At 72.8% G+C, this 57,671-nt stretch carries 47 protein-coding genes (2 of these 47 only partly in view); 25 read left to right on the forward strand and 22 right to left on the reverse strand.

All coding sequences use genetic code 11. The features are described 5' to 3' along the window. Nucleotides 1-485 carry the 3' end of a S28 family serine protease gene (locus ACWC24_RS00810; RefSeq protein ID WP_450660670.1) on the forward strand. 949 nt of this gene lie to the left of the window's left edge, so only the last 485 of its 1,434 coding nucleotides appear in the window; its start codon lies off the left edge, out of view; the stop codon is at nt 483-485. Nucleotides 486-587: 102 nt separating this feature from the next. On the opposite strand, the gene ACWC24_RS00815 is transcribed toward ACWC24_RS00810, so the two are convergent. Both ACWC24_RS00815 and ACWC24_RS00820 read right to left on the reverse strand, forming a co-directional pair. Beyond that, entirely contained in the window at nt 588-2,423 is a 1,836-nt protein-coding gene (locus tag ACWC24_RS00815; protein WP_450660671.1) for a glycoside hydrolase family 3 protein, read from the reverse strand. 586 nt (nt 2,424-3,009) lie between these two features. Beyond that, nucleotides 3,010-3,927: a LysR family transcriptional regulator gene (locus ACWC24_RS00820; protein ID WP_450660672.1), complete on the reverse strand. Its 918-nt coding sequence runs from the start codon at nt 3,925-3,927 to the stop codon at nt 3,010-3,012. A 142-nt stretch (nt 3,928-4,069) separates the two neighbouring features. On the opposite strand from ACWC24_RS00820, the gene ACWC24_RS00825 reads away from it, so the two are divergent. From ACWC24_RS00825 to ACWC24_RS00840, 4 genes are all read left to right on the forward strand, one after another. Then, nucleotides 4,070-4,981, forward strand: coding sequence for an EamA family transporter (locus ACWC24_RS00825; RefSeq protein ID WP_450660673.1), 912 nt, complete (start codon nt 4,070-4,072; stop codon nt 4,979-4,981). Between the two features lie 4 nt (nt 4,982-4,985). Next, on the forward strand, nt 4,986-6,227 hold the full coding sequence (gene aroA / locus ACWC24_RS00830) for a 3-phosphoshikimate 1-carboxyvinyltransferase (RefSeq protein WP_450660674.1): 1,242 nt from the start codon (nt 4,986-4,988) through the stop codon (nt 6,225-6,227). Continuing rightward, on the forward strand, nt 6,224-6,856 hold the full coding sequence (locus ACWC24_RS00835) for a GNAT family N-acetyltransferase (protein ID WP_450660675.1): 633 nt from the start codon (nt 6,224-6,226) through the stop codon (nt 6,854-6,856). Before aroA ends, ACWC24_RS00835 begins: the two co-directional genes overlap by 4 nt. A gap of 162 nt (nt 6,857-7,018) precedes the next feature. Then, a complete protein-coding gene (locus tag ACWC24_RS00840) occupies nt 7,019-7,657 on the forward strand; it encodes an RBBP9/YdeN family alpha/beta hydrolase (RefSeq protein ID WP_450661024.1) in 639 nt (212 codons plus the stop codon). Here ACWC24_RS00840 and ACWC24_RS00845 read toward each other — a convergent pair. From ACWC24_RS00845 to ACWC24_RS00860, 4 genes are all read right to left on the reverse strand, one after another. Beyond that, nucleotides 7,635-8,873, reverse strand: coding sequence for an MFS transporter (locus ACWC24_RS00845; RefSeq protein ID WP_450660676.1), 1,239 nt, complete (start codon nt 8,871-8,873; stop codon nt 7,635-7,637). The two genes, ACWC24_RS00840 and ACWC24_RS00845, sit on opposite strands and share 23 nt — an antisense overlap. Before the next feature lie 112 nt (nt 8,874-8,985). Further along, nucleotides 8,986-9,783, reverse strand: a complete 798-nt coding sequence (locus ACWC24_RS00850; RefSeq protein ID WP_450660677.1) for a sugar phosphate isomerase/epimerase family protein — start codon at nt 9,781-9,783, stop codon at nt 8,986-8,988. Between the two features lie 89 nt (nt 9,784-9,872). Then, the gene (locus ACWC24_RS00855) at nt 9,873-10,805 is read right to left on the reverse strand and encodes a bifunctional helix-turn-helix transcriptional regulator/GNAT family N-acetyltransferase (protein ID WP_450660678.1); all 933 of its coding nucleotides are present in this window, start codon (nt 10,803-10,805) and stop codon (nt 9,873-9,875) included. A gap of 253 nt (nt 10,806-11,058) precedes the next feature. After that, the gene (locus ACWC24_RS00860; RefSeq protein ID WP_450661025.1) at nt 11,059-12,105 is read right to left on the reverse strand and encodes a LacI family DNA-binding transcriptional regulator; all 1,047 of its coding nucleotides are present in this window, start codon (nt 12,103-12,105) and stop codon (nt 11,059-11,061) included. Between the two features lie 335 nt (nt 12,106-12,440). Here ACWC24_RS00860 and ACWC24_RS00865 point away from each other — a divergent pair, with 335 nt between their 5' ends. The 5 genes from ACWC24_RS00865 (at nt 12,441) to ACWC24_RS00885 (ending at nt 19,692) form a co-directional block, all read left to right on the forward strand. Continuing rightward, the gene (locus ACWC24_RS00865) at nt 12,441-13,592 is read left to right on the forward strand and encodes a Gfo/Idh/MocA family protein (protein WP_450660679.1); all 1,152 of its coding nucleotides are present in this window, start codon (nt 12,441-12,443) and stop codon (nt 13,590-13,592) included. Continuing rightward, the gene (locus ACWC24_RS00870) at nt 13,589-14,740 is read left to right on the forward strand and encodes a dihydrodipicolinate synthase family protein (protein WP_450660680.1); all 1,152 of its coding nucleotides are present in this window, start codon (nt 13,589-13,591) and stop codon (nt 14,738-14,740) included. The genes ACWC24_RS00865 and ACWC24_RS00870 overlap by 4 nt, the downstream gene beginning before the upstream one ends. A gap of 29 nt (nt 14,741-14,769) precedes the next feature. Further along, nucleotides 14,770-15,606, forward strand: a complete 837-nt coding sequence (locus tag ACWC24_RS00875) for a sugar phosphate isomerase/epimerase family protein (RefSeq protein WP_450661026.1) — start codon at nt 14,770-14,772, stop codon at nt 15,604-15,606. 305 nt (nt 15,607-15,911) lie between these two features. Then, a complete protein-coding gene (gene recD2, locus ACWC24_RS00880) occupies nt 15,912-18,170 on the forward strand; it encodes an SF1B family DNA helicase RecD2 (protein WP_450660681.1) in 2,259 nt (752 codons plus the stop codon). A 232-nt stretch (nt 18,171-18,402) separates the two neighbouring features. Continuing rightward, nucleotides 18,403-19,692 (forward strand): citrate synthase, encoded by a 1,290-nt coding sequence (locus ACWC24_RS00885; protein WP_162469785.1) that lies wholly within the window; start codon nt 18,403-18,405, stop codon nt 19,690-19,692. Nucleotides 19,693-20,292: 600 nt separating this feature from the next. Here ACWC24_RS00885 and ACWC24_RS00890 read toward each other — a convergent pair. The 3 genes from ACWC24_RS00890 to ACWC24_RS00900 form a co-directional block, all read right to left on the reverse strand. Continuing rightward, a complete protein-coding gene (locus tag ACWC24_RS00890) occupies nt 20,293-22,575 on the reverse strand; it encodes a heavy metal translocating P-type ATPase (RefSeq protein WP_450660682.1) in 2,283 nt (760 codons plus the stop codon). Nucleotides 22,576-22,669: 94 nt separating this feature from the next. Continuing rightward, the gene (locus tag ACWC24_RS00895) at nt 22,670-22,909 is read right to left on the reverse strand and encodes a heavy-metal-associated domain-containing protein (RefSeq protein WP_450660683.1); all 240 of its coding nucleotides are present in this window, start codon (nt 22,907-22,909) and stop codon (nt 22,670-22,672) included. A 324-nt stretch (nt 22,910-23,233) separates the two neighbouring features. Next, nucleotides 23,234-23,986 carry a TetR/AcrR family transcriptional regulator gene (locus ACWC24_RS00900; protein ID WP_450660684.1) on the reverse strand — a complete coding sequence of 251 codons (753 nt, stop codon included), beginning with the start codon at nt 23,984-23,986 and terminating at the stop codon, nt 23,234-23,236. Nucleotides 23,987-24,153: 167 nt separating this feature from the next. Here ACWC24_RS00900 and ACWC24_RS00905 point away from each other — a divergent pair, with 167 nt between their 5' ends. Next, nucleotides 24,154-26,361 (forward strand): MMPL family transporter, encoded by a 2,208-nt coding sequence (locus tag ACWC24_RS00905; protein ID WP_450660685.1) that lies wholly within the window; start codon nt 24,154-24,156, stop codon nt 26,359-26,361. 88 nt (nt 26,362-26,449) lie between these two features. Next, nucleotides 26,450-27,499 (forward strand): zinc-dependent alcohol dehydrogenase family protein, encoded by a 1,050-nt coding sequence (locus tag ACWC24_RS00910; RefSeq protein WP_450660686.1) that lies wholly within the window; start codon nt 26,450-26,452, stop codon nt 27,497-27,499. Nucleotides 27,500-27,579: 80 nt separating this feature from the next. Here the strand turns inward: ACWC24_RS00910 and ACWC24_RS00915 are convergent, their stop codons facing one another. After that, a complete protein-coding gene (locus ACWC24_RS00915) occupies nt 27,580-27,780 on the reverse strand; it encodes a helix-turn-helix transcriptional regulator (protein ID WP_450660687.1) in 201 nt (66 codons plus the stop codon). A gap of 247 nt (nt 27,781-28,027) precedes the next feature. Then, complete coding sequence (locus ACWC24_RS00920) at nt 28,028-28,945, reverse strand: sugar phosphate isomerase/epimerase family protein (protein WP_450660688.1); 918 nt, start codon at nt 28,943-28,945, stop codon at nt 28,028-28,030. Between the two features lie 122 nt (nt 28,946-29,067). On the opposite strand from ACWC24_RS00920, the gene iolC reads away from it, so the two are divergent. From iolC to mmsA, 5 genes are read left to right on the forward strand one after another with little or no spacing between them, the layout of a single operon-like run. Next, complete coding sequence (iolC, locus tag ACWC24_RS00925; protein WP_450660689.1) at nt 29,068-30,036, forward strand: 5-dehydro-2-deoxygluconokinase; 969 nt, start codon at nt 29,068-29,070, stop codon at nt 30,034-30,036. Nucleotides 30,037-30,095: 59 nt separating this feature from the next. Continuing rightward, entirely contained in the window at nt 30,096-30,980 is an 885-nt protein-coding gene (locus ACWC24_RS00930; protein ID WP_450661027.1) for a Cgl0159 family (beta/alpha)8-fold protein, read from the forward strand. A 7-nt stretch (nt 30,981-30,987) separates the two neighbouring features. Next, nucleotides 30,988-31,878 (forward strand): 5-deoxy-glucuronate isomerase, encoded by an 891-nt coding sequence (gene iolB / locus ACWC24_RS00935; protein ID WP_450660690.1) that lies wholly within the window; start codon nt 30,988-30,990, stop codon nt 31,876-31,878. Further along, the gene (iolD, locus tag ACWC24_RS00940) at nt 31,875-33,797 is read left to right on the forward strand and encodes a 3D-(3,5/4)-trihydroxycyclohexane-1,2-dione acylhydrolase (decyclizing) (protein ID WP_450660691.1); all 1,923 of its coding nucleotides are present in this window, start codon (nt 31,875-31,877) and stop codon (nt 33,795-33,797) included. The genes iolB and iolD overlap by 4 nt, the downstream gene beginning before the upstream one ends. Nucleotides 33,798-33,811: 14 nt before the next feature. Next, complete coding sequence (mmsA, locus tag ACWC24_RS00945; protein ID WP_450660692.1) at nt 33,812-35,314, forward strand: CoA-acylating methylmalonate-semialdehyde dehydrogenase; 1,503 nt, start codon at nt 33,812-33,814, stop codon at nt 35,312-35,314. Between the two features lie 93 nt (nt 35,315-35,407). On the opposite strand, the gene ACWC24_RS00950 is transcribed toward mmsA, so the two are convergent. After that, nucleotides 35,408-36,253, reverse strand: a complete 846-nt coding sequence (locus ACWC24_RS00950) for a hypothetical protein (protein WP_450660693.1) — start codon at nt 36,251-36,253, stop codon at nt 35,408-35,410. Between the two features lie 390 nt (nt 36,254-36,643). On the opposite strand from ACWC24_RS00950, the gene ACWC24_RS00955 reads away from it, so the two are divergent. From ACWC24_RS00955 to ACWC24_RS00970, 4 genes are all read left to right on the forward strand, one after another. Then, nucleotides 36,644-38,044 carry an APC family permease gene (locus tag ACWC24_RS00955; RefSeq protein ID WP_450660694.1) on the forward strand — a complete coding sequence of 467 codons (1,401 nt, stop codon included), beginning with the start codon at nt 36,644-36,646 and terminating at the stop codon, nt 38,042-38,044. 241 nt (nt 38,045-38,285) lie between these two features. Next, nucleotides 38,286-40,931, forward strand: a complete 2,646-nt coding sequence (locus ACWC24_RS00960) for an alpha/beta fold hydrolase (RefSeq protein WP_450660695.1) — start codon at nt 38,286-38,288, stop codon at nt 40,929-40,931. Continuing rightward, nucleotides 40,928-41,800, forward strand: coding sequence for an ABC transporter permease (locus ACWC24_RS00965; protein WP_450660696.1), 873 nt, complete (start codon nt 40,928-40,930; stop codon nt 41,798-41,800). The genes ACWC24_RS00960 and ACWC24_RS00965 overlap by 4 nt, the downstream gene beginning before the upstream one ends. A gap of 165 nt (nt 41,801-41,965) precedes the next feature. Next, a complete protein-coding gene (locus tag ACWC24_RS00970) occupies nt 41,966-43,519 on the forward strand; it encodes a YfbK domain-containing protein (protein WP_450660697.1) in 1,554 nt (517 codons plus the stop codon). Between the two features lie 124 nt (nt 43,520-43,643). On the opposite strand, the gene ACWC24_RS00975 is transcribed toward ACWC24_RS00970, so the two are convergent. After that, entirely contained in the window at nt 43,644-44,048 is a 405-nt protein-coding gene (locus tag ACWC24_RS00975; RefSeq protein ID WP_450660698.1) for a rodlin, read from the reverse strand. Between the two features lie 308 nt (nt 44,049-44,356). Next, a complete protein-coding gene (locus tag ACWC24_RS00980) occupies nt 44,357-44,764 on the reverse strand; it encodes a rodlin (RefSeq protein WP_392611222.1) in 408 nt (135 codons plus the stop codon). 213 nt (nt 44,765-44,977) lie between these two features. Between ACWC24_RS00980 and ACWC24_RS00985 the strand changes: the two genes are divergently transcribed. The 3 genes from ACWC24_RS00985 to ACWC24_RS00995 all read left to right on the forward strand — a co-directional run bounded on the left by ACWC24_RS00985 (nt 44,978) and on the right by ACWC24_RS00995 (nt 47,061). Continuing rightward, entirely contained in the window at nt 44,978-45,388 is a 411-nt protein-coding gene (locus tag ACWC24_RS00985; protein ID WP_450660699.1) for a rodlin, read from the forward strand. A 349-nt stretch (nt 45,389-45,737) separates the two neighbouring features. Further along, a complete protein-coding gene (locus tag ACWC24_RS00990) occupies nt 45,738-45,965 on the forward strand; it encodes a chaplin (protein WP_450660700.1) in 228 nt (75 codons plus the stop codon). Nucleotides 45,966-46,077: 112 nt separating this feature from the next. Then, nucleotides 46,078-47,061, forward strand: coding sequence for a hypothetical protein (locus tag ACWC24_RS00995; RefSeq protein WP_450660701.1), 984 nt, complete (start codon nt 46,078-46,080; stop codon nt 47,059-47,061). A gap of 58 nt (nt 47,062-47,119) precedes the next feature. Here the strand turns inward: ACWC24_RS00995 and ACWC24_RS01000 are convergent, their stop codons facing one another. Then, nucleotides 47,120-48,415, reverse strand: coding sequence for a carboxylate--amine ligase (locus ACWC24_RS01000; RefSeq protein WP_450660702.1), 1,296 nt, complete (start codon nt 48,413-48,415; stop codon nt 47,120-47,122). A gap of 164 nt (nt 48,416-48,579) precedes the next feature. Between ACWC24_RS01000 and ACWC24_RS01005 the strand changes: the two genes are divergently transcribed. After that, entirely contained in the window at nt 48,580-49,881 is a 1,302-nt protein-coding gene (locus tag ACWC24_RS01005; protein ID WP_450661028.1) for a glycoside hydrolase family 26 protein, read from the forward strand. A gap of 31 nt (nt 49,882-49,912) precedes the next feature. Here the strand turns inward: ACWC24_RS01005 and ACWC24_RS01010 are convergent, their stop codons facing one another. The 7 genes in view from ACWC24_RS01010 to ACWC24_RS01040 are tightly spaced (at most 14 nt apart) and all read right to left on the reverse strand, a layout consistent with a single transcriptional unit that may run on beyond the window. Continuing rightward, nucleotides 49,913-51,019: a GNAT family N-acetyltransferase gene (locus ACWC24_RS01010; RefSeq protein WP_450661029.1), complete on the reverse strand. Its 1,107-nt coding sequence runs from the start codon at nt 51,017-51,019 to the stop codon at nt 49,913-49,915. 14 nt (nt 51,020-51,033) lie between these two features. Next, nucleotides 51,034-51,690, reverse strand: coding sequence for a lipopolysaccharide biosynthesis protein (locus ACWC24_RS01015; RefSeq protein WP_450660703.1), 657 nt, complete (start codon nt 51,688-51,690; stop codon nt 51,034-51,036). Then, entirely contained in the window at nt 51,687-52,910 is a 1,224-nt protein-coding gene (locus ACWC24_RS01020; RefSeq protein WP_450660704.1) for a glycosyltransferase, read from the reverse strand. Before ACWC24_RS01020 ends, ACWC24_RS01015 begins: the two co-directional genes overlap by 4 nt. Next, the gene (locus ACWC24_RS01025) at nt 52,910-53,722 is read right to left on the reverse strand and encodes a polysaccharide deacetylase family protein (RefSeq protein WP_450660705.1); all 813 of its coding nucleotides are present in this window, start codon (nt 53,720-53,722) and stop codon (nt 52,910-52,912) included. Before ACWC24_RS01025 ends, ACWC24_RS01020 begins: the two co-directional genes overlap by 1 nt. Continuing rightward, nucleotides 53,706-55,541, reverse strand: coding sequence for a murein biosynthesis integral membrane protein MurJ (gene murJ / locus ACWC24_RS01030; protein ID WP_450660706.1), 1,836 nt, complete (start codon nt 55,539-55,541; stop codon nt 53,706-53,708). The genes ACWC24_RS01025 and murJ overlap by 17 nt, the downstream gene beginning before the upstream one ends. Further along, nucleotides 55,538-56,926 carry an O-antigen ligase family protein gene (locus tag ACWC24_RS01035; protein WP_450660707.1) on the reverse strand — a complete coding sequence of 463 codons (1,389 nt, stop codon included), beginning with the start codon at nt 56,924-56,926 and terminating at the stop codon, nt 55,538-55,540. The genes murJ and ACWC24_RS01035 overlap by 4 nt, the downstream gene beginning before the upstream one ends. 5 nt (nt 56,927-56,931) lie before the next feature. Then, on the reverse strand, nt 56,932-57,671 hold the 3' portion of the coding sequence (locus ACWC24_RS01040; protein ID WP_450660708.1) for an exopolysaccharide biosynthesis polyprenyl glycosylphosphotransferase. It continues 694 nt past the right edge of the window; 740 of the gene's 1,434 nt are visible here — the last part of the coding sequence; the start codon falls outside the window, past its right edge; its stop codon occupies nt 56,932-56,934.

A 57,671-nucleotide genomic window follows, 5' to 3' on the forward strand; every position in this document is an offset into this window, starting at 1 on the left:
AGACGTACACGCCGTACTACTACCAGGCGGGCACCCAACTGGGCGCGCCGACGATCCACTTCCCGTACATCGAGAAGAAGTACGTCCGCTACGGCTACCAGCCGCCGCGCAACTTCGTCCCGCGCGACATCCCCATGCGGTTCCAGCCGGACGCGATGCGTGACGTGGACAACTGGGTGGCGCACCACGCGCGGCACATGCTGTTCGTCTACGGCCAGAACGACCCGTGGGGCGCGGAGCGGTTCCGGGTCGGCGCGGGCGCGAAGGACGCGTACGTCTTCACCGCCCCCGGTCTCAACCACGGCGCGAACGTGGCCGGGCTGACCGCCGACGAGAAGGCGCTCGCCACCGCCCGGATCCTCGCCTGGGCCGGGGTCGCCTCGCCCGCGGTGCAGGCCGACCCGTCGGCGGCGAAGCCGCTGGCCCGGTTCGACGCCCGACTGGACGTCCGGGACGTGGAACGGGAGCCCGCCCTGCGCCCTTGAGGCCAGGTCAGGTCCGCCCCCAGGGACCCCGCGGCGCCGGTGCGGCGAGAGGCCGTGCCCGGCGTCGCGGGGGCAGGTGTCACGGGGCGGGCGGGCGTACCGCTAGTACGTCAGCCCGTGCCCGATCGGGTACAGCACCTGCGCCGGATCGTCCGCCCGCGGCACCGGCACCGGCAGCCGTCCGCGCGGCGCCACCCGTCCGGCGATCACCCGCGCGGCGGCCCGCAGTTCGACGTCGGTCCAGGAGTAGGCCGCCAGACAGGCGCGTACGGACGGGAGTTGGGCGATGTCGTAAGGGTTGCGGACCGCGACGACGACCACCGGCCTGCCGGTCGCGATCAGTTGCTCCACCAGGGTCCGTTGGCTGTTCGTCGCGGTGACGTTGTACGTGCCGACGACGACCGCGTCCGCGTCGGCGACCGCCGTGACCGCTTGGGCGATCACCGCGGCCGAGGGGGCGGTGCCGGTGGACAACACCGTGGCCGTGAAGCCGAGTTCGGTCAGGGCGCGCGCCAGGACGCCCGTCGGGGGGCCGGTGGTGCCCGACGGGGACGCCGGGTCGGCGCCCACGACCAGCACCCGGCCGTGGCTGCGGCGCGAAAGCGGCAGCACCCGGCCCTCGTTGACCAGCAGCGTCGTCGTACGCTCGGCGATCCGGTCGGCCGTCGCCAGGTGTCTCGCGGTGCCGACCGTGCGGTCCACGCGGGCCGGACTGACGTACGGGTCCTCCAAGAGGCCCAGCCTCGCCTTCAGTCGCAGCACCCGCAGGACCGACTCGTCGAGCCGGGCCTCGGTCAGCTCGCCGCCGCGCACCGCGTTCAGCACGGCGTTCCAGGCGACGTCGATGGAGGGCGGGTTGAGGAGCTGGTCCACCCCGGCCTTCAGCGCGAGCACCGGCACCCGGTCGTCGCCGTACTTGGTGCGCACGCCCTCCATGCCGAGGGCGTCGGTCACCACCAGTCCGTCGTAACCGAGTTCGCCGCGCAGGATGCCGGTCAGGATCGGGTGCGAGAGGGTGGCCGGGTCGCCGGAGTCGTCCAGCGCGGGGACCATGATGTGCGCGGTCATGATCGAGTCGATGCCGGCCCGGATCGCCGCCCGGAAGGGCACCGCGTCCAGCCGCTCCCACAGTTCACGGCTGTGCGTGATGACGGGGAAGCCGAAGTGGCTGTCGACGGCCGTGTCGCCGTGCCCGGGGAAGTGCTTGGCCGTCGCGGCCACGCCCGCCCCCTGATACCCCCGCACCTCGGCGGCGACCAGGCCCGCCACCGCGTCCGGGTCCGCGCCGAAGGACCGTACGCCGATGACCGGGTTGGCCGGGTTGACGTTCACGTCGGCCACCGGGGAGTAGTCCTGGCGGATGCCGATCGCGCGCAGTTCGGCGCCGGAGATCCGGCCCAGCGTGCGGGCGTCGGCGCGCGATCCGCCCGCGCCGACGGCCATCGCGCCCGGCAGCAGCGTGGCGGGCGCGCCGACCCGGCAGACGATGCCGTGCTCCTGGTCGGTGGAGATCAGCACCGGCAGACCGCGCGGCTGCGCGAGGGAGGCGGCCTGGATGCCGTTCGACAGGTCCGCGATCTGGTGCGGGTCGCGGGTGTTGTGCGCCCAGGTGAAGTAGATGATGCCGCCGACCCGGTACTTGGCGATCAGCTCGGCGGCGGTGCGCACGCCGATCTCGGCGAGGTTGGCGTCGATGTCGGCCTGGTCGGGCGCGGTGGCCGAGTGGCCGTAGACCCGCATCACGAACAGCTGGCCGACCTTCTCCTCCAGCGTCATGCGGGAGAGCAGGGCGCGGACGGTCCGGTCGTCGTGCCCGGCCGCGTACCCCGGGGTGACGGCCGTCAGGGAGGCGGCGGCGCCGGCCGTCGCGGCGGCGAGGACGGTGCGTCTGGACGGACGTGCGGTGTTTCCTGTGCTTGCCGTGCTGCTGTCGGGCACGTGTGCTCCCTCCGAAGGAGAACCGCTGAAGGAAACTTCCAGGGAATCACCAATATCCGGGAAGTTTCTTCCAGTCAAGGGAGTGCACATTGACGCCCTCGCCTGCCCGAGGGCAGGCGATTCCGGTCCGCACTGCTCCGCAGTACCACCTTGGGTTCCTGTTTCACGGGCCTCTGCCGACTGGTGAGGGTCGGTCTCACGTGGCCTCCGCAGGCCTGACTTCCCGCCCGTTTGGCGGTAGGTCGGGCAACTCCGTCGCCCGACAAGGCGATCCTGGTCATGCCGCTGCGACTCTCCGGGCCGCCACGGACAAGATGCCCTGCACCTACACCCTGAAGGGTGGAGCACCGGGCAAATATTCGGGTAGCGGCGGAGGGGCCGCCATCGGCGCTGTTGGAGGGGGGCGCGCCGATGGCGGCGTGCTGCCGGCCGCGGTACGGCTGAGAGGGTGGTCAGCGCTTCGCAGCCTGCGGCGAGGCCGACACCGCACCGCGGTGACTCGTCCGGCAGTCCGGCGCTTGGACGTGGGGCGCGCGGCCCGGGTTCCCGACTTCCGCCCTCTTTCCGCAAGTCGGTGCGGGTGTGCTCAGCGGGTCGGGTGGGCCGACACGCGCGGCCAGTGGGCCCGCAGCACGCGCACGGTCTCCGCGATCGCCGGCCGCCGGGCCGCCCCCGCCCGCCACACCGCGTACAGCCGGCGCACCGGCATCGGGTCCAGCGGCACCTCCACGACACCCTCCGGCAGCGGGCCGCGCCCGAGCCGGGGGATGAGCGCGACGCCCAGCCCGGCCGCGACGAGCGCGATCAGGGTCGGGTTCTCCTCCGCCTGGTGCACGAGGTCCGGCTCGTGCCCGGCCTCGCGCAGCGTGCGGACCAGCCAGTCGTGGCAGACCCGGCCGGGCGGCTGGCAGATCCACCGCTCACCGCCCAGCTCCTCCCGCCGCAGGGCGCTCCGCCCGGCGAACGGATGCCCCGCGGGGACGAGCAGATCGCACAGGTCCTCCCCGATGGCCGCCTGTTCCAGCCCCGCGGGAGCGGGCAGCGGCGCGATGTCCCAGTCGTGCGTCACCGCGAGGTCCACCGCTCCCTTGGCGACGAGGTCCACCGACAGATGCGGGTCGACCTCGCTGAGCCGGGCGTCGAGCGCCGGGTGCCGTCCGGCGAGGTCGGCGAGCACCGACGGCAGCAGACCGCGCGCCGCCGACGCGAACGCGGCCACGGTCAGCCGCCCGGCCGGCGCCCCGCGGCGCTCCTCCAGCTCGGTCTCGGCCCGCTCCACGATGGCGAGCAACTCCCGTGCGGTGGCGGCGAGCTGGTGCGCCTCGGGGGTGAGCCGCACGCCCCGCCCCTCCCGCTCCAGCAGCACGGTCCTGGTCTCCCGCTCCAGCTTGGCGATCTGCTGGGAGACGGCCGACGGGGTGTACCCGAGCGCGGCGGCGGCGGCCCCGACGGTGCCGTGGACGGAGACGGCGTACAGGGCGCGCAGGCGCTGGAGGTCGAGCATGTGCCCCGCTCCTTCCCGAATGCGGCTGTGCGACGCACCGATGCGGATTCAGCGGATTCAGCGGATTCATCAGTGTTGCTACATCCAACCGTGCAGCAATCATCGCTGGTGCTACACGGTTCAGGGAAGTGATCCTCGATCCATGAAACCCGCGCACCTCGCCCTCGCCGTCCTCGTCGCCGCCGTCTGGGGCGTGAACTTCACGGTCGTCGAGATCGGCCTCGACCACTTCCCGCCGCTGTTCTTCTCGGCCCTGCGCTTCCTGGTCGCGGCCGTCCCGGCGGTCCTGTTCGTCGGCCGCCCGAAGGTGGCGTGGAAGTGGATCGTGGCCGTGGGACTGGTGCTGGGGGTGGCCAAGTTCAGCCTGCTGTTCGTCGGCATGGACGCGGGCATGCCCGCCGGACTGTCCTCCCTGGTCCTCCAGATCCAGGCGGTGTTCACCGCGCTCATCGCCTTCGCGGTGCTCGGCGAGCGCCCGACCGCCGTCCGCGCCGCGGGCATGCTGGTGGCCCTCGCCGGCATCGGCGTCGCCGCCGTGGACGAGGGCGCCTCCGGCCCGCTCGGCGCCTTCGCCCTGGTCGTCGCCGCCGCCGTCTGCTGGGGCGCCTCGAACGTCCTGACCCGCAGGGCCGCGCCCCCGGACGCCCTGAACTTCATGGTCTGGGTCAGCACGGTCCCGGTCCTGCCCCTGCTGGCCCTGTCCCTGCTCCTCGAGGGCCCCACCAGGGACTACGACGCCCTGCGCGCCCTCGACTGGCAGGGCGCCGGGGCCCTCGGCTACGTCGCGTGGGTCAGCACCGTCTTCGGCTTCGGCGCCTGGGGGTGGCTGCTGCGCCGCCACCCGGCCTCCGCGGTCGCCCCCTTCTCGCTGCTCGTCCCCGTCTTCGGGATGACGTCCGCGGCACTCTTCCTGGACGAGTCGGTGAGCCCGCTCGGCTGGTGCGCGGCGGCGCTTCTGGCCGGCGGGGTGGCACTGACGTCCCTCGCGCCCGCGCGACACGCGGTCCATCCCGTGGACGTGCCCGCTCCCGAGCCCACCCCGGCGGGATCATGAGTCCATGCCCCGTGTCGACATCCCCGGTTCCAAGTCCATCACCGCCCGTGCCCTCTTCCTGGCGGCGGCGGCCGACGGGGTCACGACCCTGCTGCGGCCGCTGCGCTCGGACGACACCGAGGGCTTCGCCGAAGGCCTGACCCGGCTCGGCTACCGCCTCGGCCGCACCCCCGGCGCCTGGCAGGTCGACGGCCGCCCGCAGGGTCCCGCCGCCGCGCAGGCCGAGGTCCACTGCCGGGACGGCGCCACCACGGCCCGCTTCCTGCCCACCCTGGCCGCCGCCGGCCGAGGCACCTACCGCTTCGACGCCTCGGCCCAGATGCGCCGCCGTCCGCTGCTGCCGCTCACCCGGGCGTTGCGCGACCTCGGCGTGGACCTGCGGCACGAGGAGGTGGAGGGGCACCACCCGCTGACGGTCACGGCGGCGGGCGTCGAGGGCGGCGAGGTGGTCCTGGACGCCGGCCAGTCGTCCCAGTACCTGACGGCCCTGCTGCTGCTCGGCCCGCTGACCCGCAAGGGCCTGCGCATCCGGGTCACCGACCTGGTCTCGGCGCCCTATGTGGAGATCACCCTCGCGATGATGCGGGCGTTCGGGGTCGAGGTGGCCCGGGAGGGGAACGTGTTCGTGGTACCGCCGGGCGGCTACCGCGCCACGACGTACGCGATCGAGCCCGACGCGTCGACCGCGAGCTACTTCTTCGCCGCGGCGGCCGTCACCGGCGGCGAGGTGACCGTCCCGGGCCTCGGCACCGGCGCGCTCCAGGGCGACCTGGGCTTCGTGGAGGTGCTGCGGCGGATGGGCGCCGAGGTGGCCACCGGACCGGACGGCACCCGGGTGCGCGGCACCGGCGAACTGCGCGGTGTCACGGTGAACATGCGGGACATCTCCGACACCATGCCGACGCTCGCGGCGATCGCGCCGTTCGCCTCGGGACCGGTGCGCATCGAGGACGTGGCGAACACCCGGATCAAGGAGTGCGACCGGCTGGAGGCGTGCGCGCACAACCTGCGCGAGCTCGGCGTCGACGTGGCCACGGGACCGGACTGGATCGAGATCCGGCCCGGGGCGGACGGGCCGAAGGGCGCGCGGATCACCTCGTACGGCGATCACCGCATCGTGATGTCCTTCGCGGTCACCGGACTGCGGGTGCCCGGAATCTCGTTCGACGACCCGGGGTGCGTCCGCAAGACTTTCCCCGGTTTCCACGAGGCGTTCGCGGAGTTGAGAAGGGACATCGTGCGGTGAGCGACAAGCTGGAGGGGCCGGTTCTGGAGGGCGCGCTCATACGCCTGGAGCCGCTGGGGCACGGGCACGCCGCCGATCTCGCGCTGGCGGCGGAGGAGAACCGGGAGACGTACTCCTTCACCTGGGTGCCCAGGGCCGATCAGGTGGAGGCCTACATCGACGCGCAGCTGGCCCGCGCGGCGACGGGCCGGCTCGCGCCCTACGCGCAGGTGTCCCTCGCCTCCGGGCGGGCGGTCGGGTCGACCTCGTACTGGGACCCGCGGTACTGGCGGGACGACGACCGCCTCGACGCCGTCGAGGTCGGCTTCACCTGGCTCGCCGCCTCGGCTCAGGGCACGGGCGTGAACGCCGAGGCCAAGCTGCTGCTGTTCCGGCACGCCTTCGAGGAGTGGGGCGTGTCCCGGGTGGACCTGAAGACGGACGCCCGCAACAGCCGTTCCCGCGCGGCCATAGAGAGCGTGGGCGCCCGCTTCGAGGGTGTACTGCGCAACTGGTCCCGGTCCTGGGCGCCGGGCGAGGACGGCCGGCTGCGCGATTCCGCGATCTTCTCCGTCACGGACCGGGAGTGGCCGGAGTGCCGCGAGCGGCTGGAACGGCGGGTGGCGGGGTTCCTGTCCCGGACGACGTGAGCGCCTGACCCCACCGGCCCGGGTCCGGACCGATCACGGCTCCGGACCGTCCGCTCCGGACGGTCCGGAGACTGTCCCCGGGCCGTTCCCGGACCGTCCACGGACCGGACGGCGGCTGGACCGTGGAGCCATGATCGGGAAACCATCGCGGGCATGACCTCGATGTCTTCCTCGCCTTCGGCTTCTTCGGCTTCTTCGGCTTCTTCGGCTTCTTCGGCTTCCTTCCTCATACTCCACGGCTGGCAGAACCACCGCCCCGAGGGGCACTGGCAGCACTGGCTCGCCGACCGGCTCGGGGAACGCGGCCACCACGTCACGTACCCGCAGCTGCCCGATCCCGACGAGCCCGACCTGGAGGTGTGGCTGGCCGAGCTCGCCCGGCACCTGCGCGGCCTGCCGGCCGAGGGGGAGCGGGTGGTGCTCGCCCACAGCGCCTCCGCCGTGCTGTGGCTGCACGCTGCCGCACGCGGGGTGCCGGGGCTCGGCGACGTCGACCGGGTCCTGCTGGTGGCCCCGCCCTCCGCCTCGGTGCTCGCCCGGTACCCGGAGATCGAGGGCTTCGCCCCGCCGCCGCTGGACGGCCTGACCCTGCCGGGCCCCACCCGTCTCGTCGCCGGCGACGACGACCCGTACTGCCCCGAAGGCGCCCGGACCGTCTTCGCCGACCCCCTCGGCATCCCGTCCGAGATCCTCCCGGGCGCCGCCCACCTCGATCTCGACGCCGGCTACGGCTCCTGGCCCTCCGTACTGGAGTGGTGCCTGGACGGCTCCAGCGCGTTCAGTCCCCGTCCCCGTCCGTAGCCCCGCTCCGTAGCTGCGGGGTCGAGGCCGCCACCGCGGCCACCGCCGCCAGGCACAGCAGGCCCCCGCTGATCAGCGCCGTCGCCCCGGAGGTCCAGCCCGCGACCAGACCGCCGCGCAGATTGCCCAGGTTGGGTCCCGCCTGGCCGACGATCTGTTCGGCGGCCGTGACCCGGCCGAGCAGGGCGTCGGGAGTACGGGTCTGCACGATGGTGCTGCGCGACACCACGGCCAGGGTGTCGGCGGCCCCGGCCAGCGTCAGCAGGCCGAGGCCCGTCCAGGGACCGGTGGTCAGGCCGAACAGGACCAGGGCGGCACCCCAGCCGGCCGAGGCGCACAGCATCACCGGACCCGGACGGCCCAGCCGGGTGACCGCGCCGGAGAACGCGGAGGCGGTCAGGCCGCCCACGGCGAGAGCCGACAGGAACAGGCCGAGGGTGCGCGGGTCGCCCCCGAAGCGCTCCGCGTTGACCAGGGGGAAGAGGCTCACCGGGAACGACAGGACGGTGGCGGCCAGATCGGTGAGCAGCGCTCCGCGCACCACCCGGTGGCCGGTCAGGAACCGCAGCCCGTCCAGCACCCCGCGCAGGCCCGGCCGGGAGCGTTCGCCCTCGGGCGGCAGCGCGGGCAGCCCGAACGCGCCGTAGAAGGAGAGCCCGAAGCTCAGCGCGTCCAGGAGGTAGCAGGTGCCGATGCCCAGCCGGCCGAGCAGCACGCCCGCGACCGCCGGGCCGAGCAGCATCATCGCCTGGCCGGTGATCTGGTTGAGCGCGAGCCCGGCCGCCACCTGCTCCTTCGGCAGCAGCCGCGGTACGAAGACGCCCGCCGCCGGCGCCCCGATCGCGCCGAACGACGACTGGGCGGCGACCAGCGCGAGGAGGACGGCCACCGGGACGTGCCCGGTGAAGCCCTGCACGGCGAGCAGCAGGGAGCAGACCGCCTGGCCGACGGTGGCGAGCAGGTACACGCGACGGCGGTCGGCCCGGTCCACCCAGGCCCCGGCGAACAGCCCGAACGCCGCCATCGGCAGTGCCTGCGCCAGGCCGACCGCACCGCTCCAGACCGTGCTGTGGGTCATGTCCCAGACCTGGAACACGACGGTCACCATGGTCATGAAACTGCCGAGCAGGGAGACGGTCCGCCCTATCAGCAGCCGCCGGAAGACGGGGGAGGAGCGCAGCGGACGTACGTCGAGAAGGGCGTGCGTCAGGGTCATGAGAGGGCGGCGCGGCCGGGCGGATTCACGGCGGGGAGGCTAACCCGTGACCCCGTGTCCCCGCGAGCCGATAAGCGCGGGCGGGGCCTACTCCGACCAAGCGCGGGCGGGCCTACGCCGACTCGTTCAGCAGCCGCCTCAGATGCTCCCGCCCCGGGTCCAGCAGCCCGGGCAGCGGCGCGGCCGCCTCGTACCACCGCTTCTCGTACTCCCAGCACAGCCAGCCGTCCCACTCGTGCCGGGAGAGCACCTCCACGCACTCGGCCAGCGGCAGCACCCCGGCGCCCAGCGCCAGCGGGGTCGTGTCGTCGGTGGACGCGATGTCCTTGACCTGGACGTAGCCGAGGTACGGGGAGAGGGCCGCGTAACTGTCCAGGGGCTGCTCGCCGCCCAGCCAGGTGTGCATCACGTCCCACAGGGCGCCCACCTGCCGGTGGCCCACCAGGCCCAGGACCCGGATCGCGTCGGCCCCGGTGCGGTGCGAGTCGTGGGTCTCCAGCAGGATCCGTACGCCGACGTCGCCCGCGTACTCGGCGGCCGTGCCCAGTCTGCGCGCGGCCGTGGCGTCGGCCTCCTCGGGGGAGCCCTCGGCGCCGCCGGGGAAGACCCGGACGAACGGCGCGCCCAGGTCCCGGGCCAGGGTGAGGAGGTCGCGGACCTCCTCGATCACGGCGTCGTCGTCGCCGGGCGCGGCCACGCGCGCGTACCCCGCCAGAGCGAGGATCTCGACCCCGGCCGCCTTGAACCCGGCGGCCACCTCGGCCCGTTCGGCGGGGGTGAGACCCGGATGCACGGGCTCCTCGGGATGGGTGCGCAGCTCCACTCCGTGATAGCCGTGCTCGGAGGCGAGCCGCCGGACTTCGGCGAGCGGCAGGCCGGGGACACCGAGGGTGGAGAAGGCCAGCTTCATGTCCACCGACCGTACCCGTCATCGCCGCCGACCGCGTCCGCTCCCGCCTTTATTCGCCCGTTCCCGCCCTCACTCGGCCGTTCCCGCCCTCACTCGGCCGCCTCGCGCAGGTCCAGCCGCCAGTCCTGGCCCACGAGGTCCTTGCCGAACGAGCGGTGGGACGTCTCGGCGGCGAGGACGAAGCCGTGCCGCAGGTAGATGCGCCGGGCGGCGGCGAGCACGTCGTTGGTCCACAGGACGAGGTCCCGGTAACCGACCCCGCGCGCGAACGCGACGACCGCCGTGACCAGGCGGTCGCCCAGTCCCAGCCCGCGCGCGTCCGGCTCGACGAGCAGCAGTCGCAGCCGGGCGGTGCCGGGCGCCTCGTCCCGTACGCACATCACGCAGCCCACCGGCCGCCCGTCGAGCTCGGCGATCCACACCCGCTCCAGGTGCGGATCGTGGTCCTCGGCGAAGTCGGCCACGATCCTCGCCACGAGCCCCTCGTAGTCGGTGTTCCAGCCGTACTCGGCGGCGTACAGCGCGGCGTTGCGCTGCACGATCCAGCCGAGGTCGCCGGGGCCCGGCTCGCGCAGCACGACGTCCTCGGCGCGGGGCGCGCCGCGGTCGCCCAGGATCGTACGGATCGTGCGCATGGCCTCCGCCAGACGCGGCCGGTCGGCGGGCGGCACGTCCGCCAGCAGGGCGCCGACCGTCTCCCGGGCCCGCTCCTCCAGCAGTTCGGCGGCCTCCCGGCCGCGTGCGGTGAGGGTGACCCGGCGCCGGCGCAGATCGTCCTGCGCGGCGGCGCGCTCGACGAGTCCGTCCTCCTCGAACCTGTTCAGGATCCGGCTCAGGTACCCGGAGTCCAGGGCGAGCCCGGTGCGCAGGTCGGCCGCGTCCGCGGTGGGGGAGTGGGCGAGTTCGTACAGGACGCGGGACTCGGTGAGGGTGTACGGGGCGTAGAGGTGGCGGCCGTAGTCGAGGGCGCCGATGACGTTCGTGTAGAAGCGGTTGAACGAACGGATGTCCTGGACGGTCATGTTCGATCCCGGTGATCCGATGGCTGACTCAGTCAGGGAAATGGCCTCACCGAGCGTAGAACCTCCACGGCGCCACGACCAGCCCCCCGTGACGCACCGCCACGCCACGGCGGGCCCTTGGACTCCTTGCACCGGCCCCTGCGTACAGACGTTCTGCACATGCCGCGCCGGGCCCGCCCGACCGCCGCACGGCACCGCCCGCCCGAGTCCGCCGCACGGCACCCGTCGGGACGGTCCCGCCCCGGCGGCGAGATCACCTCCGGGGCACCCCGGAGGACCCCCGCACCATCAGTTCCCCCCGGACCGTCGCGATCTCCCCGGGCGGCGGCTCCTCCCGGCCCATCGCGATGCGCCCGGCGCGTGCCCCCGCCTCGGCCAGCGGCAGCCGCACCGTCGTCAGGGAGGGCACCGCGTCGATGCTGAAGGGGAGGTCGTCGAAGCCGGCCACCGACACGTCCTCGGGGATCCGCAGCCCGGACTCGCGCAGCGCGGCGCAGGCGCCCAGGGCTACGGAGTCGTTGGCCGCGACGACGGCCGTCAGGGACGGGTCGCGGCGCAGCAGTTCCAGCGTCGCCTCGTACCCGGAGCGCCGGTCGTAGCGGCCGTGCACCGTCCAGCGGGGGTCCTCCTCGATGCCCGCCGCCGCCAGCGCCGCCCGGTGTCCCTCCAGCCGGTGCCGGGTGGTCGTGCGCTCCTCGGGGCCCGCGATGTAGCCGAGCCTGCGGTGCCCGAGCCCGATGAGGTGCTCGGTCAACTGCCGTCCGCCGCCGCGGTTGTCGAAGGTCAGCGCGACCGCCCGGGTGTCCGGCGCGGGCGGCCGCCCGCACAGCACCACCCTGGTCCCGGCCTCGGTCAGCCTGCGCAGCTTGGCCGCCACGGCCGCCGCGTGCGGCTGGTCCTCCACGGCGCCGCCGGTCAGCACCACGGCGGCGGCCCGCTGTCGCTGGAGCAGGGTGAGGTACGTCAGTTCGCGTTCCGGGGAGCCGCCGGTGTTGCAGACGACGGCGAGCCGTTCCCCGCCGGCCCGCCCGCCGGGACCGCCGATCTCCGCCTGGATGGCGCTGGCCATGATCCCGAAGAACGGGTCGGCGATGTCGTTGACCAGGATCCCCACCAGGTCGGAGGTGGCGGCGGCCAGTGCGCTGGCAGGACCGTTGAGCACGTAGTCCAGCTCGTCGACGGCCCGCAGCACCCGCTCGCGGGTGGAGGCCGCCACCGGGTAGTTGCCGTTCAGCACGCGCGACACCGTCGCGGGGGAGACCTGGGCGCGGGCCGCCACGTCCGCCAGGGTCACCGTCATCTCGTCGTCCTCCGGTCGCGCATCTTGTCGTACCTCGTAGTACCTCGCCGTACGCAGTCGTACGTCGTCGTGGGCACAGGCCATGCGCAGGTCGTACGCAGTGCATGTACAGGGGATGCACAGGCCCACGAGCCACGGCCGCGGTTTCGTGCGGTTCGGGCAGACCTTACGGCCTCACCCCCCTGTTGTTCGCCCCCTCGAACAACTCGAAGTGGACACGGCCTTGTCCGGACCACTGGTCAGAGGCTAGCTTCTTCTTGCGTAGAAAGCGCTTGCTGTGCGGCTTACCAGTACGACAGGGCAACCGGGCGCTCGGCGCCAACGAAGGGACCGACGTGACACGCAAGACGGTGCGTATCGCCATGAACGGCGTGACCGGACGCATGGGTTACCGCCAGCACCTCGTCCGCTCCATCCTGGCCATCCGGGACCAGGGCGGGCTCGACCTCGGCGACGGCACCGTGCTGTGGCCGGAACCGGTCCTGCTCGGGCGCCGCGAGCACGCGCTGCGCGCGCTCGCCGAGCGGCACGGCCTGGAGCACCTCTCGACCGACGTGGACGCCGTCCTCGCCGACCCGACCGTGGAGATCTACTTCGACGCCCAGGTCACCGCGGCCCGCGAGGACGCGATCCGGAGGGCGATCGCCGCCGGGAAGCACGTCTACACCGAGAAGCCGACCGCCACCGGACTCGACGGCGCCCTGGAACTGGCCCGCCTGGCCGACGCGAAGGGCGTCCGGCACGGCGTCGTCCAGGACAAGATCTTCCTGCCGGGCCTGCGCAAGCTGAAGCGCCTCGTCGACGGCGGCTTCTTCGGCCGGATCCTCTCCGTCCGGGGCGAGTTCGGCTACTGGGTCTTCGAGGGCGACTGGCAGTCCGCGCAGCGCCCGTCCTGGAACTACCGCGCCGAGGACGGCGGCGGCATCGTCGTCGACATGTTCCCGCACTGGGAGTACGTCCTGCACGAGCTGTTCGGTCGGGTGAAGTCCGTCCAGGCCCTCACCGCCACCCATCTCCCGCAGCGCTGGGACGAGCAGGGCAAGCCCTACGACGCCACCGCCGACGACGCCGCCTACGGCATCTTCGAGCTGGAGGGCGGCGCGATCGCCCAGATCAACTCCTCCTGGGCCGTCCGCGTCCACCGCGATGAGCTCGTCGAGTTCCAGGTCGACGGCACCGAGGGCTCCGCCGTCGCGGGCCTGCGCAACTGCCGTGCCCAGCACCGCTCCGCCACCCCCAAGCCCGTCTGGAACCCGGACGTCCCCGCCACCGAGGCCTTCCGCGAGCAGTGGCAGGAGGTCCCGGACAACGCCGAGTTCGACAACGGCTTCAAGGCCCAGTGGGAGCTGTTCCTGCGGCACGTCTACGCCGACGCCCCCTACCACTGGGACCTGCTGGCCGGCGCCCGCGGTGTCCAGCTAGCCGAACTCGGCCTGAGGTCCTCGGCCGAGGGCCGCCGTCTCGACGTGCCGGAGGTCACGCCGTGACCCTCCGGCTCCCCGGCCCCGGCGGCGGGCTGCGCTCGTACGAACCGCGCGCCGAACCCCGCGCCGTCGCCCCCGGCACCCCCTTCACCTCCCGTACGGTCTTCTCGGCGGCGCACGTCGTCGCCGACCCGTTCGCCGACGCGGGCCCCGGCTCACCGGCCGCCGTCGACTGGGACGCCACCCTCGCGTTCCGCCGCCACCTGTGGTCCCACGGGCTGGGCGTCGCCGAGGCCATGGACACCGCCCAGCGGGGCATGGGCCTGGACTGGGCGGGCGCGGCCGAACTGATCCGCCGCAGCGCCGCCGAGGCGAAGGCGGTCGGCGGCGAGATCGCCTGCGGCGTCGGCACCGACCAGATCACCGCCGGGTCGCCGCCCGAGATCCGGCGGGCGTACGAGGAACAGCTCGCCCTCGTCGAGGAGTCGGGCTCCCGGGCGATCCTGATGGCGTCCCGGGCGCTGGCCGCAAGCGCTTGCGGTCCCGAGGACTACCTGGAGGTCTACGGCCACCTGCTGCGCCAGGCCGCCGAACCGGTGATCCTGCACTGGCTCGGCCCCATGTTCGACCCGGCGCTGGAGGGCTACTGGGGCTCGGCCGACCTCGACGCTGCCACCGAGGTGTTCCTGGAGGTGATCGCCGCCCACCCGGACAAGGTCGACGGCATCAAGGTGTCGCTGCTGGACGCCGGGCGCGAGATCGCCCTGCGCCGCCGCCTGCCCGACGGCGTCCGCTGCTACACGGGCGACGACTTCCACTACCCCGAGCTGATCGCGGGCGACGAGCGGGGGTTCAGCCACGCCCTGCTCGGCGTCTTCGACCCGCTGGGTCCCCTGGCCGCCGAGGCCGTCCGGGTCCTGGACACCGGGGACACGGCGGGCTTCCGCGAACTCCTCGACCCCACCGTCGAGTTGTCCCGCCACCTCTTCCAGGCCCCCACCCGCTTCTACAAGACGGGTGTGGTCCTGCTGGCCTGGCTGGCCGGCCACCAGAGCCACTTCACGATGGTCGGCGGCCTCCAGTCGGCCCGCTCCCTGCCGCACCTCGCCCGCGCCTACGAACTCGCCGACGGACTGGGCCTGTTCCCCGACCCGAAGCTGGCGGAGGAACGGATGAGGACCCTGCTCACCCTGTACGGAGTGACCCAGTGACCGGACTTGAGCGTTTCTCGATCAACCAGATGACGGTGAAGCAGCTGTCGATGCCCGAACTGGTCGACGCCTGCCTGGAACTGGACGTGCCCGGTGTCGGCCTGTGGCGCGAACCGGTCGTGACGTACGGGCTGGAGGCGACGGCGAAGCTGGTCCGGGACGCGGGCCTCACCGTCACCACCCTGTGCCGGGGCGGCTTCCTCACGGCGGCGGATCCGCAGGGCCGTGCCGCCGCCCTCGACGACAACCGCCGCGCCGTCGAGGAGGCGGCCGTGCTCGGCACGGACACCCTGGTCCTGGTCTGCGGCGGCCTGCCGGCCGGCTCCCGGGACCTGCGCGGGGCCCGGGAGCGGATCGCCGACGCCCTGGCGGAACTGGGCCCCTACGCCGAGTCCCACGGCGTCCGGCTCGCGATCGAGGCCCTGCACCCGATGTACGCCGCCGACCGCTGCGTGGTCTCCACCCTCGCCCAGGCCCTGGACCTCGCGGAACGCTTCCCCGCGCACCAGGTGGGCGTCACGGTGGACACGTACCACGTCTGGTGGGACGACTCGGCTCCCCGGCAGATCGCCCGCGCGGGCGCCGGCGGCCGGATCCACGCCTTCCAGCTCGCCGACTGGACCACCCCGCTGCCCGCGGGCGTCCTCGACGGCCGCGGCCAGATCGGCGACGGCGCGATCGACATGCGGGAGTGGAAGGGGTACGTGGACGCGGCCGGCTACACCGGGCCCATCGAGGTCGAACTCTTCAACGAGGGGCTGTGGGCACGCGACGGCAGGCAGGTGCTGGCGGAGACGGCGGCCCGGTTCGCCCGGCACGTGAACCCGCACGGACCCGCGGCGGACCGCCCGGCCGACGTCCGCTGAGCGGGGCGGGAAACGGCCGGAAAAAAACCGCGGGGACCGTACAACCCTTTCCCCGTCAGCCGTGTCGTATGTGGCATCAGGACTTCTGGAGGGGATCCGGGGGGATCGCGGGGTTCTGATGGGGAGGGAATCCGAGGGGGCCGGGTCGACGGACCGGGCCCCCTCGACGTATCCCCGGGCGTCCGGGGGAACCGGTGGCCGTCCGCGCGAGCACCGGTGGCCGCCCGCCTGGGAAACCGGTGGCCGCCCGGCCTGAGGACCGGTTGGCCGTCCGCGTTGTCGTACCGCGCCGGTACCGTCGGACCATGTCCCATCAGACGGAGGCCTCCCCCCGGCCGGAAGAGCGGCGTACGGCCGTACTCGAAGGCGTGCTCGAACGCGTGACCTACGCCAACGAGGACAACGGCTACACGGTCGCCCGCGTCGACACCGGCCGCGGCGCCGGCGACCTGCTGACGGTGGTCGGCGCGCTGCTCGGCGCCCAGGTCGGCGAGTTCCTGCGGATGGAGGGCCGCTGGGGCTCCCACCCGCAGTACGGCAAGCAGTTCACCGTCGAGAACTACACGACCGTCCTGCCCGCCACCGTCCAGGGCATCCGCCGCTACCTCGGATCGGGCCTGGTCAAGGGCATCGGACCCGTCTTCGCCGACCGCATCACCCAGCACTTCGGCCTGGACACGCTCAGGATCATCGAGGAGGAGCCCGAGCGGCTCATCGAGGTCCCGGGCCTCGGCCCCAAGCGCACCAGGAAGATCACCGAGGCCTGGGAGGAGCAGAAGGCGATCAAGGAGGTCATGCTCTTCCTCCAGACCGTCGAGGTCTCGACCTCGATCGCCGTGCGCATCTACAAGAAGTACGGCGACGCCTCGATCTCCGTGGTGAAGAACCAGCCCTACCGGCTGGCATCCGATGTCTGGGGCATCGGCTTCCTGACCGCCGACAAGATCGCCCAGTCCGTCGGCATCCCGCACGACAGCCCGGACCGCGTCAAGGCGGGCCTGCAGTACGCGCTTTCCCAGTCCGCCGACCAGGGCCACTGCTATCTGCCCGAGGAGCGGCTGATCGCCGACGCGGTCAAACTCCTCCAGGTCGACACCGGCCTGGTCATCGACTGCCTGGCCGAACTCGCCGCGCCGCCCGAGGAGGGCGAGGACCCCGGCGTCGTGAAGGAGAAGGTGCCGGCGGCGGACGGCGGCGAGAGCGTCACCGCCGTCTACCTCGTCCCCTTCCACCGCGCCGAACTCTCCCTCTCCGCCCAGCTCCTGCGCCTGCTGCGCACGGAAGCCGACCGGATGCCCGCCTTCCACGACGTGGTCTGGGACAAGGCGCTCGGCTGGCTGAAGGGGCGCACGGGCGCAGAGCTCGCCCCCGAGCAGGAGGCCGCCGTCCGGCTCGCGCTCACCGAGAAGGTCGCCGTGCTCACCGGCGGCCCCGGCTGCGGCAAGTCCTTCACTGTCCGCTCGATCGTGGAGCTGGCCCGGGCCAAGAAGGCCAAGGTGGTGCTGGCCGCGCCCACCGGCCGGGCCGCCAAGCGGCTGGCCGAGCTCACCGGCGCCGAGGCCTGCACCGTCCACCGCCTGCTGGAGCTGAAGCCGGGCGGGGACGCGGCCTACGACCGGGACCGCCCGCTGGACGCCGACCTGGTGGTGGTCGACGAGGCGTCCATGCTGGACCTGCTGCTGGCCAACAAGCTGGTCAAGGCGGTGCCGCCGGGTGCCCACCTGCTGTTCGTCGGGGACGTCGACCAGCTCCCCAGCGTCGGCGCGGGGGAGGTGCTCAGGGATCTGCTGGCCGACGGCAGCCCGGTCCCCGCCGTGCGCCTGACCCGGGTCTTCCGCCAGGCCCAGCAGTCGGGCGTGGTGACCAACGCGCACCGCATCAACTCCGGGCAGCATCCGCTCACCGACGGGCTGAAGGACTTCTTCCTCTTCGTCGAGGACGACACGGAGGAGGCCGGCCGGCTCACGGTGGACGTGGCGGCCCGCCGCATCCCGGCCAGGTTCGGACTCGACCCGCGGCGGGACATCCAGGTGCTCGCCCCCATGCACCGCGGCCCGGCCGGCGCCGGCACGCTCAACGGCCTGCTCCAGCAGGCCGTCACCCCGGGCCGTCCCGACGTGCCGGAGAAGCGGTTCGGTGGCCGGGTCTTCCGGGTGGGCGACAAGGTCACCCAGATCCGCAACAACTACGAGAAGGGTGAGAACGGGGTCTTCAACGGCACCGTGGGCGTGGTCACCTCGCTCGACCTCGTCGACCAGCGCCTGACGGTCCTGACGGACGAGGACGAGGAGGTGCCGTACGAATTCGACGAACTGGACGAACTGGCACACGCGTACGCGGTGACCATCCATCGTTCACAGGGGAGTGAATATCCCGCAGTCGTGATCCCCGTCACCACCGGTGCATGGATGATGCTCCAGCGGAATCTGCTGTACACGGCGGTCACCCGGGCCAAGAAGCTGGTCGTCCTGGTGGGTTCGCGCAAGGCGATCGGGCAGGCCGTACGCACCGTGTCGGCGGGAAGGCGCTGCACGGCGCTGGATTTCCGGCTCGCGGGCGCCTGATCCGCACCCGGGCGGCACGTCTCGGAAAAAATGATCGATCAAATGAGTCGCGAAGGTCACAGAGCCCTTCCGGTTACGGGTGCAAGGGGGCAGGATGAGCAAGTTGACGGCACTGAGTGCCGCCGATGAGCCCAATGGTCGACCCCGAGTGCACTCTCCTGCGCCAAATGGGGGATGGTAGAGACAGTCAGGGCAACCTCGAAGATGAGGCACAGAGTCGGTGAGGGAAGACGTGAGCGACAACTCTGTAGTAGTGCGGTACGGCGACGGCGAGTACACCTACCCGGTGATCGACAGCACCGTCGGTGACAAGGGCTTCGACATCGGGAAGCTCCGGGCCCAGACCGGTCTCGTGACCCTGGACAGCGGCTACGGCAACACCGCCGCCTATAAATCCGCGATCACCTACCTCGACGGCGAAGCGGGCATCCTCCGCTACCGCGGCTACCCGATCGAGCAGCTGGCCGAGCGCTCCACCTTCCTGGAGGTCGCCTACCTGCTCATCAACGGTGAGCTGCCGACCGTCGACGAGCTCACCTCGTTCAAGAACGAGATCACGCAGCACACGCTGCTGCACGAGGACGTCAAGAACTTCTACAAGGGCTTCCCGCGCGACGCCCACCCGATGGCCATGCTGTCCTCGGTGGTCTCGGCGCTGTCCACGTTCTACCAGGACAGCCACAACCCGTTCGACGAGAAGCAGCGCAACCTCTCCACGATCCGGCTGCTCGCCAAGCTCCCGACGATCGCGGCGTACGCGTACAAGAAGTCGGTCGGTCACCCGTTCGTCTACCCGCGCAACGACCTCAGCTACGTCGAGAACTTCCTGCGCATGACGTTCTCGGTGCCGGCGCAGGACTACGAGCTCGACCCGGTCGTCGTCTCCGCGCTCGACAAGCTGCTGATCCTGCACGCGGACCACGAGCAGAACTGCTCGACATCCACGGTCCGCCTGGTCGGTTCCTCGCAGGCGAACATGTTCGCGTCGATCTCGGCCGGCATCAACGCCCTCTGGGGCCCGCTGCACGGCGGCGCCAACCAGTCCGTCCTGGAGATGCTGGAGGGCATCCAGGCCAACGGCGGCGATGTCGACTCCTTCATCCGCAAGGTGAAGAACAAGGAGGACGGCGTCCGCCTGATGGGCTTCGGCCACCGGGTGTACAAGTCCTTCGACCCGCGCGCCAAGATCATCAAGGCCGCCGCGCACGACGTCCTCTCGGCCCTCGGCAAGTCCGACGAGCTGCTGGACATCGCGCTGAAGCTGGAGGAGCACGCGCTCTCCGACGAGTACTTCGTCGCGCGCAACCTCTACCCGAACGTCGACTTCTACACCGGCCTGATCTACCGCGCCATGGGCTTCCCGACCGAGATGTTCACGGTCCTGTTCGCCCTGGGCCGTCTGCCGGGCTGGATCGCCCAGTGGCATGAGATGATCAAGGAGCCGGGTTCCCGCATCGGTCGTCCGCGGCAGATCTACACCGGCGTGGTCGAGCGCGACTTCGTGCCGGTCGAGGAGCGCTGAACCCCACCAGGGGTTGACACCGCGGGTCTGAGACAGCGGGTCTGAAACAGCAGAAGGCGCCCTGCCGCCGGTCCCCCCACGGGCCGGCGTACAGGGCGCCTTCCCATGTCCCGGTGCGGATTCCCCCCACGGGATCCGGCCGGGCGTCTGAGGCAGCGCCTGAATCGCTGTATTGCTGTGTGCGGTTGTTGAACAGAACGAGCACGTCGTACGTACTGGTCGGTACCTGCGATCTGCCGGGACACCGCACGCTGGGAGGGCCGCTCAAAGCTCCCCGGTGTGTGTGCCCCGGCGACGCATCTCTGAGGAAGTCCCCCAAGACATCCTCAGATGCCAGGAGGCGCCCCCCAAGACGCTCCCTGACATCGACAAACTTAGACCTTCGAATCCCTTCGATGGTTACGTTCACAGCACTGTGATCTGCGTCTCTTGCGGATGTCCGTTAGGTGCGCAAGAGTCCTGATACGCCGATCGGGGCTCAAGCGTAAGGATGATGCGCGAGCCTTGTGAAGAGCTTATGTGAGGCTCGCGCCGGACTCTAGGGGGACTCTTACTTCCGATGCGGTGACGTGATGTTGATCCTCGGTAACGAAGGGTGCGTCAGCGGAAGGCCCGCAGCCGCAGGCTGTTGCTCACCACGAACACGGACGAGAAGGCCATCGCCGCCCCCGCGATCATCGGGTTCAGCAGTCCCGCGGCGGCCAGCGGCAGCGCGGCCACGTTGTAGCCGAACGCCCACACCAGGTTGCCCTTGATCGTGGCCAGCGTCCGCCGGGACAGCCGGATGGCGTCCGCGGCCGCCCGCAGGTCCCCGCGCACCAGCGTCAGATCGCTCGCCTCGATCGCCGCGTCGGTTCCCGTGCCCATCGCAAGGCCCAGGTCCGCGGTGGCCAGCGCGGCCGCGTCGTTGACCCCGTCACCGACCATGGCCACGGTCCGCCCCTCGCCCTGGAGCCGCCGTACCGCCTCGACCTTGTCCTCGGGCAGCACCTCCGCGATCACCTGGTCGATGCCGACCGTGCGGGCCACGGCCTCGGCCGCCGCCCGGTTGTCCCCGGTCAGCAGCACCGGCGTGAGTCCCAGCGCGCGCAGCTCCCGTACGGCCTCGGCGCTGGTCTCCTTGACCGCGTCCGCGACCGCGAGGACCCCGTGGACCGCTCCGTCCCAGCCGACCACGACGGCGGTACGGCCGCCCCGCTCGGCCTCCTCCTTGGCGCGGGCCAGCTCCGCGGGCAGGGCGGCGGACAGCTCGGCGAGCCGCCCCACGGCCACCTCGTGTCCCTCCACCCGCCCGCGGACGCCCCGCCCCGGGACGTTCTCGAAGTGTTCGACCGCGGGCAGCGTCCCGATCCGCTTCTCGGCGCCGGCCGCGACCGCGCGCGCGACGGGGTGCTCGGAGGCGTGCTCCAGGGCGCCCGCGAGCCGCAGCACCTGCTTCTCGTCGGCGCCGTCGGCGACGTACACCTCCTGGAGGGTCATCCGGCCCGTGGTGACCGTGCCGGTCTTGTCCAGGACGACCGTGTCGACCCGGCGCGTGGACTCCAGCACCTCGGGGCCCTTGATCAGGATGCCCAGCTGCGCCCCGCGTCCGGTGCCGACCATCAGCGCGGTCGGGGTGGCCAGGCCCAGCGCGCACGGGCAGGCGATGATCAGCACGGCGACGGCCGCGGTGAAGGCGGCGGCCGTCTCGCCGGTGGCGAGGAACCACCCGCCGAAGGTGGCGGCAGCCAGCAGCAGCACCACCGGCACGAAGATCCCGGAGATCCGGTCGGCGAGCCGCTGCACCCGCGCCTTGCCGTTCTGCGCGTCCTCGACCAGCCGGGCCATCTGCGCGAGCTGGGTGTCGGCGCCGACCCGGATGGCTTCGACGACGAGCCGCCCCCCGGCGTTGACGGTCGCGCCGGTCACCGTGTCCCCCGCCGTCACGTCCACCGGCACCGACTCGCCGGTCAGCATGGACGCGTCCACCGCAGAGTTCCCCTCGACGACCGTGCCGTCGGTCGCGATCTTCTCCCCGGGCCGTACGACGAACCGGTCGCCGACCGCCAGCCGGGCCACCGGGACCCGCACCTCGCGCCCGTCCCGCAGCACGGCGACGTCCTTCGCGCCGAGCTCCAGCAGTGCCCGCAGGGCCGCGCCGGCCCGTCGCTTGGAGCGGGCCTCCAGCCAGCGGCCCAGCAGGATGAAGACGGTGACCCCGGCGGCGACCTCCAGGTAGAGCGTCGAGGAGGGGTCCGTACGCGAGAGGGTGAGGTCGAAGCCGTGCCGCATGCCCGGCATGCCCGCGGTGCCGAAGAACAGCGCCCACACCGACCAGCCGAACGCGGCCAGCGTGCCGACCGACACCAGCGTGTCCATGGTGGCCGCGCCGTGCCGCAGGTTGGTCCAGGCGGCCCGGTGGAAGGGCCATCCGCCCCAGACGGCCACGGGGGCGGCCAGGGTGAGCGAGAGCCACTGCCAGTTGTCGAACTGCCAGGCGGGGACCATCGCGAGCAGTACGACGGGCAGCGCGAGCGCGGCGGAGACGAGCAGGCGGTGACGCAGGGACGCGAGCCCGGGCTCCGGCGCCTCCGGCTCCGGCGCCGTCTCTTCCTGCCGTACCGGCTCCGGGGGCGCGGGCTCCTCGGCCGTGTACCCGGTCTTCACGACGGTCGCGATCAGGTCGGCGACCTGGATACCGGCGGGGTAGACGACCTTGGCCCGCTCCGTCGCGTAGTTGACCGTGGCGGTGACGCCGTCCATGCGGTTGAGCTTCTTCTCGACGCGGGCCGCGCAGGAGGCGCAGGTCATCCCGCCGACGAGCAGTTCGACCTCGGCGGTCGCGGTGGTGCCGGCCGGGTCGCCGGGGGCGTCTATCGAGGTGTCCGTGGCGGTGCTGGTCATGTGTCCGTGCTCCAGAGGACGGAACGGGCCGTGCACCACCAGTGTCGGCTGGTCGGCACGGCCCGGTCGGGAAGCGGGTACGGGAACGGGGCTCTCAGGCCCTGCCGACCAGCTCGAAGCCGGCCTCGTCGACGGCGGCGCGCAGCGTCTCCTCGTCCAGCGGGCCGACCGAGACGACGGTGACGTCACCGGCGGAGGCCACGGCCGTCACCGAGGTGACGCCGGGGATCTGGGAGATCTCGGCGCTGACGGAGCCCTCGCAGTGTCCGCAGCTCATCCCGCTCACCTTGTAGACGGCGGTCACGGTACCCGGGGTGTCGGTCTGGGCGGTCATGTCGTTGCTCCTCGCAGAGGCGGGTGGGGCCGGCGGGGCCCACGGGGGTCCACTGTCTCCAGACTATACCCCTAGGGGGTATGAATCCAGGAGGAGCCCGGGCGGGTCGGCGAGCGGGGCGGGCGGTCGCGGACGGCCTCGGCGGGGAGTGGGTCGGTGGCCCCGGTGGCCCCGGTGGTCGGCGGTCGCCGGTCCGGCCGGGAGGGGGAGCCGGTGGCCGGCGGCCCGGTCGCGGCAGGGGGAGGCGGTGGACCGGACTGGACCGGACCGGGCTGGACCGGACCGGGCTGGACCGGGGTGGAAGTGGTGGCGGGCGGCCCCCGGTCAGGAGGCCGGGGTCTCGGGGTGGCCGAGCCGGTCGCCGACCAGCGGGGCGAGATACCGGATCAGCGCGTGCTTCAGTTCCTGGACGTACGCGGCGCGCTCGGTGCCCTCGTGGCCGAGGACCAGCTCCAGGCCCGCCTTGTACAGGCCCAGGCACATGTGCGCGGTGCGGGACAGGTCGGCCGGCGCCGCGTCCGGCAGGAACGAGGAGAGCAGGCCCTCGATCCGGGCGAGCAGCGTGGCGTGCAGCGCGTCGTGGTCCTCGGTCATCCGGCCGGGGATGTCGGGACCGTGCATCAGGGCGAAGAACACCGGATGGTCGCAGTTGAACGCGATGAAGCGGTCGACGGCGGCGCCGACCGCGTCCTCCAGCGGGGTCGCGGGGTCGACCGGGGCGAGTGCCTCGCCGTAGGTCTCGCGCATCTCGTGCATGAGCCGGTCGCCCAGCTCGATGGCGATCGCCTCCTTGTTCGGGAAGAACTGGTAGAGCGTGCCGGGCGAGACGCCTGCCTCGCGGGCGATGGCGTTGGTGCTCGAGGCCGTGTACCCGGTCGAGCAGAAGACGCTGGCCGCGGCCTCGAGCAGTTGGGCGATACGGCGCTCCCCGCGCGCCTGTCGGCGGCGAGGCTGCCCCTGCTCGGAGGGCTGTCCCTGCTCGGAGGGCTGTCCCGGCTCGGGGGGCCGTCCCTGCTCGGAGGGCTGTCCCGGCTCGGGGGGCCGTCCCTGCTCCGGGGTGTCGGACTTGTCGGGCACGCGTTATCCCCAGCTCTCGGCACGCGATTGACAAACGCGAGCGGTCACTCGCATTCTGGAGAAACGCGAGCGACGTCTCGTGTTTGTCAGTCTATGGCAATGACCGACCCATGCTCCTGCCTGCGTACAGCACGGATCACGGATCACGGTGAAGGGGACACCGCACAATGACCGAAGTCAACAGGCCACCCCGCGTCGGAGGATGGACGCGTCTCGTGACCGCGCGCCCACGCCTGTCGCTGCTGGCCGCCCTGGTGCTCACCGTGCTCGCCGTGCTGGCCGGCAGCGGGGTCGCCGACCGGCTGGGCAGCGGCGGCTGGGAGGACCCGGACGCGCAGTCGACCTACGCGACGAAGGCGCTGGAGCGCGAGTTCCCCGGCTCCCAGCCCAACCTCCTGCTGCTGATAGACACCGGCGCCGCCTCGGTGGACGATCCGGCCGTCGCCGCCGAGGCGAACCGCCTCACCGCACGGCTGGCCCGGGAGAAGGGCGTGACCGGCGTCGGCTCCTACTGGGCTTCGAAGGCACCGGCCCTGCGCGCCGAGGACGGCCACGAGGCGCTGATCGCCGCCCACATCACGGGCGACGAGAAGGCGATGGGCGACACCCTGGACCGCATCGCGCCCTCCTACCGGGGGACGCGGGGCCCGCTGACGGTGAAGGTCGGCGGCATCGTCGCCGTACGGCACGAGATGCAGACGATCATCCGCGAGGACCTGACCCGCGCCGAGATCATCGCCCTGCCGATCACCCTGGTGCTGCTGGTGATGGTGTTCGGCAGCGCGGTCGCGGCCCTGCTGCCGCTCGGCATCGGCATCGTCGCGATCCTCGGCACCAACGCGGTGCTGCGCGGCCTGTCCGAGTTCACCGACGTCTCGGTCTTCGCGATGAACCTCACCACGGCCCTCGGCCTGGGCCTGGCCATCGACTACGCCCTGTTCGTCGTCCGCCGCTTCCGCGAGGAACTGTCCACCGGCGCCGAACCGCTGACCGCCGTCGCCACCACCCTGCGCACGGCCGGGCGCACGGTCCTGTTCTCCGCGCTCACGGTCGCCGTGTCCCTGGCGGCGATGCTCGTCTTCCCGCAGTACTTCCTGCGCTCCTTCGCCTACGCCGGCATCGCGGTGGTGCTGCTGGCCGCCGGGGCCGCCCTGATCCTGCTCCCGGCCGCGCTGGTCCTGCTCGGCCACCGGGTCGACTCGCTCGACCTGCGCCGGATGCTGCGCCGCGGCCGGACCCCGAGGAGTTCAGGCGAGGAGGGCACGGCCTGGGCGCGCACGGCGACCCTGGTCATGCGCCGGGCCCCGTTCTTCGCGCTGGCCACCGCGGCCGTCCTCGTCCTGCTCGGCCTGCCCTTCCTGGGCGTGAAGTTCGGCACCGCGGACGACCGCCAGCTGCCCGCCACCGCCGAGTCCCACGTAGTGCAGCAGCACCTCCGCGACGATTTCCCGGGCAACCCCGGCGGCGGCCTGGAGATTCTCGCCGAGGGCGCCGCGACCCAGCCGCAGTACACCGTCTACAAGGAGCGGATCGCCGCCCTGCCGGAGGTGGCGGGCGTCGATGGTCCCCTGGTGCGGGGCGACTCGGCGTACTTCACGGTGCTGCCGAAGGGCGAGGCGGTGGACGACGCCGCCCAGCGGCTGGTCGGCGACCTGCGCGCGCTGGACGCCCCGTTCGACACCAAGGTCACCGGCACGGCCGCGGTCCTGGTCGACTCCAAGCACGCGCTCGCCGAGCGCCTGCCCTGGGCGGTCGCGTTCATCGCGGTCGTCACCCTGCTGCTGGTCTTCCTCCTCACCGGCAGCGTGCTCATCCCGGTCCAGGCCGTCCTGCTCAACGCGCTCAGCCTGACGGCGATGTTCGGCGCGGTGGTCTGGGTCTTCCAGGACGGCCACCTCTCGGGTCTGCTCGGCTTCACCGCCACCGGATCCATCGAGACCACCCTGCCGGTCCTGATGTTCTGCGTGGCCTTCGGCCTCTCCATGGACTACGGAGTGTTCCTGCTCTCCCGCATCAAGGAGGAGTACGACCACACCGGCGACCACCGCGAGGCGGTCCGGCACGGCCTCCAGCGCACCGGCGGCCTGATCACCGCCGCCGCGGTCATCCTCGCCGTGGTGATGGTGGCCATCGGCACCTCCCGGGTGACCAACACCAAGATGCTGGGGCTGGGCATCGCGCTGGCGGTGCTCATGGACGCGATGGTCGTCCGCAGCCTGCTGGTCCCGGCGATCATGCGGCTCACGGGCCGTGCGACCTGGTGGGCGCCGGCCCCGCTGCGCCGGTTCCACCGGCGGTTCGGACTGAGCGAGGGGGAGTCCGCGCAGACCGCCGAGCTCCTGCCGGACCGGGACAGGGCCGGCGTGCCCGGATAGCGTTCCGCCGGGGCGGCGCGGGAGCCCCGGAGCGGCCGGCCCAGGGGGCCCGGACCGGCGGAAGCGGAACAGGGAAGAGGGCGGGCACATGCGGGCTGTGGTCTTCGAGCGGTACGGCGAAGCGGCCGAGGTGCGGGAGGTGGCCGATCCGCGCCCCGCCGAGCACGGGGTCGTGGTGCGGGTGGCGGCCACCGGGCTGTGCCGCAGCGACTGGCACGGCTGGCAGGGCCACGACCCGGACATCACCCTCCCGCATGTGCCCGGCCATGAACTCGCCGGTGTCGTCGAGGCGGTGGGCCCCCGGGTGGCCGCCTGGCGTCCCGGCGACCGGGTCACCGTCCCGTTCGTCTGCGCGTGCGGCACCTGCCCGGCCTGCGCGGCCGGGGAGCAGCAGGTGTGCGAGCGCCAGACCCAGCCGGGCTTCACCCACTGGGGCTCCTTCGCCCAGTACGTGGCCCTGGACCACGCCGACGTGAACCTGGTCGCCGTCCCCGACGGAATGTCCTTCGCCACCGCGGCCTCGCTCGGCTGCCGGTTCGCCACGGCGTTCCGGGCGGTGGTGCAGCAGGGCCGGGTGGCGGCGGGGGAGTGGGTCGCGGTGCACGGCTGCGGAGGCGTCGGCCTGTCGGCGGTGATGATCGCGGCCGCTTCGGGGGCGCGGGTCGTCGCCGTCGACGTGACACCGGGCGCCCTCGATCTGGCCCGGAAGTTCGGCGCGGCGCGGTGCGTCGACGCCGGCCGCACGGCGGACCCGGCGCAGGCGATCCGCGAGCTCACCGACGGGGGCGCCCACCTCTCCCTGGACGCCCTCGGCTCCCCGGCCACCTGCGCGGCCTCGGTGAACGGGCTGCGCCGCCGCGGCCGGCACGTGCAGGTCGGCCTGCTGCCGTCGGCGGACGGCACGACCCCCGTCCCCATGGCCCGCGCCGTCGCCCTGGAGCTGGAACTGCTCGGCAGCCACGGCATGGCCGCGCACGCCTATCCCGCGATGCTCGGGCTGGTCGGCGCGGGCGTCCTGCGCCCCGATCTGCTGGTGACGGCGACGATCCCGCTGGACGCGGCGCCGGACGCGCTCGCCGCGATGGGGACACCGGCGGCCTCGGGCTGCGGGGTCACGGTCATCGAGCCGTGGAGCTGACCGGACGGCCACCGCTGCTGTGCCCCGCCCTCGGGCGGGGCACAGCAGGCCGGTCCGCGGGGGCGGACCCGGCGGGTCGCTCAGTCCGCTCTCCGTCCCCGGTTGCCGGGCCTGGACGCGACCCAGGTGCGTACGGTCTCGGCGTACCAGTAGGGCTTCCCGCTCTCCACATGATCGGGCGCAGGCAGCAGTCCGTGCTTGCGATAGGACCGTACGGTGTCCGGCTGCACCTTGATGTGCGCCGCGATCTCTTTGTACGACCAGAGCCTTCGGTCGGTCATGGGTTGCACCTCCCTGCGCGCGCCGCAGCGGCGGCCGGGGGGTGGCCGTCTGGGGAGCCGGGCGCTGCGCTGGCGATCACGAGCCTGTGTCCCGTGAACGACGCGGAGTGACGACCCGGCCCCGCCCGTCGACCGGGTGTGACGGGAAACCCGCGTACACGCGACATCTGTGACATGACGGAGGCATTTGTGACAGAGGTGAAGCAATAGCGCCACAGGGAAGGGGCGCGCCCTCTCCGGGGAACGCCTACGCCCCGCAGGACCTCAGGAACGCCCGGGTCCGCCGGGCGATCGGCAGCGGCCGGTCCGGCTCGCACGGGTACATGTCCTGCTCGACGATCGCGAAGAGGTCCACGTCCAGCTTCCGTGCCGCCTCCAGCACCGGTCCCAGCGCGGGCACACCGGACGGGGGTTCGCACATGACACCGCGGGCCACGGCCGGTCCGAACGGGATCTCCCGCGCCCGCACCTCCGCCAGGATCTCCGGGTCGACCTGCTTCAGGTGCAGATACCCGATGCGCTCGCCGTAGGTCTCGATCAGCTTGACGCTGTCGCCGCCGCAGTACGCGTAGTGCCCGGTGTCCAGGCACAGCGACACCAGCGCGGGGTCCGTGCCGTCGAGGAAGCGGGTGACGTTCTCCTCGCTGTCGATGTGGGTGTCGGCGTGCGGGTGGACGACGATCTCCAGCCCGTACCGTTCGCGCACCTCGTGCCCCAGCCGTTCGGTCAGCGAGGTGAGATCGCGCCACTGCCGTGCTGTCAGGGTGTCCGGCTCCAGCACCTCGCCGGTCTTGTCGTCACGCCAGAAGGACGGGATGACGACCAGGTGGGCGGCGCCCGTCGCCCGGGTCAGCGCCGCGATGTCCGAGACGTGCGCCCAGGTCCGGTCCCACACGTCCGGACCGTGGTGCAGGCCGGTGAAGACGGTCCCGGCCGACACCTTCAGGCCGCGCCGCGCGGTCTCCTCGGCGAGCACGGCCGGATCGCTGGGCAGATATCCGTACGGCCCCAGCTCGATCCACTCGTAGCCGGCGTCGGCGACCTCGTCGAGAAAGCGCTGCCACGGCACCTGCCGCGGGTCGTCCGGGAACCAGACCCCCCATGAGTCGGGCGCCGAACCGATCCGGATACGGGAGAGTGAGGACTGCGGCGACAACGAAGTCATGGCCGTCAGCGTGCGGTTCCGGCAGACGGGTGTCAAGCACTGGTCCGAATGTCCGGACAAAACATTGACAGGGCTCGGGGTCCGGCACTACAACCGGGAGGAGCCGAAGCGAAGGGAAGCCGATGGCGTACGACCTGATCACCATGGGGCGGATCGGAGTGGACCTCTATCCGTTGCAGGCGGGCGTGCCCCTGGCCCAGGTGTCGGCGTTCGGGAAGTTCCTCGGCGGCTCCGCCACCAACGTCGCCGTCGCCGCGGCCCGGCTCGGCCGGAGCACCGCCGTGATCACCCGGACGGGCGACGACCCCTTCGGCGCCTATCTGCACGAAGCCCTGCACGGCTTCGGCGTGGACGACCGCTGGGTCACTCCCGTCCCCGGACTGCCGACCCCGGTCACCTTCTGCGAGATCTTCCCGCCGGACGACTTCCCCCTGTACTTCTACCGGCAGCCCAAGGCGCCCGACCTGGAGATCCACGCCCGCGACCTGGACCTCGACGCCGTCCGCGACGCGCGCGTCTTCTGGATCACCGGCACCGGCCTCAGCGAGGAACCGAGCCGTACGGCGACCCTGGCGGCCCTCGCCCACCGGGACCGGGCCGGTGCCACGGTCTTCGACCTCGACTGGCGCCCCATGTTCTGGAAGGGCGCCGACGGGAGCGCCCCGGCCGCCGTCGCGCGCCCCTTCTACGCCGAGGCGCTGCGCCACGCCACCGTCGCCGTCGGCAACCTCGACGAGGTGGAGGTCGCCACCGGGCTGCGCGAGCCGCACGCCGCCGCCCGCGCCCTGCTCGCGACCGGCGTCGAGCTCGCCGTCGTCAAGCAGGGCCCCAAGGGCGTCCTCGCCGTCGACCGGGCGGGCGGCTGCGCCGAGGTGCCGCCGCTGCCCGTGGACGTCCTCAACGGTCTGGGCGCCGGCGACGCCTTCGGCGGCGCGCTCTGCCACGGTCTGCTGAGCGGCTGGGACCTGGAGCGGACCATGCGGTACGCCAACGCGGCCGGCGCCATCGTCGCCTCCCGGCTGGAGTGCTCCTCCGCCATGCCGACCCCGGACGAGATCGACGCCGCGCTCACCGCCGGGGAGGTGCGATGAGGGCCGGCCGCGTCGGAGAGGCCCACCGCGAAGGCGGAGCCGGCGTCGCGTACGCGCGCGTGGACGTCGCGGAACTCGTGCGCATCCGCACCCGGCACCCCGAGCGGATCGCCGAGGCCGCCGCCCGCCGCCGGCGCAGACCGCTGCTCGGCGACCGCGGCCGGCTGATGATCGTCGCCGCCGACCATCCGGCCCGCGGCGCCCTCGGCGCCGGCGGCCGCGGCCTCGCCATGGCCAACCGCGCCGACCTCCTGGAGCGTCTGTGCCTGGCGCTGTCCCGGCCGGGTGTGGACGGCGTCCTGGCCACCGCCGACATCCTCGACGACCTGCTCCTGCTCGGCGCCCTCGACCACAAGGTCGTCATGGGCTCCATGAACCGCGGCGGCCTCCAGGGCGCGTCCTTCGAACTCGACGACCGCTTCACCGGGCACCGCCCCGAGGACATCCACCGACTCGGCTTCGACGCGGGCAAACTGCTGCTGCGCATCGACTACGACGACCCGGGCTCCCTCACCACCCTGGAGTCCACCGCCCGCGCCATCGACGAGATGGCCGCGCGCCGACTGCCCGTCTTCGTCGAGCCGTTCATCAGCCGCCGCGCCCCCGACGGCAGGCTCCGCAACGACCTGTCGGCCGACGCCGTCACCCGGTCCCTCGCCATCGCCTCCGGCCTGGGCGGCAGTTCGGCCTACACCTGGCTGAAGGTGCCGGTCACCGAGAACCCCGACGACATGGCCCGGGTGATGGAGACCTCCACGCTGCCCGCCGTCCTGCTCGGCGGCGAGGTGGGCGGTCTGGTCGAGGACCAGGTCGCCGCCTACGAGAAGTGGCGCGGGGCCCTGCAACTGCCCACCGTCCAGGGCCTGGTCGTCGGCCGCTCGCTGCTCTACCCGGCGGACGGGGACGTGGCCGCCGCCGTGGACACCGCCGTAGGACTGCTGTGAGGGCCGGATGACGGACGACGAGCCGCACACCACGACAAACGCCCCGACCGGCACCGGGACAGCAGCCGGTGCAGACGCCGGGACCCGGCTGTACGTGCCCGGGGGCAGTACCGCCGACGCGCGACACGTGCTCGACATCGGCCCCGAGCGGGCCGGTTGGGCGTACAGCAGTCTGCGGGTCGTCGAGCTGACACCGGGCGGAACGCATACGTTCACCAGCGCGGGAAGCGAATGGATCGTGCTTCCGCTGGAAGGCGGATGTACCGTGCGGACAGAGCGGAGAGAGTTTCAACTCCTGGGAAGGGAAAGCGTTTTCAGCGGGGTCTCCGACTTCGCCTACGTGCCCCGGGACGCCCAGGTCCAGATCGCCTCCGGCGCGGGAGGCCGCTTCGCCCTGGCAGGAGCGAAGTGCGAGCGACGACTCCCCGCCCGCTACGGCCCCGCGCCGGAGGTTCCCGTCGAGCAGCGCGGCAGCGGCACCTGCGCCCGCCAGGTGCGCAACTTCGCCTCCGCCGACGCGTTCGACTGCGACCGGCTGATCGCCGTGGAGGTCGTCACACCCGGCGGCAACTGGTCCTCGTACCCGCCGCACAAGCACGACGAGCACCGGCCCGGCGAGGAGTCGGAGCTGGAGGAGATCTACTACTTCGAGATCGACGGCCCGAACGGGTTCGGCTACCAGCGCGTGTCCCCCTCCCGAGAGGGCGGAGCCGACGTCCTCGCCGAGGTCCGCACCGGCGACGTCGTGCTCGTCCCCGACGGGTGGCACGGTCCGTCCGTCGCCCAGCCGGGGCACGCCATGTACTACCTCAACGTCATGGCGGGTCCGGGCGCGACCCGGGAGTGGCGGATCCGCTTCCACCCGGACCACGTGGACCGCACAGGAGGCTACCGATGACCTCGCCGACCGCGAACACTTCGCCGGCCTCGCCCGCCCCGGCGGTCAGGCTCACGGTCGCGCAGGCCCTCGTGCGCTTCCTGTCCGTCCAGTACACCGAGCGGGACGGCGTCCGGCAGCGGCTGATCGGCGCGACCTGGGGCATCTTCGGGCACGGGAACGTCGCCGGGATCGGCCAGGCCCTCGTCGAGCACTCCGACGCCATGCCGTTCCACCAGGGCCGCAACGAACAGTCCATGGTGCACGCGGCGGTCGGCTACGCCCGCCAGTCGAACCGGCTCTCGACGCACGCCGTGACCACGTCCATCGGTCCGGGCGCGACCAACCTCGTCACCGGGGCCGCGCTGGCCACCGTCAACCATCTGCCGGTGCTGCTGCTGCCCGGCGACACCTTCGCCACCCGGGTGGCCGACCCGGTCCTGCAGCAGCTCGAAGTCCCGTACGCGGGCGACGTGTCGGTCAACGACTGTCTGCGCCCGGTGTCGCGGTACTTCGACCGGATCACCCGTCCCGAGGCGCTGATCCCGGCCGCCCTCCAGGCGATGCGCGTGCTCACCGACCCGGTGGAGACGGGCGCCGTCACGCTCGCCCTGCCGCAGGACGTGCAGGCCGAGGCGTACGACTGGCCGCGGGAGTTCTTCGCCGAGCGCACCTGGGCGGTCCGCCGGCCCGGCGCCGACCCGGCGGAGCTCGCCGAGGCGGTCCGGGCGATCCGCGCCGCGCGCCGGCCGCTGCTGGTCGCGGGCGGCGGGGTCCACCACAGCCGGGCCGAGGACGCGCTCGCGGAGTTCGCCGCGGCCACCGGCATCCCGGTCGCCTCCACCCAGGCCGGCAAGGGCTCCCTGCGCCACGACCATCCGCAGGACGTCGGAGGCGTCGGCCACACCGGCACGGCGACCGCCGACGACCTGGCCCGCGGCGCCGACCTGGTGATCGGCGTCGGGACCCGGTACACCGACTTCACCACCGCCTCCCACACCCTGTTCACCGGCGACGGCGTGCGCTTCCTCAACCTCAACATCGCCGCCTTCGACGGCCACAAGCTCGCCGGGCTGCCCCTGATCGCGGACGCCCGCAGCGGCCTCCAGGAGCTGACCGAGGCCCTGGCCGTGCACGACCACCGGGTCGCACAGGCGTACGTCGACGAGTACACCGAGGGCAAGGCGCGCTGGGAGGCGCGCGTCGACGCCTGCTACCGGGCCGCCGAGCCGGACCTGCGGCCCACCCAGGCGCAGGTGCTGGGCGCGCTGGACGCCGTCGTCGACGGGACCGACGTGATCATCAACGCGGCCGGGTCCCTCCCCGGCGACCTGCACAAGCTCTGGCGGGCCCGCTCGCACGACCAGTACCACCTGGAGTACGGCTACTCCTGCATGGGCTACGAGATCCCGGCCGCCATCGGGGTGAAACTCGCGGCGCCGGACCGCCCGGTGTGGGCACTGGTGGGCGACGGTACCTATCTGATGATGCCGACCGAGATCGTCACCGCCGTGCAGGAAGGCATCGCGATCAAGATGCTGCTCGTGCAGAACCACGGCTACGCGTCCATCGGCGGTCTGTCGGAGTCGGTCGGCGCCGAGCGGTTCGGCACGGCGTACCGCCTGCGGTCCCCCGCGGACGGTTCCTACACAGGGGCGCCGGTGCCGGTCGACCTCGCCGCCAACGCGGCCAGCCTCGGGATGCGGGTGCTGCGCGCGGGGACGGTCCGGGAGCTGCGCGAGGCCCTCGCGCGGGCGCGGGCCGCCGACACTCCCACATGTGTCTACGTGGAGACCGAAACCGCAGACACAGTGTCGGGCCCGCCCCCGGCACAGGCCTGGTGGGATGTACCTGTGGCCGAGACCGCGACCCGGACGTCGGCGGTCGAGGCGCGTGAGCTGTACGAACGGCACGTCTCCACCCGACGCCGCCATCTGTGAAGGAGCAACTGGCCATGACGAGGATCGTCAACCACTGGATCGGCGGCAAGGCCGTCGAAGGCGCGTCGGGTACGTTCGGGCCGGTCACCGACCCGGCGACGGGCGCGGTCACCACGAAGGTCGCGTTCGCGACGGTCGACGAGGTGGACGCGGCGGTGGCCGCGGCCAAGGACGCCTGGGCGGACTGGGGCACCTCGTCGCTGGCGAAGCGGACCGCGATCCTGTTCAAGTTCCGCGCCCTGCTGGACGCGCACCGCGACGAGATCGCCGAGCTGATCACCGCCGAGCACGGCAAGGTGCACTCGGACGCGCTGGGCGAGGTCGCGCGCGGCCTGGAGATCGTCGAGCTGGCCTGCGGGATCACCGTGCAGCTCAAGGGCGAGCTGTCGACCGAGGTGGCCTCCCGGGTCGACGTGTCCTCGCTGCGGCAGCCGCTGGGTGTCGTCGCGGGCATCACGCCGTTCAACTTCCCGGCGATGGTCCCGATGTGGATGTTCCCCATCGCCATCGCGTGCGGCAACACCTTCGTGCTGAAGCCGTCCGAGAAGGACCCGTCGGTCTCCCTGAAGCTGGCCGAACTGCTCGCCGAGGCCGGACTGCCGGACGGTGTCTTCAACGTCGTGCAGGGTGACAAGGCCGCCGTCGACCGTCTGCTGGAGCACCCGGACGTCAAGGCCGTCTCCTTCGTCGGCTCGACCCCGATCGCCCGCTACATCCACACCACGGCCGCCGCCAACGGCAAGCGCGTACAGGCGCTCGGCGGCGCCAAGAACCACATGCTGGTCCTCCCGGACGCCGATCTGGACGCGGCCGCCGACGCCGCCGTGTCGGCCGCGTACGGCTCCGCGGGCGAGCGCTGCATGGCCATCTCGGCCGTCGTCGCGGTCGGCTCGATCGGCGACGAGCTGGTGGGCAAGATCCGCGAGCGCGCCGAGAAGATCAAGATCGGCCCCGGCAACGACCCGTCCTCCGAGATGGGCCCGCTGATCACCAAGGCCCACCGCGACAAGGTCGCCTCCTATGTGACGGGCGCGGCGGCGCAGGGCTGCGAGGTCGTCCTGGACGGCACCGGGTACACCGTCGAGGGCTTCGAGGACGGCCACTGGGTCGGTCTCTCGCTGCTCGACCGGGTGCCGACCTCGGCCGACGCCTACCGGGACGAGATCTTCGGCCCCGTGCTGTGCGTGCTGCGCGTGGACACCTACGAGGAGGGCGTGGCGCTGATCAACGCCTCGCCCTTCGGCAACGGCACCGCGATCTTCACCCGGGACGGCGGTGCAGCGCGCCGCTTCCAGCTGGAGATCGAGGCGGGCATGGTCGGGGTGAACGTGCCGATCCCGGTGCCGGTGGGCTACCACTCGTTCGGCGGCTGGAAGGACTCGCTCTTCGGCGACCACCACATCTACGGCAACGACGGCACGCACTTCTACACCCGCGGCAAGGTCGTCACCACGCGCTGGCCGGACCCGTCCGAGGCCCCCACGGGCGTCGACCTCGGCTTCCCGCGCAACCACTGAGCCGCAAGCCCCGGCTCCACGGCTCGCGAGGCCCCGCCCGCCCGGCACCGGGAGGGCGGGGCTCCGTCGTCACGGTGCCGGGCGGGGCCGGGCTCAGTTCTGCGTCGACTGGGCCTTCTTGAGCTGCTCGGTGACGTCGCCCACCTGCGAGGCCGGCGGTGCCTTGACCGCGGCCGTGGCGCCGAACTTCTCGAAGTCCATGGTGACCGTCGCCGTCCCGAACTTCTCCTTCATGCGCACGGGCAGGTCCTTGTCGCCGACCCAGACGTCCATGGTGATGGACTCGGCGCCGCCGGTCATGGAACCGAAGAGGTTGTCCTTGTCTCCGTAGGCGTCCTTGAACTTGCCCATGTGCGCCTTGTCGATCACGGCCCGGTAGTGGGTCGCGCTCTGCCCGTCGACGGTCTCCTTGCCGAGGTTCTCGACGTCGTTGGCGTACTTGAGGCCCTTCATGGACGCGGAGGGGCTGCCGCCGCCGCTGCCGCTGAGCGCCTGCGCGCCCTGCTTGCCGAAGACCGCCGACGCGTCGACCTTCATCCACTCCTTGCCCTTGAGCGGGCCGGAGGGCTGCGGGTCGACGTCGTAGTAGTAGGCGCCGTCGACGAACAGCATGCGGATCTTCGGGGAGGACGTCAGCTGCTGCATCTGGGCGGCCTTGGTGTCCATCTCGGTGTCGAAGGCGAACCCGTCGCCCCAGGAGTAGGTGCCCTCCATGGTGACCGGGGTGCCCGTGCCCATGTCGGTGGACATCTTCACGTGCGCCGAGCCGAGCTGTTCGGTGCGGTCGGACGCCCGGGTGAGCGCCGCCATGATCTTGTCGGAGTTGTCGGCGACGTTGTCGGCCGCCTTCTTCGCCGTCTGACCCGCGCCGCACGCGGAGGTCGTCATCAGCGCGGCGGCGGTGAACCCCACCCAGGCCGCCGTGTACCTCAACTTCATCTGTCCCCACCCGTTACCCGTTGCTGTGATTCGACTGTGCTGTCGACTCTAGTGGGGCCCACTGACACCGCCGCGACCCAATTTGCCGTCCGGAGACAGGATCGGGACGTTTCAGGCGTCCGGATTCCGGACATCTTCGCGCGATTTTGATGAGTGTGCTGCGATTCTCGTATCGCCCCGAGGCTGGGAAGGGTCCGGCAGAAGTGCTGTATTCGCGATCAATAGCGGCTCCGATCTACGAATTCCGTAGGTAAACAGCTATTGACGCACCGGTTTTCGTCGGGGTTCCATGCGGGCATCGGGAGCGGACGAAGACACGTACGACGCGAGCCGCCGGAGGCGATAGCGCTCCCGCCCGTAGTTCCCGCACCAGTCGAACGGAACCGCCGCATGACCGACACGCTCCGCCCTGTCGCCCCCGACCTCACGGAGGGCCCCGACAGCAGTCCCCGGACACTGAAGCGTTCCATCGGAGTCGTCGGCGGCACGCTGCTCACGCTCTCCTGCGTCACCCCGGCGTCCACGCTCTTCGTGGTCGTTCCCGACCTGTTCGGCTCGCTCGGCACCGCCACCGCCCTCACCATCGCCATCGGTTCCCTCCTCTGTATCGCCGTGGCGTTCTGCTACTCGGAACTGGGCACCCTCATCCCCAGCGCCGGCGGCGAGTACGCCATGGTCTCGACGATGGCCGGACGCCTCGCGGGCTGGCTGGTCTTCGTGATGTCCCTGCTGGTGGTCATGATCGTCCCGCCGGTGATCGCCATCGGCACCGCCGACTACCTCGCCCCCGTGGTCCACCTCGACCCGGCGATGACCGGAGCAGGCGTGATGCTGCTGGCCACCCTCGCCGGCCTGCTCGACCTGCGCGCCAACGCCTGGATCACCGGCATCTTCCTGGTCCTGGAGGTCGTCGCCGCCGGTGTGGTGGCCCTGCTCGGCTTCACGCACAGCCAGCGCGGCCTCGGCAGCCTCACCTCCATGCAGGTCGCCGGGAGCGGCGGGCACACCGACGCCGTCACGGCCATGCTCGTCATCTCCGGACTCGCCATCGCCCTCTTCGCCACCCAGGGCTTCTCCACCGCCGTCTACCTCTCCGAGGAGCTGGAGAACCCGCGGCGCAACGTCGCCCGCACGGTGCTGGCCACCCTCGCCATCTCCACCGTCGTCATCCTGGTCCCGGTCGTCGCCATCACCATGGGCGCCTCCGACATCGGCGAACTCACCGGCGGCGACATCAGCAGCATGGTCACCGCCTGGTCCAACTCGGCCGTCGGCACCTTCGTCAGCCTCTGTGTCGCCCTCGCGATCATCAACGCGGGCATCGTCATGGTCATCCAGAACTCCCGCGTCCTGTTCGCCTCGGCCCGTGACAAGGCGTGGCCCGAGCCGGTCAACAACGGTCTGTCCAAGCTCGGCCGGTTCGGCTCCCCCTGGGTCGCCACGCTGCTGGTGGGCGTCCCCGGCGCGGCCCTCTGCTTCGTCAACCTCGACACCCTGTACGGCGTCACGGGCGTGTCGGTGACCGCCATGTACCTGCTCGTCGCGGTCGCCGCCCTGCTCGCCCGGCGCGGCCACCACCGCCACACCCCCGCCTGGCGGATGCCGCTGTGGCCCGCGATGCCGATCCTGCTGATCGTCGTCCTCGCCTACGTCCTCACCCAGCAGGAGACGGAGTACCTGCTGTGGACCGGCGGCATCACCGCCGTCGCCACCCTCTACTGGGCCTTCTACCTGCGCCCGCGCCGCGACACCCGCTGGCTGGTGTCCATCCCGGAGGACGCCCAGGCCTGAGCCGCCCCCCGACGGGCGCCCGGGCGGCCCCGTCACCCCGCGCCCGTCCCGTCGTCCTCGCCACCCGCTCCCCGGCAGGTGGCGAGGACGACGTCGTTCCCGCGGCGCCCCGGAGACCCGGCCGCCGGCCGCGCGTACCGCGCTCGCGGTACGCGGCACCGGTCCCGTACGCCCGGGGGAGGGCCGGGTGCTCCGACCCGGGACTGCTTCGGATGTCGGTGGCGGACCGTACCGTTGACGCATGGATCTTCGACTGCCCGCGCTGCGCGGGCTGCGGAAGCCGCGGCGGCTGCTGGCCGCCGCGGCCGCCGTCGTCGTGCTCGCCGGTGCCGGGACATGGACCGCCGTCGCCTCCGACGACGCGCCCCCGGTGCGCCGCGCCGACCGGGTCCTGGCCGTGGACGGCGTGCGCCTGGACACCTCGTACTTCACCGCCGACACCCCCGGCCGCCGTCCCGCCGTCCTGCTCGCGCACGGCTTCGGCGGCAGCAAGGACGACGTCCGCCGGCAGGCGGAGGACCTGGCCCGCGACGGGTACGCGGTACTGACCTGGTCGGCGCGCGGCTTCGGACGGTCGACGGGCCGGATCGGGCTGAACGACCCCGAGGGCGAGGTCGCCGACGTCTCGAAGCTGATCGACTGGCTCGCCCGGCAGCCCCAGGTCCGGCTCGACAAGGCCGGCGACCCGCGCGTGGGCGTCGCGGGCGGCTCCTACGGCGGCGCGATCTCCCTGCTGGCCGCCGGGTACGACGACCGGGTGGACGCCATCGCCCCGGCCGTCACCTACTGGAACCTCGCCGACGCGCTGTTCCCCGACGGCGTGTTCAAGAAGCTGTGGGCCGGCGTCTTCGTCAACACCGGCGGCGGCTGCGCCCGGTTCGAACCCACGCTGTGCGCGATGTACCAGCGGGTGGCCGAGTCGGGGACACCGGACGCCAAGGCCCGCGAACTGCTCCAGGAGCGCTCCCCGGCCGCCGTCGCCGACCGCATCAAGGTCCCCACCCTGCTGGTGCAGGGCCAGACCGACTCGCTGTTCCCGCTCGGTCAGGCCGACGCCGCCGCCAAGGCCATCCGGGCCAACGGCGCCCCCGTCGACGTCGACTGGATCGCCGGCGGACACGACGGCGGCGACTGGGAGAGCAGCCGCGTCCAGGCCCGCGTCGCCACCTGGTTCGACCGCTGGCTCAAGAACGACAGGAACACGGACACCGGCCCCGCCTTCCGCGTCACCCGCACCGGGGGCCTCGACTCCACCGACGGCGCCGCCCGGCTGCGGGGCGCGAGCGCGGACACCTACCCCGGCCTGGACAGCGGCGTCCGGACCCTCGCGCTGACCGGCCGCGAGCAGCGCTTCGACAACCCCGCCGGCGCCACTCCGCCCGCGGTCTCCGCGCTGCCCGGCCTCGGCACCGGCGGCGGACTCGCCCAGCTCTCCAGCCTGGGGGTCGGCGTGTCGCTCGACTTCCCCGGCCAGTACGCCGCCTTCGAATCGGCGCCCCTGACCCGCGACCTCACCGTCACCGGATCCCCGACCGTCACCGTCCACGTCACCTCGACCAGTGACGACGCCGTGCTGTTCGCCAAGCTCTACGACGTCGGCGGGGGCGGCACCGGACAGGTGCTGCCCGCCCAGCTCGTGACACCGGTCCGGGTCGAGGGCGCCCGGTCCGGCAAGGACGTGACTCTCACCCTCCCGGCCGTCGACCACCAGGTCCAGAAGGGCCACCGGCTGCGCCTGGTCCTCGCCTCGACCGACCTCGCCTACGCCTCCCCGGCCGCCCCGGCGACGTACACCGTCTCGCTCAAGAGCGACCTGCGCGTACCCACCGCCCCCGAGGTCACCACCGCGCCCGCCGCGCTGCCCGCCTGGGTGTGGTGGCTGCCCGTGGCCGGTGCCGCCCTCGCGCTCGCCCTGCTGCTGACGGCCCGCAGGCGAGGCACCGTCCCCGCCCCGGATCCCGCCCTGGCCGAGGTCCCCCTCCAGATCACCGGTCTGACCAAGCGGTACGCGAGGTCGAGCGACCGGTACGCGGTCTCGGACCTGTCCTTCCGCGTGGAACAGGGCCAGGTGCTGGGCCTGCTGGGCCCGAACGGCGCGGGCAAGACCACCACCCTGCGCATGCTGATGGGCCTGATCACCCCCGACGGCGGCGAGATCCGCGTCTTCGGCCACGCGATCCGGCCCGGTGCCCCGGTGCTGTCCCGGGTCGGCGCCTTCGTCGAGGGCGCGGGCTTCCTGCCGCACCTCTCGGGCCGGGAGAACCTGGAGCTGTACTGGGCGGCCACCGGCCGCCCGCCCGAGGACGCCCACCTGGACGAGGCCCTGGAGATCGCCGGCCTGGGCGACGCGCTCGCCCGCGCGGTACGCACCTACTCCCAGGGCATGCGCCAGCGCCTCGCCATCGCCCAGGCCATGCTCGGCCTGCCCGACCTGCTCATCCTCGACGAACCCACCAACGGTCTCGACCCGCCCCAGATCCGCGAGATGCGGGAGGTGATGATCCGGTACGCGGCCGCCGGCCGCACGGTCATCGTCTCCAGCCACCTCCTCGCGGAGGTCGAGCAGTCCTGCACGCACCTCGTGGTCATGGACCGCGGCCGGCTCGTCCAGGCGGGCCGGGTCGGCGACATCGTCGGCTCCGGCGACACCCTGCTGGTCGGCACGGCCACGCCCGTCGACGAGCCCGTGGCCGAGAAGGTTTCCGCGCTGCCGGGCGTCGCCTCGGCCGTGCGCACCGACGACGGACTCCTGGTCCGGCTCGACGAGGACGGCAGCGCACGCCGCCTGGTCGCCGAACTCGTCCGGCTCGACGTACCGGTGGAGTCGGTCGGCCCGCACCGCCGGCTCGAGGACGCCTTCCTCACCCTGATCGGAGGTTCCGCATGAGCACGCTCACCGAGCGTACGCAGCCCGCGGAGGCCGCCCCCGGCTACCGGGCGGGCCGCACCCTGCCGCTGCGGGTCGAGCTGGTCCGCCAGCTCAAGCGGCGCCGCACCCTGGTCATGGGCGGGATCCTCGCCGCCCTCCCCTTCGTTCTGGCCGGCGCCTTCGCCATCGGCGGACAGCCCGGCGGCCGCAACAGCCAGGTCACGCTGATGGACACGGCCACCGCGTCCGGCGCCAACTTCGCCGCGGTGAACCTGTTCGTCTCCGCGGGCTTCCTGCTGGTGATCCCGGTGGCCCTGTTCTGCGGGGACACCGTCGCCTCGGAGGCGAGCTGGTCCTCGCTGCGCTATCTGCTGGCGGCCCCGGTGCCCCGCGCCCGCCTGCTGTGGTCCAAGCTCGTGGTCGGACTCGGCCTCAGTCTGGCCGCCATGGTGCTGCTGCCGCTGGTCGCCCTCGCCGTCGGCACGGCCCGCTACGGCTGGGGCCCGCTGGAGATCCCCACCGGCGGCGAACTCGGCGCCGGCGTCGCCGCACAGCGCCTGCTGATCGTCGTCGCGTACGTCTTCGTGTCCCAACTGGTCACCGCCGGACTGGCGTTCTGGCTGTCGACGAAGACGGACGCACCGCTCGGCGCGGTCGGCGGCGCGGTCGGCCTCACCATCGTCGGCAACGTCCTGGACGCGGTGACCGCCCTCGGCGACTGGCGCGACTTCCTGCCCGCGCACTGGCAGTTCGCCTGGGCGGACGCCATCCAGCCCCGCCCGGAGTGGTCCGGCATGATCCAGGGGACGGCGCTGTCGATAACGTACGCCCTGGTGCTGTTCGCCCTGGCCTTCCGGGGTTTCGCCCGCAAGGACGTGGTCTCCTAGGTCACCGGAAGATCACCCGCCGGTCTCGACGGGCCCCCGCCGTGCCCTGTTCGAGATCCATCCGCAACGCTCCGTGCCGCACGTTCCGGCGCCCCACGCCGTCACAGTCACAGAAGCCGCCGTCCACCGAGGGCGGCGGCCACGGACCGCAGGGGGGCACGGGAGATGGGGACTTGTCGAACACGGCGGCCGCGCGGGGCACTGCTCGTCCTGGTCGCCACGGGCCTGCTGCTCACCGGCTGCGGCGCAGGAAACGACCGGAGCATGGGCAGCTCGGACCGCTCGAACCACTCGAACGGTTCCAGCGGCGGGTTGCCTGCCCCCGCCCCGTCCTCGGGCGGCGGCGAACAGGGACAGAACGATGGCGCCTCCGCCGAAGCCCGTGACATCGCCCCCTCGCCCGACTACCTCTCCACCTTCGCGCTCGACGTGGACACCGCGTCCTACGGCTACGCGCGCCGCTCCCTCGCCGAGGGCCGCCGCCCCGATCCGTCGACGGTCCGCCCGGAGGAATTCGTCAACAGCTTCCGCCAGGACTACGAGCGGCCCGAGGGCAACGGCTTCTCGGTCACCGTCGACGGCGCCCGCACCGGCGAGGACGACTGGTCCCTCGTCCGCGTCGGCCTCGCGACCCGCGCCGCCGACCCGGCCGGCGAACGGCCGCCCGCCGCGCTCACCTTCGTCATCGACGTCTCCGGTTCCATGGAGGAGCCGGGCCGGCTGGACCTCGCCAAGGAGTCCCTCGGCGTGATGACGGACCAACTGCGCGACGACGACTCCGTCGCGCTCGTCACCTTCAGCGACGAGGCCCGGACCGTCCTGCCGATGACCCGGCTGGGCGGCCACCGCGACCGCGTCCACCGGGCGGTCGACCAGCTTCGGGCGCAGGAGTCCACCAACCTCGGCGCGGGCGTGCGCACCGGTTACGCCACCGCCGTCGAGGGCCTGCGCAAAGGGGCCACCAACCGGGTGGTGCTGATCTCCGACGCGCTCGCCAACAACGGCGACACCGACCCCGACTCCATCCTGGAACGCATCTTCACCGCCCGCCGCGAGCACGGCATCACGCTCTTCGGCGTCGGTGTCGGCAGCGAGTACGGCGACGCCCTGATGGAGAGCCTCGCCGACAAGGGCGACGGTCACACCGCGTACGTCTCGGACGAGGACGACGCCCGCAAGGTGTTCTGCGACCAGCTCCCGCAGAACATCGACCTCACCGCCCGCGACGCCAAGGCCCAGGTCGCCTTCGACCCACGGACGGTCGCCGCGTTCCGTCTCGTCGGCTACGACGACCGGCGCGTCGCCGACGACGACTTCCGCGACGACCGCGTGGACGGGGGCGAGGTCGGACCCGGCCACACGGTGACCGCGCTGTACGCCGTCCGGCTGAAGCACGGCGCCGGCGGCCACCTGGCCACCGCGACGGTCCGCTGGCTCGACCCCGCCACCCGCGCCCCGCACGAGGAGTCCGGCCAGTTGGAGACCGGCTCCCTCGCCCGCTCGGTGTGGAGCGCGAGCCCCCGCTTCCAGGTGGCCGCGACCGCCGCCTACTTCGCCGACGCGCTCCGCGAGGGCGACGACCGCTGGAGCTCGCTGCCCGGCGCCCCGTCCCTCGGCGAGCTGCGCAGGCGCGCCGCGCGGCTGGCCTCGACCACCGAGGACGCCGACGTGGAGCAGCTCGGCGAGAGCATCGCGGCGGCGGCCCGGCTCGACGGATAGCACGGGGCCCTTTCGGTGGCGTGGTCCGCGGGACGGTCACCGCGAGGTGGTCACCGCGGAGGGCGAACGACAGAGCGGCGGGCCACCGGAGGAACCGGTGACCCGCCGCACGGAGCCGTACGACTCAGTGGTTGCCCATGCCGTTGCCCGACAGGACCGGGATGTCGTCCAGGATGTGCGACAGCGGCTCGTCGCCCTTGGCCTGGGTGGAGTTCTCGACGCACTGCTGGTTCTGCGGGGAGGACAGGACGTTGATGTCCTGGAGCGCGACCGGGATCCCACCGATGAGCGAGCCCACGTTGGCCTTGAGCGGCAGACCGACACAGGGCTTGTTGAGCGAGCCCTGGACGAGCGCGAGCTGCGGGCTCATGTTGCCGAAGGTCGCCGAGTTGCCGAACGCCTGCGAGGCGCCGTTGCCGCTCGCCGAGTGGGTGCCGTCGTTGCCGGTGGCCATGGCCGGCGTGGCGGCCGCGGCCGCCACACCGGCGACGGAAGCGGCGACAGCCGCGGTTGCCCACAGCTTCTTCATGATCTTTCCCTTCGAAAGGCGGACTCCAGGGGGAGTTGCGTGATCGTCAACGGGTCGACCGGGCCGCGGGTTGCGATGTGTTACCCGATCGGCCCAGCGCAGTCGGATCAGTTGACGAGCGCCCCCGACCCGCGCTCCGGCGCGCCGACCGGACGGCCCTGGGTGTGAGCGGACATACGAGAGGCCGGACATACGAGAGGCCGGACATACGAGAGAGCGGGCCGCCGGGAGTTCGGCGGCCCGCTCTTCGACGCGGAGAAGATCAGTTCCCGGGCTCAGGACAGCAGACCGGGATCACGCTGTGGGGCTCAGTGGTTGCCCGTGCCGTTGCCCGACAGGACCGGGATGTCGTCCAGGATGTGCGACAGCGGCTCGTCGCCCTTGGCCTGGGTGGAGTTCTCGACGCACTGCTGGTTCTGCGGGGAGGACAGGACGTTGAGGTCCTGCACCGAGATCGGGACGACGCCGAGGAGCGAGCCCGCGTTGACCTTGGCCGGCAGGCCGATGCAGGGCTTGTTCAGCGAACCCTGGATGAGGGCGAGCTGAGGGCTCATGTTGCCGTAGGTCGCCGAGTTGCCGAACGCCTGGTAGGCGCCGTTGCCGCTGGCGGACGAGGTGCCGTCGTTGCCGGTGGCCAGTGCCTGCGGCGCGGCGGCGGCGGAGACGCCGACCACGGAAGCGGCGACCGCGGCAGAGGCCAGAACCTTCTTGATCACTTGCTAATCCCTTCTGAGGAAACGCCCGTCCACCGGAGCGCTGCCCGGCACAACTGGAACCCTCCTGCTTGGTTCCTGGAATTCACTCCAATGGCCCAGCGCCGGACGGACTTTTCGCTCATTGGGTGAACGCCCGCAACCAATCGCGGTGAATGCGGTTGTTGCGGAGGCAGGAACACACGTCTTGGCTCGAAAGCCAGGAAAGGAAGCAAAATGCTGAAGAAGGCAATGGCTGCGGCGGCGATCGCCGCCTCCGTCGTCGGCGCGTCCGCGGCGGTCGCCCCGCAGGCGCTTGCCACCGGCAACGACGGCACCCACTCCGCCAGCGGCAACCTGGCGACCTCGCAGTTCGGCAACTCCGTGACCAAGGGCAGCATGAGCCCGCAGGCCACGCTGGTCCAGGGCTCGCTCAACAAGCTCTGTGTCGGTCTGCCGGCCAAGGCCAACGTCGGTCCGGTGCTGGGTGTGCTGCTGCCGATCGCGGCCCAGGACCTCAACGTCCTCTCGGCCCCGCAGAACCAGCAGTGCGCGGAGAACTCCACCCAGGCCAAGGGCGACGAGCCGCTGTCGCACATCGTCGACGACCTCTCCGTCCTCGCGCACAACGGCGTGGGCAACCACTGACGTCCGTCCCGGACGGCGCCTGAATCGTCGTCCGGTCCGGGTCCCCCCACCAAGGTCGCTCGGGCCGTCCCGCTTCGCCTGCGGGCAGCCCGAGCACTTTCGGTATTCCGGGCTCTTTTCCTGCCGAAACCATTCTCCACCGCTCGGGCGAAGAGTTGCGCTCAGGTGGATGCTGTGCATCGATTAACTGGATGCGTTCGAGTGAATTCCCTGCCGGTCCACGTTCCGTAGTTTCTCTGGCTGTCTATCTCTCGTTTGCAGCCTGCGGGTCATGGTGCGAGCCGCTCCGACTGCGCTCGCTCGGTTTTTCGACCGTCACAGGAACATGACCGCTGAGAAGGGAAACTCCATGAAGAAGACTGCCGCTGTCGTCGCCGGCCTGCTCCTGGCCCTGGGCGGGGCCGCTCCGGCCTTCGCCGACGCCGACGCCGGGGGCCTCGCCTTCGGTTCGCCCGGCGTCCTGTCCGGCAACGTGATCGAGATCCCGGTCCACGTCCCGGTCAACCTGTGCGGCGACAGCGTCGACATCATCGGTCTGCTGAACCCGGCCGGCGGCAGCGCCTGCGACAACGACTGACGGTGTAGGCACCTCAGCCCGACACGGCTGTCTCAAGGCCGGCCCTGGACCAAGGCTCTTCGCCCCGGGGCCGGCCTTTTCCCACTCCGCTTCGAGCAGGAAGACCACGAGATTGCGCCAGTCCCTGAGCAGGGGAATGGTCGCGGCCGCGGCCGCGACGAGCATCCTGTCCCTTTACGGTAGTCCCGCCCTGGCCGACGCGCACGCGGGCGGGTCCGCCTCCGGCTGCCGCGACACGGTCGCGGTCGCCGAGCTCGACCCGGCGGTCGGCGACCTGTGCGCCCACGAGTCGGGCGCACACCGGTCTGAGCGGCAGGACGCGTCCCACGACGACTCCGGTTACGGGTCCCGCAAGGGGGACTCCGGGTACGGGTCCAAGGAGGACACCGAGAAGGGGTCCCACGACGACTCCGGTTACGGGTCCCGCAAGGGGGACTCCGGGTACGGGTCCCACAAGGACTCCGGGTACGGGTCCAAGGAGGACTCCGGGTACGGGTCCCACAAGGAGGACTCCGGGTACGGGTCCAAGGAGGACTCCGGTTACGGGTCCCACGACGACTCCGGTTACGGGTCCCGCAAGGAGGACTCCGGGTACGGGTCCAAGGAGGACTCCGGTTACGGGTCCCACAAGGAGGACTCCGGGTACGGGTCCCGCGAGGACGGCAAGAAGGGGTCCCACAAGGACTCCGGTTACGGAAACGACGACGACCACTCGGGCTACGGCGACCACAGCACGCCTCCCTCGTACGGAGGGGACGACTCCACTCCTCCGCCGTACGGAGGGGACGAGACCACGCCTCCGCCGCACGACGACGAGACCACGCCTCCGCCGCACGACGACGAGACCACGCCTCCGCCGCACGACGACGAGACCACGCCCCCGCCGCACGACGACCACACCAAGCCTCCGCCCTACGGGGGCGAGGACACCCCGCCCTACGGCGGCGAGGACACCCCGCCCTACGGTGACCAGCACGAGGGCCCGCCCACCATGGCGCACACCGGCAGCGAGGCCATGCTCGCCGCCTCGGGCATCAGCGCCGCGCTGATCGCGGCCGGAGCCTTCCTGTTCCGGCGGGGCAGGGCCCGGCGATGACGTGCCGGGTGCCGGTCGCACTCCCGCCCGGCACCCTTGCCCGTCGGCCCCGTACCCGTCAGGCTCCGGCCGCCCCACCCACCTCGTTCGTCGAGAGCGGGGCGGGCGGGGACGGGACGGTGGGCGGGGGCGCCTGGCGTACCACGCGCGGCCGGACCTCCGGGTCCTGCCGCGCGTGCCCGCCGCGCAGCCGGTCCAGCAGCCGGTGCGAGACATGACGGCACCACAGTCCCCACATCGCCCGCCCGGGACCGCGGTCGTCCGAGGCGTGCCAGGCCAGTTCCCGGCGCACCCGGGCGGGCCGCAGCACGGTCAGCGGTGCGTAGTTCTCCACCATGAACTCCCGTCCGGGCAGCGGCGCCCCGTCCGGCAGCGGACGTTGGGTCAGATCCAGGTGCAGGGCGCGTACGACGTCCAGCCCGGCGGTGTCGCGGAAGAGCCGGAACTGGGCGCCGGGGCGCGGGTTGAAGTCGAGCAGGTGGTAGCGGCCCGTCGTACCGCAGCGGCGGAAGTCCAGGTCGAGGATGCCGCGGTAGCCGAGCTCGCCGATGAGCCGTTCGGCGAGCGCCTGCACCTGGGCGTCGGGGGTCCACCGGCCGACCGCCGTCAGGCCCGCGCCGCGCGGCCAGGCGTGCAGCTTGCGGCCGGTGCCGCCGCCGTGGACGGCACCGGTGCGGTCGGCGTACCCGTGGAAGAACCAGTCGCGGTCCGGGCCCGGCGGCAGGAACTCCTGGAGGAGCAGACGGCTGCCCGCCTCCTCGGAGCGCGCGTACAGCTCGCGGGCCTCCCGCATGGAACGCACCACCGCCGTGCTGCGCAGCCCGCGGCCGGTGGGCAGCAGCCAGGGCCGGCTCCACTTCGCCACCACCGGCAGACCGAGCCGCCAGGCGGCCCCGGCGGCCTGCGCCGCGCTGTCCGGGGTCACGGTGACGGGATGCGGCACGTCCGCGGCGGCGCACAGGGCGGCCAGCTCCGCCTTGTCCGCCACCTGTTCGGCCAATGCGCCGGGCTGTTGCGGCAGCAGATACGAGGGCGTCAGTTCCTCGCGCAGCCGGCCCACCGCGACGGCGCTCGCGTCGTCCATCGGGATCAGCACGGCGGGGCGCGCGATCCGGGCGGCCACCCGCCGCAGGGTCGCGGCGATCTCGGCCGTGGACGCGCCGGGCGGGGGCGGCAGGTGCAGCCGGGTCACATACCGGGATCCACGGACCGGGCTGCCGGCCAAGTCGGCGACCACGTGCACCTCCACGCCGGTCCTGCCGAGCGAGCGCACGGCACCGAGCGTGCCGTGGTGGAAGGGGTTCCGGTCGACCCGCAGCAGCACGGCGGGGACGCGGATGTCGAGCAGTGGCACGGGCTTCTTCCCTCAGGTCGGTTTCACCTGCGCGGCGGAGCAGATCACCCGAAGGCTCCGCCGCACTGGCCGGATTCATCTGTATATGTCTGATTGTCATTGTCTGAAGTAGGCCTTCAGAGGAAGCGTCAGGAGCCGGTGCGAGCATGAAGAGCGGAGCAGGCATGGCCCCACAGCAGTCGCCCGCCCGGTCCCGACGGCTGGCCGCCGTCGTGGGCGCGGTCGTCGCGTCGGCGGCCCTGGCCTCCGGTACGGGGGTCGCCGCGTCCGATCCGGTCCTCCCGTCCACGGCGGCCGCCCGGGCGAAGCCCGCGACCCCGAAGGCCGCCCCGGTGAGGCCCGCCACCCCGCAGTCCGCGGCCCGGAACCCCGGGCCGCGGCAGGCCGGGAAGGACGTCCCCGCCTTCGGCGCCTACCTCGACTACGGCGCCCGTGGCGTGGACCGGATCGCGGACTTCAGCAACTGGCTGGGCGGCGCGGAGGTGCGGGTCGGGCACACCTATCTGCCGGGCGACATGTGGAGCAACATCGAGGGCGACGTCGGCTTCCTCGACGCGTGGGCCGACTGGCGCAGACGGAAGAGCGACCGGATCTTCGTACTCAACGTCCCGATGCTGGAGCACAACGAGGCCGGCGTCCCCGACGAGCAGGTGCGGCAGCTGCTGCGCGAGGGCGCCGCCGGGCAGTTCGACCAGCACTTCCGTGCCCTCGCCGAACGGCTGGTGGCGCTCAGGGTGCCGGACACGGTGATCGTGCTCGGCTGGGAGATGAACGGCACCACGTACACCCATCGCTGCGGACCGGACCCGGAGGCCTGGAAGCAGTACTGGAACAGGATCGTCACCACCATGCGGTCGGTGCCGGGCCAGCGGTTCCGGTTCGACTTCACGCCCAGCCGGGGCCGGGACGCCGTCCCCTGGACGCAGTGCTACCCGGGGGACGCCACCGTCGACATCATCGGCATGGACTCCTACGACCAGCCGTCCGGGCTGTCGTTCGAGGAGCAGGTGAAGGAGCCCTACGGCCTTCAGGCGCACGTCGACTTCGCCAAGGCGCACGGAAAGCCCGTCTCCTATCCGGAATGGGGTCTCTTCCGCAACGGGGACGACACCGGGTACGTGCGGGGCATGCTCGCCTGGATGGACGAGCACCGGCCGGTGTACAACACGCTGACCGACTACTGTCCGCACGGCGTGTGGCAGTGCTCGGGCAACCCCGCGTCGTCCGCGACCTACCGCGCCCTCCTCGCGTCGCCCACCGGACAGACCACCCCGACCACCCCGACCGGACCGACGGCTCCGACCACCCCGACCACTCCCACGGGGCCGACCGTCCCGACGGCCCCGGCGGCCGAGCCGGCCCCGGAACCCGGGGCCGGCTGCGTGCCGCTGGAGCTCGGCGACTGGATCGAGTACCGGATCGGCGGGAAGATCTGCACCCGGATCGGCGAGCTGCCGCGCACCTAGGGCGGGTATCCGCGGGGGGCGGCAGGCCCGGTCAGGACCTGTCTCCACCGTCGCGCTCCCTCAGCCGGTTCAGCAGTTCCTTGCCCCGCCGCCGCGCGGCGACGTCGCACACCACCGCCGACAGCAGCGGGGCGGTACGCCGCCGGGCCAGCAGCAGCCGCTGGTTGACGACCGGTTCCGGCCGCCAGTGGTGCTTGTACGGTTCGTTGCCGCGCAGCAGGCTCAGCGTGCCGCGCCCGCCCGCGCGGGTGTGCTCGGCACACGCGTCGAGCAGCATCACCGCCACGTCCGCCTTGCGTTCGCGCAGCCGGGGGTGGGCGCCGTAGAGGTAGCCGCCCGCCAGCCGTTGCGACAGCAGGGTCAGATCCACGGCGACCACGTCGTCGTCGAGCCGGAACTCGGTGACCACCGCGTCCCCCGAGCGCACCATCGGCCCCACCGACCGCACCAGGTGTTCGCAGAACCGCGTCTGGAGGTGCTCGGACGTCACCTTCCGGTCCTGCCACTGGAGCCGGTGCAGTTCGAGCAGCCGGCGCAGCGCGGGGTCGACCTCGTCCGGCCGGACGAGGTGGCGCTGCACGCCCAGCGCGGTCAGCTTGCGCAGCTTGGCGCGCACCCGCTGGGCCTTCGCCGGCGGCAGCCGGGCCACCAGTTCCTCCATCGGCACGGCGGGCAGTTCCAGGCACAGCGAGTCGCTCACCCGGCGACGGGGCCCGGTCCAGCGGTCGTAGACCCGTTCGGCCGCGCCGCCGGGGCGTACCTCGCGGAAGTCGATCAGCGCGGTCCGGGCGGCGGCCGTGAGACCGGCGGTGAGCGCGGCCACGGCCGCCTCCCCGCGCTCGTCGTCGAGGAGGACGTCCCCGTAGTCGGAGATCGCCCCGCCGAGCGGCACCAGCGCGGACACCGGACGGCGTACGGCCGTCAGCGGGGCGACGGCCACCAGTTCGCCGCCGTCGCGCACCAGCAGCAGCCGCAGCCGGCCCGGCCGGCCGTAGGACAGCCACCACGAGTACAGCCAGGCATGGCTCTGGAACGGGGTCGCCGTCCGGGACCGCGCGTACAGCCGGTCCCAGGCGGGGGCCAGCGCGGCGAAGGTGCCCTCGTCGGTGACCAGGTCGGTGGTGTACGCGGGTTTCACCCACGTCCGTGCGGTCACAGCTTTCCGTGCAGGTCGGCGGCCAGGGCCGGTCCGGGTACGGAGGCGGACCGGGGCGGTTCCTGGAGGGTCCGCCGGGGCCGCACCAGCAGCAGCAGTCCGCCCAGCAGCCCGCCCGCGCTCGCGCCCACCAGGCCGGTCACCACGGGTGACGCCGAGGACGGGGAGCCCGGCCGGACCGCCCGGGCGAACTGCTGGAGCTCGACATGGGTGGCGTCCTTGCTGTCGTCGGCGTGCCGGGTCAGGGCGAAGGCGACGGCGTTGGCCATGTCGGCGGCCTGGGCCGGACGCGAGGAGGTGGCCGTGACGGCGACCATCGGGGCGTCCGGCGAGGTTGCCGTCTGCACGCTGGCCTGCAGCACCTTCGCCGACACGCCCGCCCTGACCTGCGCGTCCCCGAGCACCGCGAGCTGTGTGGCGACCCGTCCGTACGCCTGCGCGAAACCGAGCGCGGCCGCCGGGTCGGACTTCTCCGTCGGTACGGCGACGACGTAGGCGGTGGCCGTGTACGACGGTGGTTCGACGACGCCGTACGCGCCGCCGAGCAGGCCGCCGGCCAGGACGCCGGACGCGAGCAGGGTCCAGACGGGCAGGGAGCGGGGGCGGGAGTGGACGGAGGCCGGGCGGTGTGGTCCGGTCTGGTTCTCGGTCATGAGGTGCTGGCTTCCTGAGGCGACGGGGACTGCGGTGGCTGAGGTGACAGAGAAGGCAGATGAGACAAAGGAGGCGGAGGCGGCAGGGGAGGGAGCGTGGCGGCCCCACCGGAGAGGGCCGCCGTGTAGACGCCCATGAGTCGGGCGGAGCTGCGGTCGATGCCGTAGTGACGGGCGGCTTCGGGGACGGTGCGCGGGTGCGGACCCCGGGCGCGGGCCTCGGTGATCGCCCGGGCGAATGCCTCGGAGCCGCCCGTCACCCGCACGGCGCCGGGCGCGGTCCGCGGCGGCAGGTCCTCGATCGCCGGGCAGGAGGCGTAACGCACGGGCAGCCCGCAGGCCAGGGCCTCGACGACCGCCAGTCCGAACGTCTCCTCGGGGGACGGCGAGGCCAGCAGGTCCATCGCGGCGGTGAGCGAGGGCAGGTCGGGTCCGGGGGAGCCGTCGGGCACACAGGGGCGTTCGCCGGTGAACAGCACGCGGTCCGCGACCCCGGCCTCGTACGCGATGCGGCGCAGCACGCTCTCCTCGGGGCCGCCGCCGACCAGCAGCAGCCAGCAGTCGCCGGGGAGCGCGGCGAGCGCGCGGACCAGGACGTCGAAGCGCTTGCCGGCGACGAGCCGGCCGACGCCGCCGACGACGTAGGCGCCTTCGGGCAGGCCGAGGCGCCGCCGGGTGCGCTGCCGCTGGACCGGGTCGAAGCGGAAGCGGGCCAGATCGATGCCGTTGGGGACGACCTCGATGCGCGGGGCGGGCACGCCCCAGTGCTTCAGACGGTCGGCGACCGTGGGGGAGACGGCGACGGTCGTGGTGCCCAGCCGCTCCCCGGCGAGGTACAGGGCGCGCACCCCGGGGGTCAGCCTGCGGCCCTCGATCCGGGAGTCGCCGAGCGAGTGCTCGGTGGCGACGATCGCGCGGACGCCCGCGAGCCGGGCGGCCAGCCGGCCGTAGAGGCAGGCGCGGTAGAGGTGGGTGTGGACGAGGTCGTAGCGGCCCCTGCGGACGACCCGCACCAGGCGCGGCACGGCCGCCAGGTCGCGGTTGCCGCTCATCCCGAGGTGGACGACGCGCACCCCGTCGGCGACCAGTCCGTCGGCGACCGCGCCGGGTTCGGTGAGCGTGACGACGTCGCAGTCGACGGGCAGATGGCGCAGCAGCAGCCACAGCTGCTGCTCGGCGCCGCCCACGCCGAGTCCGGTGATGATGTGCAGGGCCTTCATCACAGCCCCTCGACGGGCCGGCGGCGCAGCCGGTGCAGCCGGTGCTTCAGGAACAGGCGTACGGCGCCGTCGTCCTGGCCGACGTGGACGCGGGGCAGGGCGAGCCGGCCCCCCAGCGGGCCCGGGTCGATCGCGCAGGCGTAGTCGTATCCGGCGTCCCGTACGGCGTCGACGGCCCGCCGGTCGACCGTGCCGTACGGGTAGCAGAAGCCGTCGACCGGAGCACCGGTCAGCTCCGTGAGCGCCGCTCTGCTCTCGACGGTCTCGCGCTTCAGGGTGAGGTCGTCCGCCGTGGTCAGGTCGACGTGGGTCAGCCCGTGCGAGCCGATCTCGACGCCCTCGGCCGCGGCGTGCCGGATGCCGTCGGCGGTCAGCAGCGGTTTGCGCGGGCCGAGCGGGTCCCAGGCGTTGTCGCCGCCGAGCCGTCCCGGCAGTACGAAGAGGGTGGCGCCGAAGCCCCGGCGGCGCAGCCGGGGAAGGGCGTGCTCGACGAAGTCGGCGTACCCGTCGTCGAAGGTGAGACCGACCAGCCCCCGGCCCCGCCCGCGGCCCCGGGCGGCGAGCAGGGCGGCCATGGACACGCCCGTCAGACCACGCCTGCCGAGCCACTCAAGCTGCCGCTCCAGCCGGTCCGGGGTGACGGTGACGCGGTAGGGGTCGTCGGAGCAGTCGCCCACGGAGTGGTACATCGCGACGAACGGGACGGGGGCGGCACCGGTCCGCCCGGCGTACGTGGTCCGCCCGGCATCCCGGGCGGGCCCGGCGGAGACGGCGGGTTCGGTCGGGTCGGCGGAGTCAACGGAAGAGGCCATGGGCAAGCCTTCGGGTCGCGGAAGATACGGATCGCAGTGCGGGGGCGAAGCCCTGGGCGCGCAGGGCCAGCCCGACCAGGAAGAACACGCAGACCACGGTCGCCGCGCCGGCCGCGAGACCGGCCGGCACGGAGGCCGGGCGGCTCGCCGCGAACACGCCGGCCGCCGTGGCGACCGCCGCGGCGCGTACCGGCTTGGCCAGCTCGCACAGCACCCGGCGAGTGCGCACCGGGACACTGCGCGGGCCCAGGCCGGCCAGCAGCAGCGCGGCCGTGACGGTGATGCCGAAGGCGTTGGCGGCGGCGATCCCGGTGACCCCCCAGCGGCCCACCGCCCACGCGCCGGTCCCGATGGTCGCGGCCAGCCCCGCGGCCATCGCGCCGAGCGGGTACCAATTGGCCCGCCCCGCCGAGAAGTACGAGCGCACCAGCGCGCCCACCAGGGTCTGGCCCAGCAGCCCGAGCGCGTACACCCGCAGCACGGCCGCCGTCGCCGAGGTGTCCGGCGCGGTGAACGCACCCCGCTGGAAGAGCAGTTCGATCAACTGCGGAGCGCACGCCACGACGGTGGCGGTGCCCAGCAGCACCACGCACGCGGCCAGCACCAGGTCCCGCTCGACCCGGCCGCGGGCCCGCTCGGTGTCGCCGTCGGCCAGGGCCCGCGCGACCACCGGGAAGGTGACCGTGCACAGCATCAGCGACATCGTCATCGGGATCTGCGCCACCTTCTGGGCGTAGTTCAGGTGCGAGATGGCGCCGGCCGGGAGGCCGGAGGCGAGGAAGCGCTCGACGACGACCTGCGACTGGCGGCACAGGGCGAAGAGCAGGACGCTGGCGAGCAGGGCGGAGCCCATCGGCCGGTCGCCCGGCCCCGGCAGAGACCCGGCCCTGTCCCCGCCCCGGTCCTCAGCCCTGTCCTCGCCCTTGCCTCTTCCGTCCTTGCGTCGCAACTGCCCGAGCAGCGAAGGCAGTTGCGCCAGCACCATCAGGCAGCCGCCGGCCACGACCCCAGCCGCCGCCGAACGCACCCCCCAGCGCCCGCCGAGGACGAACATCCCGGTGATGATGCCGGTGTTGTAGGCGACGTAGATCGCCGCCGGTGCCAGGAAGCGGCGGTGCGCCCGCAGGGCCGCGCTGGCGTACCCGGCGAGTCCGAAGCTCAGGACGCAGGTCGCGGTCAGCCGGGTGCAGTCGACGGCGAGCGCGGGATCGGGCAGGCCGGGCGCCAGGACCTCGACGAGCCGGGGGGCGGCGGCGATCAGCAGACCGGAGACCGCGGCGAAACCGAGCGCCAGCCGGGGCAGCGTGGTGGCGACCAGCGCCCGCACCGGGTCGCCCGGCGTGCCCTGCGACCGCCGGGCCAGCGCCAGGCTGAACGCCGGGATCAGCGCGATCGCCAGCCCGTCCTCGATGAGCAGGGTGGCCGCGAACTCCGGCACGGTCCAGGCGACCAGGAAGGCGTCCGTCTCGCTGCCCGCCCCGAACAGCCGGGCCAGCGCCTGGTCGCGCACCAGTCCGAGCAGTGACCCGGCGATGGACAGTGCCGCCGTGACGAGCGCGGCCCTGGCGAGGAACCGCCGGGTGGCGGAGGTGTCGTCGCTCCGGTGCGGGCCGGCGGGCGCGGACCGGGCCGCCGGCACGGACACCCCGCTCTCCGTGTCACCCCTGCTCTCCGTGTCACCCCTGCCCTCGGCGTCGGTCCTGCCCTCGGTGTCGGCCTCGCCCCCGGTGCCGTCCCGGCGCGACCGGCCGGTTCGGCTCGACCGGTCGGTCCAGCGCGACCGGTCGGCCCGGCGCGGCCCGGAAGGTGTCACCGTCATCGCGCCCCGGCCTCCTCGGCCGGCCGGCCCGCGAGCGCCGGCGGGTACGCGGGACGCCGCTCGCGCTCGTCACCGGCCAGCGCCCACCAGGCCACCAGCCCGAAGCAGACCGCCGTCAGCACGGTCGAGGGGCCGCCGATGTCGGCGTACAGGAAGTCGACGAGCTGCCACACCAGCAGCCCGCAGGCGACCAGCGCGCAGTCCGCGCCCGGACCGGCCGCGCGCACCCGCAGCAGCCCCCGCAGCCCGCACACCAGCAGCGCCAGCCAGCTCCCGGCGAGCGCCAGCAGCCCGATCAGCCCCTGCTCGGCCAGCACCAGCAGGTACATGTTGTGCGGGGACAGCAGCGGCTGCCTGCGGAACGCGACGCCCGCGCCCTCCGTGTCGCTGCCCGACGACAGCGCCAGCGAGGCGTGCGCGTCCCGGTGGTCGGGGAAGCCCTTCAGCCCCACACCGGTCAGCGGCCGCTCCCGCCACATGCCGATGGCCGCCGCCCACAGGGTGTACCGGTCGGTCACCGACTGGTCGGGCGCGTCCGCCACCTGGGTGATGCTGCTGATCCGCTCCTGGAGCATCGCCGTACCGACCCCGAAGCCGCCCACCAGGATCACGCCCGCGGCGGCCACCGCGGCGCCCACCCGCAGCGCGCGCCGCAGCCCGGCCAGGAGCAGCTGTACGACGCAGGTCAGCGCCGTGGCGATCCACGCCCCGCGGCTGAAGGACAGCGCGAGCGGCAGCAGCAGCGCCAGCGCGCAGCCCGCCGCGATCACCCGCTGCCGCAACGGGGTGCGCCCGAGCGCCAGACCCAGCGCGCACACCAGACCGAAGGAGACGACGGTCGCCATGCCCATCACGTCCTGCGGCCCGAAGGTGCCGACCGCGCGGATCTCCTCGCCCTGGTACGAGGCGCCGGTCCCGGTGACGTACTGGTGCACGCCGACCGCCCCCTGCCACCCGGCGAGCGCCACGAACGACCAGGCCAGCAGCCGGAAGTCGGACCGGCCCCGGATCAGCAGCACGACGGCCGCCGGGACCAGCACGAAGACCTGGAGGTAGCGGCCCAGGCCGGTGGCCGCGGCCCCCGGCGAGGACGCGCCCAGCGCGGCGACCGCCAGCCCGACGACCGGCAGCCCCAGCACCACCGCGGCGACCGGCGACAGCGGGCGCCGCCGCTGCCGTACGAGACGCACCACGCAGAACACGACCACCAGCGCGGACAGCGCGTCGGCCGGGCCCGCGCCGCTCTCCCCGCCGGGGGAGAGGGGCAGGGCGAGCAGGGCGAGCACGACCACCACGGGCAGCACAGGGGAGACCTTCGGGGAGAGCTTCCCGAAGGTCTTGGGGGACAGCCGCGGGGAGCGGACCGGGGTCGGGGCGAGGCTCATCGTCGTCAGCTCCCGGTCGGACGCACGAGCGCGGCCGCGGTGCGCAGCAGGATGCAGATGTCCTGCCACAGCGACCAGTTGTCGATGTACGCGTTGTCGAAGCGGGCCCGGTCCTCGATGGAGGTGTCGCCGCGCAGCCCGTTGACCTGGGCCAGTCCGGTGATACCGGTCGGCATCCGGTGGCGGGCCGCGTAACCGGGGTGGTGCTGGCTGAACTGGGCCACGAAATAAGGGCGTTCGGGACGCGGACCGACCAGGCTCATGTCGCCGGACAGCACGTTGAACAGCTGGGGCAGCTCGTCCAGCGAGGTCTGGCGCAGGAAGCGGCAGAAGCGGCTCATCTCGGGTTCGCCCGCCACACTCCAGCGGGTGGCCGCCTCGTGCTCGTCGACGGGACGGTGGGTGCGGAACTTCAGCAGCGTGAAGGGGCGCCCGTCCTTGCCGATGCGCTCCTGCCGGAACACCACCCCGGGTCCCTCGCTGATCCGCAGTACCACCGCGCACACCAGCAGCAGCGGGCCGACCAGCAACAACGCGGCCCCGGACAGCAGCACGTCGACAGCCCGCTTGCCGAGGCTGCCCCGGCGCCGGACGCCCATGTCCAGCCGTCGGCAGGAGTACCCCGCGAGCTGGTCGCGGGTCGCGTACGACGGGGAGTCCGGGTCGACCTCCCGCACCGTGCAGCCCGACTCGGCGAGCGCCCGCAGCAGGGGGCCCTGCGCGGCGCGCACCGAGGGGTGGACGG

The sequence above is a fragment of the Streptomyces sp. NPDC001443 genome (genome assembly GCF_053597355.1).

What these genes read in the sequence shown, in the direction of transcription:
- iolC (WP_450660689.1), top strand. Translation starts at nt 29,068, where the DNA reads ATGGCGTACGACCTGATCACCATGGGGCGGATCGGAGTGGACCTCTAT.
- ACWC24_RS00855 (WP_450660678.1), bottom strand. Translation starts at nt 10,805, where the DNA reads ATGACCGTCCAGGACATCCGTTCGTTCAACCGCTTCTACACGAACGTC.
- ACWC24_RS00915 (WP_450660687.1), bottom strand. Translation starts at nt 27,780, where the DNA reads ATGACCGACCGAAGGCTCTGGTCGTACAAAGAGATCGCGGCGCACATC.
- ACWC24_RS00965 (WP_450660696.1), top strand. Translation starts at nt 40,928, where the DNA reads ATGAGCACGCTCACCGAGCGTACGCAGCCCGCGGAGGCCGCCCCCGGC.
- ACWC24_RS00850 (WP_450660677.1), bottom strand. Translation starts at nt 9,783, where the DNA reads ATGAAGCTGGCCTTCTCCACCCTCGGTGTCCCCGGCCTGCCGCTCGCC.
- ACWC24_RS00860 (WP_450661025.1), bottom strand. Translation starts at nt 12,105, where the DNA reads ATGACGGTGACCCTGGCGGACGTGGCGGCCCGCGCCCAGGTCTCCCCC.
- iolD (WP_450660691.1), top strand. Translation starts at nt 31,875, where the DNA reads ATGACCTCGCCGACCGCGAACACTTCGCCGGCCTCGCCCGCCCCGGCG.
- mmsA (WP_450660692.1), top strand. Translation starts at nt 33,812, where the DNA reads ATGACGAGGATCGTCAACCACTGGATCGGCGGCAAGGCCGTCGAAGGC.
- ACWC24_RS01015 (WP_450660703.1), bottom strand. Translation starts at nt 51,690, where the DNA reads ATGACCGAGAACCAGACCGGACCACACCGCCCGGCCTCCGTCCACTCC.
- ACWC24_RS00920 (WP_450660688.1), bottom strand. Translation starts at nt 28,945, where the DNA reads ATGACTTCGTTGTCGCCGCAGTCCTCACTCTCCCGTATCCGGATCGGT.
- ACWC24_RS00820 (WP_450660672.1), bottom strand. Translation starts at nt 3,927, where the DNA reads ATGCTCGACCTCCAGCGCCTGCGCGCCCTGTACGCCGTCTCCGTCCAC.
- ACWC24_RS01025 (WP_450660705.1), bottom strand. Translation starts at nt 53,722, where the DNA reads ATGGCCTCTTCCGTTGACTCCGCCGACCCGACCGAACCCGCCGTCTCC.
- ACWC24_RS00905 (WP_450660685.1), top strand. Translation starts at nt 24,154, where the DNA reads ATGACCGAAGTCAACAGGCCACCCCGCGTCGGAGGATGGACGCGTCTC.
- ACWC24_RS00895 (WP_450660683.1), bottom strand. Translation starts at nt 22,909, where the DNA reads ATGACCGCCCAGACCGACACCCCGGGTACCGTGACCGCCGTCTACAAG.
- ACWC24_RS00985 (WP_450660699.1), top strand. Translation starts at nt 44,978, where the DNA reads ATGCTGAAGAAGGCAATGGCTGCGGCGGCGATCGCCGCCTCCGTCGTC.
- ACWC24_RS00955 (WP_450660694.1), top strand. Translation starts at nt 36,644, where the DNA reads ATGACCGACACGCTCCGCCCTGTCGCCCCCGACCTCACGGAGGGCCCC.
- ACWC24_RS00840 (WP_450661024.1), top strand. Translation starts at nt 7,019, where the DNA reads ATGTCTTCCTCGCCTTCGGCTTCTTCGGCTTCTTCGGCTTCTTCGGCT.
- iolB (WP_450660690.1), top strand. Translation starts at nt 30,988, where the DNA reads ATGACGGACGACGAGCCGCACACCACGACAAACGCCCCGACCGGCACC.
- ACWC24_RS00910 (WP_450660686.1), top strand. Translation starts at nt 26,450, where the DNA reads ATGCGGGCTGTGGTCTTCGAGCGGTACGGCGAAGCGGCCGAGGTGCGG.
- ACWC24_RS00845 (WP_450660676.1), bottom strand. Translation starts at nt 8,873, where the DNA reads ATGACCCTGACGCACGCCCTTCTCGACGTACGTCCGCTGCGCTCCTCC.
- ACWC24_RS00970 (WP_450660697.1), top strand. Translation starts at nt 41,966, where the DNA reads ATGGGGACTTGTCGAACACGGCGGCCGCGCGGGGCACTGCTCGTCCTG.
- ACWC24_RS00975 (WP_450660698.1), bottom strand. Translation starts at nt 44,048, where the DNA reads ATGAAGAAGCTGTGGGCAACCGCGGCTGTCGCCGCTTCCGTCGCCGGT.
- recD2 (WP_450660681.1), top strand. Translation starts at nt 15,912, where the DNA reads ATGTCCCATCAGACGGAGGCCTCCCCCCGGCCGGAAGAGCGGCGTACG.
- ACWC24_RS00960 (WP_450660695.1), top strand. Translation starts at nt 38,286, where the DNA reads ATGGATCTTCGACTGCCCGCGCTGCGCGGGCTGCGGAAGCCGCGGCGG.
- ACWC24_RS01005 (WP_450661028.1), top strand. Translation starts at nt 48,580, where the DNA reads ATGGCCCCACAGCAGTCGCCCGCCCGGTCCCGACGGCTGGCCGCCGTC.
- ACWC24_RS00875 (WP_450661026.1), top strand. Translation starts at nt 14,770, where the DNA reads ATGACGGTGAAGCAGCTGTCGATGCCCGAACTGGTCGACGCCTGCCTG.
- murJ (WP_450660706.1), bottom strand. Translation starts at nt 55,541, where the DNA reads ATGACGGTGACACCTTCCGGGCCGCGCCGGGCCGACCGGTCGCGCTGG.
- ACWC24_RS00825 (WP_450660673.1), top strand. Translation starts at nt 4,070, where the DNA reads ATGAAACCCGCGCACCTCGCCCTCGCCGTCCTCGTCGCCGCCGTCTGG.
- aroA (WP_450660674.1), top strand. Translation starts at nt 4,986, where the DNA reads ATGCCCCGTGTCGACATCCCCGGTTCCAAGTCCATCACCGCCCGTGCC.
- ACWC24_RS01020 (WP_450660704.1), bottom strand. Translation starts at nt 52,910, where the DNA reads ATGAAGGCCCTGCACATCATCACCGGACTCGGCGTGGGCGGCGCCGAG.
- ACWC24_RS01035 (WP_450660707.1), bottom strand. Translation starts at nt 56,926, where the DNA reads ATGAGCCTCGCCCCGACCCCGGTCCGCTCCCCGCGGCTGTCCCCCAAG.
- ACWC24_RS00950 (WP_450660693.1), bottom strand. Translation starts at nt 36,253, where the DNA reads ATGAAGTTGAGGTACACGGCGGCCTGGGTGGGGTTCACCGCCGCCGCG.
- ACWC24_RS00990 (WP_450660700.1), top strand. Translation starts at nt 45,738, where the DNA reads ATGAAGAAGACTGCCGCTGTCGTCGCCGGCCTGCTCCTGGCCCTGGGC.
- ACWC24_RS00890 (WP_450660682.1), bottom strand. Translation starts at nt 22,575, where the DNA reads ATGACCAGCACCGCCACGGACACCTCGATAGACGCCCCCGGCGACCCG.